The sequence below is a fragment of the Gallicola sp. Sow4_E12 genome (assembly GCF_052116305.1).
GTDB lineage: Bacteria > Bacillota > Clostridia > Tissierellales > Peptoniphilaceae > JBQKLI01.
Window position 1 is genome coordinate 57,672 of the sequence record NZ_JBQKLI010000006.1, and the last position, 57,455, is coordinate 115,126.

The 57,455-nt window shown below is 37.3% G+C and carries 61 protein-coding genes, 2 pseudogenes and 1 riboswitch (2 of these 64 cut by a window edge); of the genes and pseudogenes, 12 read left to right on the plus strand and 51 right to left on the minus strand.

The genetic code is table 11. The annotated features are described in order from the left end of the window. The 3 genes in view from ACTQ46_RS04540 to ACTQ46_RS04550 are tightly spaced (at most 19 nt apart) and all read left to right on the plus strand, a layout consistent with a single transcriptional unit that may run on beyond the window. Positions 1–61, plus strand: partial view of an aconitate hydratase gene (locus ACTQ46_RS04540; protein ID WP_441747736.1) — the end only. 1,871 nt of this gene lie to the left of the window's left edge; only the last 61 of its 1,932 coding nucleotides appear in the window; its start codon lies off the left edge, out of view; its stop codon occupies positions 59–61. Position 62: 1 nt separating this feature from the next. Continuing rightward, the gene (locus tag ACTQ46_RS04545) at positions 63–1,055 is read left to right on the plus strand and encodes an isocitrate/isopropylmalate dehydrogenase family protein (protein WP_441747737.1); all 993 of its coding nucleotides are present in this window, start codon (positions 63–65) and stop codon (positions 1,053–1,055) included. Between the two features lie 19 nt (positions 1,056–1,074). Beyond that, complete coding sequence (locus ACTQ46_RS04550; protein WP_441747738.1) at positions 1,075–2,436, plus strand: citrate synthase; 1,362 nt, start codon at positions 1,075–1,077, stop codon at positions 2,434–2,436. Positions 2,437–2,750: 314 nt separating this feature from the next. Here ACTQ46_RS04550 and ACTQ46_RS04555 read toward each other — a convergent pair whose 3' ends face one another. From ACTQ46_RS04555 to dnaX, 4 genes are read right to left on the minus strand one after another with little or no spacing between them, the layout of a single operon-like run. Beyond that, positions 2,751–3,083: an FMN-binding protein gene (locus tag ACTQ46_RS04555; RefSeq protein WP_441747739.1), complete on the minus strand. Its 333-nt coding sequence runs from the start codon at positions 3,081–3,083 to the stop codon at positions 2,751–2,753. Between the two features lie 51 nt (positions 3,084–3,134). After that, complete coding sequence (gene recR, locus ACTQ46_RS04560) at positions 3,135–3,737, minus strand: recombination mediator RecR (RefSeq protein ID WP_441747740.1); 603 nt, start codon at positions 3,735–3,737, stop codon at positions 3,135–3,137. 8 nt (positions 3,738–3,745) lie between these two features. Then, positions 3,746–4,081 carry a YbaB/EbfC family nucleoid-associated protein gene (locus ACTQ46_RS04565; protein WP_441747741.1) on the minus strand — a complete coding sequence of 112 codons (336 nt, stop codon included), beginning with the start codon at positions 4,079–4,081 and terminating at the stop codon, positions 3,746–3,748. A gap of 9 nt (positions 4,082–4,090) precedes the next feature. Next, positions 4,091–5,785: a DNA polymerase III subunit gamma/tau gene (gene dnaX, locus ACTQ46_RS04570; protein ID WP_441747742.1), complete on the minus strand. Its 1,695-nt coding sequence runs from the start codon at positions 5,783–5,785 to the stop codon at positions 4,091–4,093. A 127-nt stretch (positions 5,786–5,912) separates the two neighbouring features. Between dnaX and selA the strand changes: the two genes are divergently transcribed. The 3 genes from selA to ACTQ46_RS04585 all read left to right on the plus strand — a co-directional run bounded on the left by selA (position 5,913) and on the right by ACTQ46_RS04585 (position 11,023). Beyond that, the gene (selA, locus tag ACTQ46_RS04575; protein WP_441747743.1) at positions 5,913–7,319 is read left to right on the plus strand and encodes an L-seryl-tRNA(Sec) selenium transferase; all 1,407 of its coding nucleotides are present in this window, start codon (positions 5,913–5,915) and stop codon (positions 7,317–7,319) included. Continuing rightward, complete coding sequence (gene selB, locus ACTQ46_RS04580; RefSeq protein ID WP_441747744.1) at positions 7,316–9,190, plus strand: selenocysteine-specific translation elongation factor; 1,875 nt, start codon at positions 7,316–7,318, stop codon at positions 9,188–9,190. The genes selA and selB overlap by 4 nt, the downstream gene beginning before the upstream one ends. Before the next feature lie 378 nt (positions 9,191–9,568). Next, on the plus strand, positions 9,569–11,023 hold the full coding sequence (locus ACTQ46_RS04585; protein ID WP_441747745.1) for a carbon starvation CstA family protein: 1,455 nt from the start codon (positions 9,569–9,571) through the stop codon (positions 11,021–11,023). Between the two features lie 319 nt (positions 11,024–11,342). Here the strand turns inward: ACTQ46_RS04585 and ACTQ46_RS04590 are convergent, their stop codons facing one another. The 5 genes from ACTQ46_RS04590 to ACTQ46_RS04610 are packed head-to-tail and all read right to left on the minus strand — an operon-like array spanning position 11,343 to position 15,963. Beyond that, positions 11,343–12,056: an ABC transporter ATP-binding protein gene (locus tag ACTQ46_RS04590; RefSeq protein WP_441747746.1), complete on the minus strand. Its 714-nt coding sequence runs from the start codon at positions 12,054–12,056 to the stop codon at positions 11,343–11,345. Beyond that, positions 12,056–12,877 (minus strand): ABC transporter ATP-binding protein, encoded by an 822-nt coding sequence (locus ACTQ46_RS04595; RefSeq protein ID WP_441747747.1) that lies wholly within the window; start codon positions 12,875–12,877, stop codon positions 12,056–12,058. Before ACTQ46_RS04595 ends, ACTQ46_RS04590 begins: the two co-directional genes overlap by 1 nt. Next, the gene (locus ACTQ46_RS04600) at positions 12,870–13,853 is read right to left on the minus strand and encodes a branched-chain amino acid ABC transporter permease (RefSeq protein WP_441747748.1); all 984 of its coding nucleotides are present in this window, start codon (positions 13,851–13,853) and stop codon (positions 12,870–12,872) included. Before ACTQ46_RS04600 ends, ACTQ46_RS04595 begins: the two co-directional genes overlap by 8 nt. Position 13,854: 1 nt before the next feature. After that, on the minus strand, positions 13,855–14,739 hold the full coding sequence (locus ACTQ46_RS04605) for a branched-chain amino acid ABC transporter permease (RefSeq protein ID WP_441747749.1): 885 nt from the start codon (positions 14,737–14,739) through the stop codon (positions 13,855–13,857). 57 nt (positions 14,740–14,796) lie between these two features. Further along, positions 14,797–15,963, minus strand: coding sequence for an ABC transporter substrate-binding protein (locus ACTQ46_RS04610; protein WP_441747750.1), 1,167 nt, complete (start codon positions 15,961–15,963; stop codon positions 14,797–14,799). A 192-nt stretch (positions 15,964–16,155) separates the two neighbouring features. Between ACTQ46_RS04610 and ACTQ46_RS04615 the strand changes: the two genes are divergently transcribed. Then, a complete protein-coding gene (locus ACTQ46_RS04615; protein WP_441747751.1) occupies positions 16,156–18,105 on the plus strand; it encodes a fructose-1,6-bisphosphatase in 1,950 nt (649 codons plus the stop codon). 138 nt (positions 18,106–18,243) lie between these two features. Here ACTQ46_RS04615 and ACTQ46_RS04620 read toward each other — a convergent pair whose 3' ends face one another. The 17 genes and pseudogenes from ACTQ46_RS04620 to ACTQ46_RS04700 all read right to left on the minus strand — a co-directional run bounded on the left by ACTQ46_RS04620 (position 18,244) and on the right by ACTQ46_RS04700 (position 29,283). Then, positions 18,244–18,525, minus strand: a complete 282-nt coding sequence (locus ACTQ46_RS04620) for a CD1247 N-terminal domain-containing protein (RefSeq protein WP_441747752.1) — start codon at positions 18,523–18,525, stop codon at positions 18,244–18,246. A 12-nt stretch (positions 18,526–18,537) separates the two neighbouring features. After that, positions 18,538–19,095 (minus strand): elongation factor P, encoded by a 558-nt coding sequence (efp, locus tag ACTQ46_RS04625; RefSeq protein ID WP_441747753.1) that lies wholly within the window; start codon positions 19,093–19,095, stop codon positions 18,538–18,540. A 68-nt stretch (positions 19,096–19,163) separates the two neighbouring features. Next, positions 19,164–19,652 carry a MogA/MoaB family molybdenum cofactor biosynthesis protein gene (locus ACTQ46_RS04630; RefSeq protein ID WP_441747754.1) on the minus strand — a complete coding sequence of 163 codons (489 nt, stop codon included), beginning with the start codon at positions 19,650–19,652 and terminating at the stop codon, positions 19,164–19,166. An 11-nt stretch (positions 19,653–19,663) separates the two neighbouring features. Continuing rightward, on the minus strand, positions 19,664–20,017 hold the full coding sequence (locus ACTQ46_RS04635; RefSeq protein ID WP_441747755.1) for a YraN family protein: 354 nt from the start codon (positions 20,015–20,017) through the stop codon (positions 19,664–19,666). Next, positions 20,004–20,621 carry a ribonuclease HII gene (locus ACTQ46_RS04640; RefSeq protein WP_441747756.1) on the minus strand — a complete coding sequence of 206 codons (618 nt, stop codon included), beginning with the start codon at positions 20,619–20,621 and terminating at the stop codon, positions 20,004–20,006. Before ACTQ46_RS04640 ends, ACTQ46_RS04635 begins: the two co-directional genes overlap by 14 nt. Next, positions 20,614–21,471, minus strand: coding sequence for a ribosome biogenesis GTPase YlqF (gene ylqF / locus ACTQ46_RS04645; protein WP_441747757.1), 858 nt, complete (start codon positions 21,469–21,471; stop codon positions 20,614–20,616). Before ylqF ends, ACTQ46_RS04640 begins: the two co-directional genes overlap by 8 nt. 55 nt (positions 21,472–21,526) lie before the next feature. Beyond that, complete coding sequence (rplS, locus tag ACTQ46_RS04650; RefSeq protein WP_441747758.1) at positions 21,527–21,874, minus strand: 50S ribosomal protein L19; 348 nt, start codon at positions 21,872–21,874, stop codon at positions 21,527–21,529. 93 nt (positions 21,875–21,967) lie between these two features. Then, positions 21,968–22,666 (minus strand): tRNA (guanosine(37)-N1)-methyltransferase TrmD, encoded by a 699-nt coding sequence (gene trmD, locus ACTQ46_RS04655; protein WP_441747759.1) that lies wholly within the window; start codon positions 22,664–22,666, stop codon positions 21,968–21,970. Continuing rightward, positions 22,663–23,157, minus strand: a complete 495-nt coding sequence (gene rimM / locus ACTQ46_RS04660; protein WP_441747760.1) for a ribosome maturation factor RimM — start codon at positions 23,155–23,157, stop codon at positions 22,663–22,665. The genes trmD and rimM overlap by 4 nt, the downstream gene beginning before the upstream one ends. A gap of 9 nt (positions 23,158–23,166) precedes the next feature. Beyond that, positions 23,167–23,397: a KH domain-containing protein gene (locus ACTQ46_RS04665; protein WP_441747761.1), complete on the minus strand. Its 231-nt coding sequence runs from the start codon at positions 23,395–23,397 to the stop codon at positions 23,167–23,169. A gap of 135 nt (positions 23,398–23,532) precedes the next feature. Then, positions 23,533–23,772, minus strand: a pseudogene (rpsP, locus tag ACTQ46_RS04670) (30S ribosomal protein S16); the annotation flags it as partial. 26 nt (positions 23,773–23,798) lie between these two features. Then, positions 23,799–25,151: a signal recognition particle protein gene (gene ffh / locus ACTQ46_RS04675; RefSeq protein ID WP_441747762.1), complete on the minus strand. Its 1,353-nt coding sequence runs from the start codon at positions 25,149–25,151 to the stop codon at positions 23,799–23,801. Beyond that, entirely contained in the window at positions 25,141–25,521 is a 381-nt protein-coding gene (gene ylxM / locus ACTQ46_RS04680; protein WP_441747763.1) for a YlxM family DNA-binding protein, read from the minus strand. The genes ffh and ylxM overlap by 11 nt, the downstream gene beginning before the upstream one ends. Before the next feature lie 512 nt (positions 25,522–26,033). Beyond that, positions 26,034–27,251 carry a carboxylate--amine ligase gene (locus ACTQ46_RS04685; protein ID WP_441747764.1) on the minus strand — a complete coding sequence of 406 codons (1,218 nt, stop codon included), beginning with the start codon at positions 27,249–27,251 and terminating at the stop codon, positions 26,034–26,036. A gap of 2 nt (positions 27,252–27,253) precedes the next feature. Then, positions 27,254–27,988, minus strand: coding sequence for a hypothetical protein (locus ACTQ46_RS04690; RefSeq protein WP_441747765.1), 735 nt, complete (start codon positions 27,986–27,988; stop codon positions 27,254–27,256). Then, a complete protein-coding gene (locus tag ACTQ46_RS04695; RefSeq protein WP_441747766.1) occupies positions 27,978–28,934 on the minus strand; it encodes an NAD(P)H-dependent glycerol-3-phosphate dehydrogenase in 957 nt (318 codons plus the stop codon). The genes ACTQ46_RS04690 and ACTQ46_RS04695 overlap by 11 nt, the downstream gene beginning before the upstream one ends. Before the next feature lie 160 nt (positions 28,935–29,094). Further along, the gene (locus tag ACTQ46_RS04700) at positions 29,095–29,283 is read right to left on the minus strand and encodes a hypothetical protein (protein WP_441747767.1); all 189 of its coding nucleotides are present in this window, start codon (positions 29,281–29,283) and stop codon (positions 29,095–29,097) included. A gap of 295 nt (positions 29,284–29,578) precedes the next feature. Between ACTQ46_RS04700 and ACTQ46_RS04705 the strand changes: the two genes are divergently transcribed. Then, on the plus strand, positions 29,579–29,839 hold the full coding sequence (locus ACTQ46_RS04705; RefSeq protein ID WP_441747768.1) for a hypothetical protein: 261 nt from the start codon (positions 29,579–29,581) through the stop codon (positions 29,837–29,839). A gap of 27 nt (positions 29,840–29,866) precedes the next feature. Here ACTQ46_RS04705 and ACTQ46_RS04710 read toward each other — a convergent pair whose 3' ends face one another. The 3 genes from ACTQ46_RS04710 to ACTQ46_RS04720 all read right to left on the minus strand — a co-directional run bounded on the left by ACTQ46_RS04710 (position 29,867) and on the right by ACTQ46_RS04720 (position 33,044). After that, positions 29,867–31,006 carry a KamA family radical SAM protein gene (locus ACTQ46_RS04710; protein WP_441747807.1) on the minus strand — a complete coding sequence of 380 codons (1,140 nt, stop codon included), beginning with the start codon at positions 31,004–31,006 and terminating at the stop codon, positions 29,867–29,869. Positions 31,007–31,088: 82 nt separating this feature from the next. After that, positions 31,089–31,487, minus strand: a complete 399-nt coding sequence (locus ACTQ46_RS04715; protein WP_441747769.1) for a PaaI family thioesterase — start codon at positions 31,485–31,487, stop codon at positions 31,089–31,091. 276 nt (positions 31,488–31,763) lie between these two features. Continuing rightward, positions 31,764–33,044 (minus strand): O-acetylhomoserine aminocarboxypropyltransferase/cysteine synthase family protein, encoded by a 1,281-nt coding sequence (locus ACTQ46_RS04720; RefSeq protein ID WP_441747770.1) that lies wholly within the window; start codon positions 33,042–33,044, stop codon positions 31,764–31,766. Between the two features lie 215 nt (positions 33,045–33,259). Between ACTQ46_RS04720 and ACTQ46_RS04725 the strand changes: the two genes are divergently transcribed. From ACTQ46_RS04725 to ACTQ46_RS04735, 3 genes are read left to right on the plus strand one after another with little or no spacing between them, the layout of a single operon-like run. Next, on the plus strand, positions 33,260–33,859 hold the full coding sequence (locus tag ACTQ46_RS04725) for an anthranilate synthase component II (RefSeq protein ID WP_441747771.1): 600 nt from the start codon (positions 33,260–33,262) through the stop codon (positions 33,857–33,859). Then, positions 33,843–35,198, plus strand: a complete 1,356-nt coding sequence (gene pabB / locus ACTQ46_RS04730) for an aminodeoxychorismate synthase component I (protein WP_441747772.1) — start codon at positions 33,843–33,845, stop codon at positions 35,196–35,198. The genes ACTQ46_RS04725 and pabB overlap by 17 nt, the downstream gene beginning before the upstream one ends. After that, positions 35,188–35,916: an aminotransferase class IV gene (locus ACTQ46_RS04735; protein WP_441747773.1), complete on the plus strand. Its 729-nt coding sequence runs from the start codon at positions 35,188–35,190 to the stop codon at positions 35,914–35,916. The genes pabB and ACTQ46_RS04735 overlap by 11 nt, the downstream gene beginning before the upstream one ends. Positions 35,917–35,942: 26 nt before the next feature. Here ACTQ46_RS04735 and ACTQ46_RS04740 read toward each other — a convergent pair whose 3' ends face one another. Then, positions 35,943–38,522, minus strand: a complete 2,580-nt coding sequence (locus ACTQ46_RS04740; protein WP_441747774.1) for an NYN domain-containing protein — start codon at positions 38,520–38,522, stop codon at positions 35,943–35,945. Between the two features lie 183 nt (positions 38,523–38,705). Here ACTQ46_RS04740 and ACTQ46_RS04745 point away from each other — a divergent pair, with 183 nt between their 5' ends. Beyond that, a complete protein-coding gene (locus tag ACTQ46_RS04745) occupies positions 38,706–39,731 on the plus strand; it encodes a BMP family protein (RefSeq protein ID WP_441747775.1) in 1,026 nt (341 codons plus the stop codon). A gap of 203 nt (positions 39,732–39,934) precedes the next feature. Here the strand turns inward: ACTQ46_RS04745 and ACTQ46_RS04750 are convergent, their stop codons facing one another. The 21 genes and pseudogenes from ACTQ46_RS04750 to ACTQ46_RS04850 all read right to left on the minus strand — a co-directional run. Next, a complete protein-coding gene (locus ACTQ46_RS04750; RefSeq protein WP_441747776.1) occupies positions 39,935–40,423 on the minus strand; it encodes a ferritin-like domain-containing protein in 489 nt (162 codons plus the stop codon). A 74-nt stretch (positions 40,424–40,497) separates the two neighbouring features. Continuing rightward, positions 40,498–41,187: a radical SAM protein gene (locus tag ACTQ46_RS04755; RefSeq protein WP_441747777.1), complete on the minus strand. Its 690-nt coding sequence runs from the start codon at positions 41,185–41,187 to the stop codon at positions 40,498–40,500. A 78-nt stretch (positions 41,188–41,265) separates the two neighbouring features. After that, positions 41,266–41,742 (minus strand): ECF transporter S component, encoded by a 477-nt coding sequence (locus ACTQ46_RS04760; protein WP_441747778.1) that lies wholly within the window; start codon positions 41,740–41,742, stop codon positions 41,266–41,268. Between the two features lies 1 nt (position 41,743). Further along, a complete protein-coding gene (locus tag ACTQ46_RS04765) occupies positions 41,744–42,763 on the minus strand; it encodes a nucleoside hydrolase (RefSeq protein ID WP_441747779.1) in 1,020 nt (339 codons plus the stop codon). Positions 42,764–42,786: 23 nt separating this feature from the next. Beyond that, a riboswitch (PreQ1 riboswitch) is annotated at positions 42,787–42,831 on the minus strand. A 206-nt stretch (positions 42,832–43,037) separates the two neighbouring features. Further along, positions 43,038–44,243 carry an amidohydrolase gene (locus tag ACTQ46_RS04770; RefSeq protein WP_441747780.1) on the minus strand — a complete coding sequence of 402 codons (1,206 nt, stop codon included), beginning with the start codon at positions 44,241–44,243 and terminating at the stop codon, positions 43,038–43,040. A 1-nt stretch (position 44,244) separates the two neighbouring features. After that, a complete protein-coding gene (locus ACTQ46_RS04775) occupies positions 44,245–45,582 on the minus strand; it encodes an MATE family efflux transporter (protein ID WP_441747781.1) in 1,338 nt (445 codons plus the stop codon). A 319-nt stretch (positions 45,583–45,901) separates the two neighbouring features. Further along, positions 45,902–46,618, minus strand: a complete 717-nt coding sequence (locus tag ACTQ46_RS04780; RefSeq protein WP_441747782.1) for a DUF554 domain-containing protein — start codon at positions 46,616–46,618, stop codon at positions 45,902–45,904. A 164-nt stretch (positions 46,619–46,782) separates the two neighbouring features. Continuing rightward, entirely contained in the window at positions 46,783–47,193 is a 411-nt protein-coding gene (locus tag ACTQ46_RS04785) for a GNAT family N-acetyltransferase (RefSeq protein ID WP_441747783.1), read from the minus strand. A 101-nt stretch (positions 47,194–47,294) separates the two neighbouring features. After that, positions 47,295–47,702 (minus strand): GlcG/HbpS family heme-binding protein, encoded by a 408-nt coding sequence (locus tag ACTQ46_RS04790; protein ID WP_441747784.1) that lies wholly within the window; start codon positions 47,700–47,702, stop codon positions 47,295–47,297. A gap of 216 nt (positions 47,703–47,918) precedes the next feature. Further along, positions 47,919–49,187, minus strand: coding sequence for a Rid family hydrolase (locus ACTQ46_RS04795; protein WP_441747785.1), 1,269 nt, complete (start codon positions 49,185–49,187; stop codon positions 47,919–47,921). Positions 49,188–49,548: 361 nt separating this feature from the next. Beyond that, the gene (locus tag ACTQ46_RS04800) at positions 49,549–49,980 is read right to left on the minus strand and encodes a hypothetical protein (protein WP_441747786.1); all 432 of its coding nucleotides are present in this window, start codon (positions 49,978–49,980) and stop codon (positions 49,549–49,551) included. A 111-nt stretch (positions 49,981–50,091) separates the two neighbouring features. Continuing rightward, positions 50,092–51,789: an alpha-keto acid decarboxylase family protein gene (locus ACTQ46_RS04805; RefSeq protein WP_441747787.1), complete on the minus strand. Its 1,698-nt coding sequence runs from the start codon at positions 51,787–51,789 to the stop codon at positions 50,092–50,094. A 214-nt stretch (positions 51,790–52,003) separates the two neighbouring features. After that, positions 52,004–52,747 (minus strand): alpha/beta hydrolase, encoded by a 744-nt coding sequence (locus ACTQ46_RS04810; protein ID WP_441747788.1) that lies wholly within the window; start codon positions 52,745–52,747, stop codon positions 52,004–52,006. A 149-nt stretch (positions 52,748–52,896) separates the two neighbouring features. Next, entirely contained in the window at positions 52,897–53,289 is a 393-nt protein-coding gene (locus ACTQ46_RS04815; protein ID WP_441747789.1) for a hypothetical protein, read from the minus strand. Positions 53,290–53,386: 97 nt separating this feature from the next. Next, the gene (locus ACTQ46_RS04820; RefSeq protein ID WP_441747790.1) at positions 53,387–53,791 is read right to left on the minus strand and encodes a sensor histidine kinase; all 405 of its coding nucleotides are present in this window, start codon (positions 53,789–53,791) and stop codon (positions 53,387–53,389) included. A gap of 59 nt (positions 53,792–53,850) precedes the next feature. Further along, positions 53,851–54,600 (minus strand): histidine kinase dimerization/phospho-acceptor domain-containing protein, encoded by a 750-nt coding sequence (locus tag ACTQ46_RS04825; RefSeq protein ID WP_441747791.1) that lies wholly within the window; start codon positions 54,598–54,600, stop codon positions 53,851–53,853. After that, the gene (locus ACTQ46_RS04830; protein ID WP_441747792.1) at positions 54,593–55,297 is read right to left on the minus strand and encodes a response regulator transcription factor; all 705 of its coding nucleotides are present in this window, start codon (positions 55,295–55,297) and stop codon (positions 54,593–54,595) included. The genes ACTQ46_RS04825 and ACTQ46_RS04830 overlap by 8 nt, the downstream gene beginning before the upstream one ends. Before the next feature lie 404 nt (positions 55,298–55,701). Next, on the minus strand, positions 55,702–56,220 hold the full coding sequence (locus tag ACTQ46_RS04835; RefSeq protein ID WP_441747793.1) for a ClbS/DfsB family four-helix bundle protein: 519 nt from the start codon (positions 56,218–56,220) through the stop codon (positions 55,702–55,704). Positions 56,221–56,256: 36 nt separating this feature from the next. Then, positions 56,257–56,538 carry a CD1845 family protein gene (locus ACTQ46_RS04840; RefSeq protein ID WP_441747794.1) on the minus strand — a complete coding sequence of 94 codons (282 nt, stop codon included), beginning with the start codon at positions 56,536–56,538 and terminating at the stop codon, positions 56,257–56,259. Between the two features lie 18 nt (positions 56,539–56,556). Then, positions 56,557–56,891 (minus strand): annotated as a pseudogene (locus ACTQ46_RS04845) (23S rRNA (uracil-5-)-methyltransferase RumA); the annotation flags it as partial. A gap of 308 nt (positions 56,892–57,199) precedes the next feature. Next, a protein-coding gene (locus ACTQ46_RS04850) for a DJ-1/PfpI family protein (protein WP_441747795.1) crosses the window boundary here: on the minus strand, positions 57,200–57,455 show its 3' portion. It continues 167 nt past the right edge of the window; only the last 256 of its 423 coding nucleotides appear in the window; its start codon lies off the right edge, out of view; the stop codon is at positions 57,200–57,202.

Below are 57,455 nucleotides of genomic sequence, written 5' to 3' on the forward strand. Positions count from 1 at the left end.
AGAAGTTGTACTAAACGGCGGTTATTTAAACTATTCTAAAAACAACAAATTGGAGGTATAAGATGGATATTACTTTAATAGAAGGAGATGGAATCGGCCCTGAGATTTCAAAATCTTTAAGAAATGTTTTTGCCGCTTGCGGTTTAGACATCAACTGGGACATCTGCCAAGCAGGAGAAGCGAATTACGAAAAAACAGGAGAGCTTATTAACGACTCTACCTTTGCAAGCTTAGAAAAAAACAAAATCGGCATCAAAGGCCCTATCACCACTCCGATCGGAACAGGATTTCGCTCTATCAATGTATTTCTTCGCAAGAAATATGACCTTTATGCCAATGTACGTCCTGTAAAATCTCTAGGTACAATCGAATCTTTATTTGAAAACATTGATATCACTATTTTTAGAGAAAATACAGAGGATCTATACGCAGGAATCGAAAAGAAGATCAGCGATGACGAAATGCACAGCATCAAAGTCATCACTCGTCAAGGTTCTACAAGAATCGCGAAAGAAGCCTTCGAATTTGCAAAGAAAAATGGTGTTGACAAAGTAACTGTGGTTACAAAAGCCAATATTATGAAGCTTACTGATGGTCTTTTCTTAGAAGTTGCCAGAAATGTGGCAAAAGACTATCCAGAAATCGAATTAGAAGAAGTTCTAGTAGATAATATGTGTATGCAGCTTGTCATGTATCCTCAGCGTTATAAAATTATCCTTACAGAAAATCTGTATGGAGATATTTTATCCGACCTTTGTGCCGGACTCGTAGGAGGACTAGGGCTGATTCCAGGGGCAAATATTGGAGAAGATATCGCAATTTTCGAGCCGGTTCACGGTTCTGCTCCTGATATCGCAGGAAAAAATTATGCCAACCCTACTGCCTTATTACTAAGCGGATGTTTAATGCTTGATTATATCGGCGAACATGAAGCATCTGAGAGAATAAAAAATGCTATCGACAAAGCTTTAAGCGATAAGAAAAATTATACAAGAGATCTTGGAGGCAATGCATCTACCGATGACTTTACTCAAAGCGTAATCTCTAATTTATAAAAAAAGGAGTTGTTGAACTATGAATTCCTCTTTAAATCAGCCAAAAATTCAGCAGATCGAGTCAAAATTATTAAATCTGCTGGAAAAAAACAGTTATGTTAATCCTGAACTTTATACGGAATATAATATAAAAAGAGGTCTGCGTAATTCCAACGGAACTGGAGTTCTAGTAGGAATTACAAGAATTGCCAATGTAGAAGGTTATGTCTTGGAAGACGGAAAGAAAATCCCTACAGACGGAAGATTATTATATCGAGGAATTCCACTCAATGATATCGTAAAGGGCTTCCAAGAGGATAACCGTTTCGGGTTCGAGGAGACGGTTTATCTGCTGCTCTTAGGAGAGCTTCCTTCCAAGGAAAGTTTGGCAAATTTCAGCCAAATGCTGGAACGCTATAAAACCTTCCCTAAATTTTATAACGAAGACATGATTTATAAATCTGTCAGCAAAAATATTATGAATATGATGCAGCGTACAGTACTTAGTTTGTACAACTATGATGACGATCCAGAAAACCTGGAACTTTTGAATACCCTTCGCCAGTCTATCGATATTATTGCAAAGCTGCCGCTTCTTATGGCTTACTGCTTTAATTCGAAGCGTCATTATTACGATAACGATTCGCTGATCATCCATAGACCAAAACCAGGGGCAGGAACTGCGGAAAATATCCTTCATATGCTGCGCAAAGACTGCGAATATACAGAAGAAGAAGCGAAACTCTTAGACCTGTGTCTCGTTGTTCATGCAGAGCACGGCGGCGGTAACAACTCTGCCTTTGCTACTCATGTAGTTTCTTCCTCTGGAACTGATATGTATTCAGCTATCGCAACTGCTATCGGCTCATTAAAAGGGCCAAAACATGGAGGCGCCAATATTATGGTTGCTGAAATGCTCGATAATATTAAAGAAAACTGCAACTGGAAAGATCGTGATTCCGTATCGAATTATTTAGACAAAATCATGAACAAAGAAGCATTCAACAAAACAGGACTTGTGTATGGTATGGGACATGCGATCTATACCATTTCCGATCCTCGAGCAGTTTTATTAAAAGAAAAAGCAAAACAAATGGCAGAAGAAAAAGGTTATGAAGATCAATTCTATCTCTTAAACACAATAGAAGAACTGACTAAAATAAAAATGAAAGAAAAAAAAGGCGACGATTTCGAAATCTGCGCCAATGTCGACTTGTATTCCGGCCTTGTGTATGAAATGCTTGGAATCAACAGACAACTCTATACCCCAATCTTTGCCGTTTCCAGAATTGCAGGATGGTGTGCTCACAGATTAGAACAAATCCGAGACGACAAAATCATGCGACCAGGATATGTATCGATCCGCGATCTGCAGAATTATACTTCTATGAGTGAGAGATAGTTGACCAAAGGTTCAAATTCTATCATCTCGACTAAATAACCAGAAAGCATAATGCTTTCTGGTTTTTTAAATGTAAGGAAATAGTTTTTAGAGAATAGTCAATGAATTGTCTTTACTATAACTTCAAAAACATGCCAAGTACTACGTGTTGAATATTGTATTTTCTTATAATAAAAGAGCAGCATTATTTTATATTTTTATAAACAAAAGGAAAGTGACGACTTATCACTTTCCTGCCTTAACTCCCCTCTCCCCTCTCCCCTCTATCACACTCCACACTTTATTATAGAGGCTTTAAAAAGAATCTTCCTTCTTTATCTTGCATCTTTCAACGCATTTCTCACTGCTTCTTTAAACCCGATACTGGATTCTGTGGCTCCGCTTATGCTGTCTACCTCGGAGGTGTTGTCTTTTTTCATATTCGGTATCATGCCTTCTGTTACCTGTTTCATCATTCGGCTGTTTTCAGAATTCTCCAGTACTTCAATATTTGTAATTTTCCCATCAGAATCGATTACAACTGAGACTCGTATATCGCCGTTTCTCCCTTTTCCTACCGCTTCATAGGTCCCTGCATTATAGCCTCTTGAACAAGAAACTGATAATGGGATTAAAAGGAGAAGCCCTATCAACTTTTTAATATTCATAATATCTCCTCTTTAATCTGTTTCATTTAAAAAGAGAAGGATGCCCTTCTCTTATATGATCTCTGTTCGATTTTGAAGAGCATTTAAAATAGACATCTCGTCAAAATATTCCAGATCAGCGCCGATAGGCACGCCGCTTGCTAATTTTGTTACTCTAACATCTTTGCCTTTCAGCAGTTCTCCGATAAAATTCATCGTTAGATCGCCGTCTACCGTTGGCGATATCGCAAGAATGATCTCGTGTATTGGTTCGTTTTCTACTCTTTCCAAAAGAGAATCGATTCGCAGCTCTTCCGGGTTGATATTATCTCTAGGAGAGATCACTCCTCCCAGTACATGATAAAGCCCATTGTATTGGTGAGTTTTTTCAAGGGATATAATATTGCCGCTGTCTTCAACAACAGTAACTGTTTCCCGATCTCTGGACTGATCTCTGCAGATAGAGCAAGTATCTTCTTCTGCCAAATTACCGCAGATAGAGCAGGGGTGAATCTTTTCTTTTACCGCCATTAAACTTTCAGCAAGTCTTGCTACTTGTTTTTCATCCATTTCCACTATGCGAAGAGCAAGCCTTCTCGCTGATTTCCGTCCAATTGTGGGCAGATTCGATAGTTCGATAATTAGTTTTTCCATGGACTCTGGATATAAACTCATATTTTCTCCTACAGTATTCCAGGAATATTCATTCCTCCGGTTATTTTACCCATTTCGTCTTCGCTTTGTTTCGTTACTTGAGAGATGGCGTCATTGACAGCAACCATAATAAGATCTTGAAGCATTTCTACTTCTTCCGGATCCAGAATATCAGGATCAATGGTTACAGATTTCACTTCTTTTTTTCCATTCACTACTACTTCGATCGCTCCGCCGCCTGCTGTTGCAGTTACTTCGGATTCCTCTAATTTTTTTTGAGTTTCCTCCATTTGCTTCTGCATCTTTTGTACTTGTTTCATCATATTATTCATATTGGGCATTCCGCCGCCTCTGTATTTTGCCATAATAGCCTCCTAGTCAATGATTTCTATATCCTCACCGAATATTTTTTTGATTAATTCAGTGTGATCTATGTTTTTTGTTTTTCTGTTTAATTTTTCATATTCGCTTCTTGTTAAAAGTCTCATTTTTTTACTGCCGAACGCTTCTTCAAAGGAAGACTGAAGATCTTCATAGTTTTTACCTGCTTGAAGACGCTGTATGAAAAAAGCATTGTCGTCCGGAAATATAATATAGACTTGTTCATTATATTCGAACCGGTCTTCCACAAAAGACAGATAATTTCCTAATAAACTTCCTGTTTCTTTCATTTTAACCTCTTCTTGGAACGTTGTCCATAAAGGGTTAAACTCTTCATCAGGCATGCGAAGTTCTTGCGTTTGAACAGATTCAGTTTCCTGAACTGCAGTCTCTTTTGCCGTTTCTGGTTCTATCTCTTCTTCGGGTGTAGAAGCTTTTGGAACACCCTTTTGCTGAGGTTTGTTCTCCTTCGAAGATTCTCTATGAGTTTGCTCCTTCGGCGCTGCAGGAGCCGTTTTTGGGCTCTGAGTCTGTACTGCAGCTCCCTCTTCTTCGAACTGCTGAACTTTTCGCTTTAATGTCTGGATCTGATCGATAAGACTTGTTTCCATTTCCAAAACACAAGCTTTATACAATGCCAGCTGAACTATTACATGGGGCTGCTCAGAGTTTTTTAAAAGATTATTATAATGAACCAGAATATCGATTGTAGTCATGATCTTATCCAAGGGCCATAATTCTGTTAAGCTTTTTAATTTATCCGCCTCTTCTGGGCTGATATCCATATAGCTTTCCATTTTTACCTGTACCATCATCAAACTCTGCAGATATTCTATCAGTTCTTCAAAAGTAGACTCTATCCCTTTTCCTTCAGCTGCAAACTCGAAGCTGTTTAAGGTCCCGTTATAATCTTTTGCAGAAAGACGTTCTAATATTTTAATTAAATCATCTTGTTCTGCAATTCCAAGTACATTTTCCACATCCCTTAGATCATATTCCTCTTTCGATATGGAAAGAACTTGATCGAGACTTGATAAAGCATCTCTCATAGAACCGTCCGCTTTCAAAGCGATTAGATCCGCCGCATCGTCCTTCATTTTAATAGAAAGGTCCTTTAGTATCTTTTGAATATTGCTTTTTATATCTGTGATTTCAATTCTTCTGAATTCATAACGCTGGCATCTGGATAATATTGTAGCCGGAATCTTTTCGAGTTCCGTAGTCGCTAGTATAAAGACTAGATGCTTCGGAGGTTCTTCCATAATCTTTAACAAAGCATTAAAGCCTTCGTTTGTAATCATATGGGCCTCGTCTATAATATAAACTCTATATTTTAAATTTGCCGGCGGATAGACTACCACATCTCTCAACTGTCTGATATCATCGATTCTACGATTCGAAGCAGCATCCATCTCCACAATATCCATGGTTTCTTCGTTTAAACTCATTTTACAGTTTGCACATTCGTTGCAGGGGCTGCCTTCTTTCAAATTCAAACAGTTTATGGCTCGGGCAAATATTTTCGCACAGCTTGTCTTCCCTGTTCCCCTCGTACCGGAAAATAGATAAGCATGTGCAATATTGCCGGATTGAACTTGGCTCTTTAATATTTCCGTGATATGAGACTGTCCATAAACATCGTCAAATGTTTGCGGCCTGTATTCTCTGTATATTGCCTTCTTTGCCATAAAATCCTCCTCTAAGCGTGCTTATAATATTATATCATAAGAGAGATTTTCTTAAAGTATTTCAATCTAGGATAAGATTTCCCTTTATGTTAAGATATAATCAAACTAGAAAATACAGAGGTGACTTATGAATAAGAATGATATACTGCGCAATATCCCATCCGTAGATGAAGCCTTATCCTTTCCCGGCATTAAAGAGTTATCCGACAAAATATATCGTCCCATTATCCTAGAGGGAATACGAGAAGAAATCAAAGAATACCGCCAGATGATATTAAGCCTTTCCGAAGAAGATGCAGGCAATTTTTCTCGAGAAAAAAACGACTGGGAAGAAGCTTTTATAAAAAAAATCAAAATCCGCCAAGAACCTTCCTTGAAAAAAATTATCAACGGAACCGGCGTTATCATCCACACGAATCTAGGCCGGTCTCTTTTGAACGAAACAGTCTTAAAAGACTTCGTCTCCCAAGCAGGATCCTACAATAATTTGGAATATAATATCGAAAAGGGGCAAAGAGGCTCCCGCTACGACCATGTGATATCAACTATTGTAGAATTAACCGGTGCAGAAGATGCTCTGTTGGTAAACAACAATGCAGCTGCGGTTCTTCTCATTCTTTCAGCTTTTTCTTCCGGTGGAAATGCTATTGTTTCCAGAGGAGAATTGGTAGAAATCGGGGGATCCTTCAGAATCCCTGAAATTATGAAATTATCCGGAACCGACTTGGTCGAGGTAGGATCTACAAACAAAACCCATCTCTCCGATTATGAAGATGCTATCAATGAAGAAACAAAACTTCTTATGAAGGTTCATCAAAGCAATTTTAAAATGATGGGTTTTACAGAAGCTGTAGATAATCTCGATTTGAAAAAACTAGCTGATAGATATGATCTTCCTCTTTATGAAGATCTTGGAAGCGGCGTGTTTATAAATTTAGATAAATATGGATTAAGCCATGAGCCTACTGTCCATGAGTCTGTAAAAAAAGACGTTGATATCATTTCTTTCAGCGGCGATAAATTATTAGGCGGACCTCAGGCAGGAATTATCGTGGGCAAGAAAAAATATATCGAAAAAATGAAAAAACATCAGCTGCTAAGAGCTCTTCGTGTAGATAAGATGACCATTTTCTTATTAGAAGAAACATTAAAACTTTATTTAGACGAAAAAATCGCGATAAAAAAAATCCCTACCCTTCAGATGATGACCGCAACAAAAGACGAGCTTATCGAAAAAGCCTCTGCTTTTATGGAATCAAATAAAAACGATCAGATTAAAATCCAATTAAAAAATGGCTTTTCTCAAGTAGGAGGCGGATCTATGCCTACGGAAGAAATTCCGACAGTATTAATGTCGATTTCGATAGGAGATATGACAGCTCATGCCCTTGAAGAAAAGTTAAGACTTTGTTCGGATCCTATTATCGGAAGAATTCAGGATAATGAATATCTATTGGATCCAAGAACTCTTCAAGACAGAGATTATCCCGTTATTGCAAAACAATTACAACATATAGCGCAGGTGAAAGAATGAAACATATTATTGTAGGTACAGCAGGTCATGTCGATCATGGCAAATCAACTTTAATCAAAGCCTTAACAGGCAGAGAAACAGACAATCTGGCTGAAGAAAAAGAAAGAGGCATTTCCATCAATTTAGGTTTTACTTATTTTGACCTGCCTTCTAAAACAAGAGTCGGAATCGTAGATGTTCCAGGCCATGAAAGATTTATCAAGAATATGCTTTCTGGCGCTTCGGGGCTTGATATCGTCTTATTGATTATCGCAGCCGACGAAGGTGTTATGCCCCAAACCATTGAACATGTAGATATCTTATCTTTCCTCAATATTCCAAAGGGAATCGTAGTCTTAACGAAGTGCGACGATGTCGATGAAGAAATTCTTGAACTGGTAAAGGAAGATGTAAAAGACCATCTAAAAAACACCTTCCTTGAAAACGCGCCCATTGTAGAAGTCGACTCCATTACCCGAAGAGGATTAGACCTTCTGGTAGAAACTTTGGACAAAATGGAGGAGGAAGTTCCAGAGAAAAATAATGAAGCTCCTTCTCGAATGAATATCGATCGTGTCTTTACTCTTAAAGGAATCGGCACTGTTGTAACAGGAACTTTAACAGAAGGTACTTTAAATAAAGAAGATGAATACTATCTTTATCCCCAAGAACATCCTATAAAAATTCGTTCGATCCAAGTTCACGGGGAGGATAAAAACAAAGCCTATGCAGGACAGCGTGTCGCTCTCAATATCCCCGGCATTCCTGTCAGCGAGTTAAAACGAGGCGATATTATAGCTGCTAAGAACTCCTTAGAAAAAACGCGGATGATTGACGTAAAGATCTCTCTTACAGACCACAGCCCAAATAAAGTAAAACATTGGGATCGGCTGCGGTTGTTTATCGGTTCTTCGGAGATATTCTGCCGTGCTGTTCCCTTAGAAGATGAAATTCTTCAACCAGGAGAAACAGGTCTTTTTCAGCTTCGATTGGAAGAGGAAATCTACTGCCGCAAAAAAGATATTTTTGTTCTTAGAAGCTACTCCCCTATTCACACTATAGGGGGCGGGGTGATAATCGATACTTCCTCTAAAAAACACAAATACCAAGACGAAGAAGTCATCGACAGCCTTCTTTTAAAAGAAAAAGGCGAATTAAAAGATCTTATTCTGGAGTTTTTAAGAGAACAATCTTCTACTCTGCCGAAATTGGAAGATATCAGCGCTTACACTTCTGAAAATCCAGAAAAAATAAAACAGGAACTTGATCTTCTTGTAGAAGAAGGCAAAGCAGTACACTTTTCATCTATCTATTTGGATAATACCTACTATAAGGAATTAGGCGAGAACTTAAAGCGTATCCTTACAGGATTCCATAAGCATCAGCCCTACAAAAGAGGCATGAAAAAGGAAGAACTCCGCTCTAGAATCAATCCGCTGTTCAAAGGCAAGGAATACAATAGATTTCTTGAAACTTTTAAAGATCAGGGCATCGAGTTTTCCGATACTGTAAGATTCTCAGACCATGAAAAGTCTCTTACAAAAGAGCAGCTCCAACTTAAAACATCTGTATTAAAACGGTTGGAAACTTTAGGATTTACAGATCTTCCTTCCCTTAGCAATTTTGCAGAGAGTCAGGATGAAAAAGATATCTTGGAAGGAGAGCTGGGAAATCTGGTTATTGCATTAAGCGATGAGAAAATAACTCATCTTAATACCTATAAAAAAGCAAAAGAGATCGTAAAAGAACTTGTCCAAGAATCCGGCCGGTTTATTCTAGCCGACTTTAGAACCGCCACCGGCTCCAGCCGTAAAATCAGCACCTTCTTTTTAGACTATATGGACAGTCAAGGTTTCACTAAAAGAATCGAAGATTATAGAATATTATTATAAAACACTAAGATTGTTGCATTTTTGTAACAATCTTTTATTGTTTTATTTTTTTGGAATTATAAAATGCTGCAATTAATTTTTTATAACACTATAATTTATGTTATAATAAAACATATATTTCTCTTTTGAATCTTTTCAATCGTTACAGTTTATTAATAGTTCCTTTTTTATATTTCTTAAAATTTCCGTCTTTTTTGTCTACTACTTCTACTCTGCTCTTTATTTTCACTCAAATTTATTAAATAAATGCAACAATATCAAGGGCTATTTACTTATGTTTTATATTTGAAAAATAAAATAAAAAGTACTATTCTCTTTTTGTACTCATTGTTAAATAATTATAAATAAGAGTATATTCATTTTAAGGAGGAGAGAACAATGATACTTTTTTTAATCGGTGTTATAATACTGATTGTTGGAGGATTTTTCTATAGCAAGATTTGCGAAAAACAAATCGAGCCTGATGATAGAATAACTCCTGCTCAAAGCAAAGCCGACGGTTTAGATTATGTAGGAATGTCAAAACTTAAGAATCTGCTGATAGAAGTTCTTAATATAGCAGGAACAGGTCCCATTTTAGGGCCTATACAAGGGATTCTTTTTGGCCCTGTTGCCTTTATCGCAATTCCTTTAGGAAATATCTTTGCAGGCAGTGTACATGATTACTTTAACGGCATGATTTCTATGAGAAACGGCGGTGCACAGATCCCTCGTTTGATTCAAAAATATCTCGGCAAACCTGTAAAAGCTTTCTATAATATTGTTATCGCTATACTGCTTTTACTTACAGGTGTAGTATTTATCTACACTCCAGGGGATCTGATTATGACGGATATATTAAAATTAGATGCTCAGAATAATCTGATCTGGATCGTATATGCAATTATATTTGTATATTATTTATTATCAACTATATTACCTATCGATAAAATTATCGGAAGAATCTACCCATTATTTGGAGTATTCCTCCTAGTTTCCGCAATCGGAGTATTTATCGGAATTCTTCGTTTCGGTGGCGGTAATTTAGCCTTTGCAGATTTCGGTTTATTTGCAGATCATCCTTTTGGCCAACGTTTTATTCCGTCTTTCTTTATAACAGTTGCCTGTGGTATTTTATCCGGTTTCCACGGATCACAATCTACATTGATCTCTAGAACTGTTATGCATGAAAAAGAAGGAACTATGACTTTCTATGGCGCTATGGTTATTGAAGGTCTAATCGCTATGTGCTGGGCTGGCGGGGCAATGATTCTCTTCTCTTCCGGACAAGCTGCATTAGATACAAGCGCAACGTTAATGGTAGGTCAGATTTCTAGAGCCTTTATGGGAAATATCGGCGGCCTTCTTGCAGTTATCGGAGTTGTCGTACTTCCAATCACAAGCGGTGATACCTCTTTTAGAGCTTTGCGTTTAATCATCGCAGAAGAATTCAATATCAGCCAAAAAGAAGCAAAAAACAGAATTGCTATCGCAATTGGGATTTTTATTCCAGCTCTGATTATTCTTTTCTTTGCTAAAACAGATCCGCAAGGATTTAATAAACTATGGAGATATTTCGGATTCACAAATCAATTTGTTGCAATATTTGCATTAGCAATGGCGACATCTTATCTTTATGTTAATAAGAAAGCTTATTTGATGACACATATTCCAGGCATCTTCTACACCTTTATCGTTTTTGCCTTTATCTTAGCAGAACAAGATATCGGACTTGGAATTGATTATACCATCAGTTTAATCATCGCCGCAGTGCTTGCTCTTGTATACGGTTTTGGTGTTATCAAAATTGCAAAGAATCGAAAAGAAGTTATCCCAACCATCCATCTAGAATAGAATAACCCAAAGACCTATTGCCAAAGTGCAATAGGTCTTTTTCTCTGTCCTTTCTAAATCTTCATTGAGAAACAATCTCCATATTTCTGCCAGCCCTATGTTCTAGACCCTGTAGCCTACAATCTATCTTCTATCTGACTTTTGATCTAAGGAAGTTTTAAGCTTTTGGATTTCTTAGTTTCAGTACTTTCACGATACTCAAAAGGTCTTAGTTTCCAATCCTAGGAGAGGATGAAGGGCGCCTAAGCCCCCTCAGGAAATCCCGGCTAGATGCTAAGTTTCTGAAGCAGAACAAAAAAAGAACCCCCGAAGGGATTCTTTATGCTCCAAGATATGCTTTTTTTACATCTTCATTTTCAGCTAATTCTTTTGCTGGTCCTTCCATACCGATTCTTCCTGTTTCGATAACATAAGCACGATCCGCAATAGATAGAGCCATTCTGGCATTTTGTTCGACGAGTAGGATCGTCGTTCCTTTTTTGTTTAGTTCAACTATCGTTTTAAATATTTCCTTTACAAATAAAGGCGATAATCCCATAGAGGGTTCATCTAAAATCAAAAGTTTTGGTCTAGACATTACAGCTCTTCCCATGGCAAGCATCTGCTGCTCGCCTCCAGATAATGTTCCTGCAAGCTGCTGCTTTCTTTCTCTCATACGAGGGAAAATATCGTAAAAACGCTTACGATTTGCTTTAAGGCCCTCTGCCGTATCTTTTACTGTAAAAGCGCCTAAACGTACATTATCGCTAACAGAAAGCTGAGAAAAGACCCTTCTTCCTTCCGGAACTTGGGCGATACCCATTTTTACAATATTATGGGCTCTCTCTTTTGTAATATCTTTTCCGTTAAAAAGAATCGTTCCAGTCTTTGGACGGATAATTCCAGAGATTGTTTGAAGTGTTGTTGTTTTTCCAGCACCATTTGCACCGATAAGGGAAACAATCTCTCCCTCTTCTACTTTTAGACTAACATCTTTTATTGCGTGGATATTTCCATAATAAACATTAAGCTCGTTGATTTCCAAGACAGACATTATTTCACCTCCTCCGTTTCTTCAACCTTATCTTCCAACTCCTCGGCATCTTCGGCAGTTCCCAAGTAAGCTGTTACTACACGGGGATCATTTACTGTTTCGATCGGATCTCCCTGAGCGATGATTTTTCCATGGTCCAGCACTATGATTCTTTCGCAGATTCCAAGAACGAGTTTCATATCGTGTTCGATTAGAAGAATAGAGATATTGAATTTATCGCGGATCAGCCGGATTGTTTCCATAAGTTCCTCAGTTTCTTTCGGATTCATCCCTGCAGCCGGTTCATCTAACAAAAGCAGCTTCGGCTTTGTAGACATGGCTCTCGCAATTTCAAGTTTTCTCTGCTGTCCATAGGGAAGATTCTCCGCGTCCACATCTGCATATTGATCAAGATCGAATATACTCAACAGCTTTAAGGCTTCTTCTCTTTCTCTCTTTTCTTCTTTCCAAAAGGCAGGAAGCCGGAAAGCGCCAGTAAGAGGCTTATATTCCATGTTGAAATTGTTAGCCACGATTACATTATCGAGTACCGACATTTTGCTAAACAGGCGGATATTTTGGAATGTTCGGGCGATTCCGCTTTGCACTAGTTTATAAGTGTGGACTTTATCGACATTCTTTCCGTCAAATTCATACTCTCCAGAAGTCGGAGTATAGACACCGGTAAGTATATTAAAAACAGTAGTTTTACCTGCTCCATTCGGTCCGATCAGCCCTACAAGTTCATTTTGTCCGATTTCCATATTAAAATGATCTACCGCTGTAAGTCCGCCGAAAACGATGGATATATCTTTTGCTCTTAAAACTTTTTCATTACTCACGTAGTTCTCCTCCTTCCTTCTTTTTCCTATTTCTAAATTTGTTTACAAATTTTGTAATGTGGAATTCTTTTCTGCCTAGAAGGCCTGACGGACGGAAAATCATCATGATGATTAAAATCAAAGAATAGATAATCATACGATAGTCGTTGAATCCACGAAGCATTTCCGGCAAAATAGTCAATACTGTAGCAGAAATAGTTGCTCCGGTAAAAGATCCCATTCCGCCAAGTACCACCATTACTAATATATTGATTGAATAGTTGAAATCAAATTGTTTCGCATTTAAAACACCCATCTGATGAGCGTACATTCCCCCGGCAATTCCTGCAAAAACTGCTGAAATTACAAAGGCAAACACTTTATAATACGTTGTATTGATCCCTACGGAGTCGCTGGCAATTTCATCCTCTCGAATAGCAAGAATTGCTCTTCCGTGTCGGCTGGTCATCATAGAATACATAAAAGCTACAGATGCTGCCATCAGGATAAAAAATACTGTAAAGTTTTGGAATCTTGGAATTCCAGACAACCCTTGTGCTCCTCCCGTAAAATCAAAGAACTCGATTAGAACACGGATGATCTCCCCAAAAGCTAATGTAATAATCGCAAGATAATCTCCTCTTAGCCGAAGTCCTGGAATACCGATGATAACACCTACGATTCCCGCAACGATTCCAGCGATTACCAGGGAAATCAAAAATCCAGGCAATCCGTCAACAATATGAGCTTTTGAGAACAATCCTGCTGCATAGGCACCGATAGACATAAACCCGGCATGTCCTAATGTTATCTGTCCCAGTGTACCTACAGTAACATTAAGACTGACTGCGAGAATAATATTGATGCAAATCAGATTTATAAGAGACGACCAATAACGAGATAACAATCCAGCAGACATTAGAGAGAATACAATCGCATAAACAACAGCTAAAACAACCACTGTCAATATATAGATCTGTTTTTTATTCGTTGGCATACTACACCTTCTCTCTTTTGTTTTTGCCTAAAAGACCAGTTGGTTTTACTAATAAGACCACAATCAAAATACCAAATACAAAGGCATCTCGTAATTGTGTGGATATATAGGCCATCGTTAAGGCTTCTACAATTCCTAGAATAAATCCTCCAAGCACAGCCCCTGGAATAATTCCGATCCCTCCAAGAACTGCTGCAACAAAGGCTTTAATTCCAAGCATTGAACCCATAGTCGGCTGAATCTGCGGATAACTTGATAGATAAAGAATAGATCCAACTGCTGCTAATGCACTTCCGATAGCGAATGTTAATGAAATCGCTGTATCGATATTAATCCCTACAAGTTTTGCTGCCGTTGCATCTTCACTGGTAGCCACCATAGCTTTTCCGTATTTTGTCTTTTTCATAAATAGCTGAAGCAGAATGGTTAAAGCAATCGTTACAACGATAGTGATAAATATATTAAAGTTGATCGATAATTCTCCTATATGCAGCGGTTCCATTTCGAACACGCTTGGAAAAGGCCTAGCCCCTGTTCCGATATATTTCATCGCTAAATTCTGCAATAATAAGCTGACTCCGATAGCTGTAATCAAGGCAGAGATTCTAGGAGAATTTCTTAAAGGTTTATAGGCTAATCTCTCGATTACCGTCCCTAAAATTGTACAAAAGATTACAGCTGGAAGCACTGAAGCCCAAACCGGCAATCCCATTGAATTTAAAAGGGGAATGCTGAACAATGCAACATACGAGCCCACCATCAGGATATCTCCGTGAGCAAAGTTGATTAGTTTTGCAATTCCATAAACCATTGTATATCCCAACGCCACTAAAGCGTAAATACTGCCAAGCTGGAGTCCATTAATTATTTGAAGTATGAATTTCAAAATTTTCCTCCTCATGAAAGAGACCATCTCCACGGGAGATGGCCCTCTCTGATATTATTATTTTGGCGCAATCACTGAATCTAACGTATAGTCGCCATCTACAACCTTAATCATAGATACAGATTTGATTGGATTGTTGTTATCGTCAAACTCTAGATGTCCAGTGACACCGTCGAATTGAATACCTTTTAATCCATCTACAATCGCCTGCTTGTCCTCAGTAGAACCAGCTTTTTCAATAGCATCTTTCAGCATATAGATTCCGTCATATGCTAATGCAGAGAAAGCAGAAGGTTCTTCGCCATTTTTTTCTGTATAAGATTTAATAAAGTTTTGTACTTTTTCGTTTTCGTCTTTTACAGAATAGTGATTTGTAAAGATCGCTCCTTCTACAGTGTCAATAGCTGATGCATCTACTTGTTTTGCAACTCCATCCCATCCATCAGGACCGATCATAGTTGATTGGATTCCAACTTCTCTTGCTTGCGGTGCAATAAGAGCGATAATTTGGTAATAATCAGGAATCATTAGTACGTCTGGATTTGTTCCAGCAATATTTGTTAATTGCGCTCTAAAGTCTGTATCTGTGTTTCCATAAGACTCTTCTGCAACAATCTCGATTCCTAATTCTTCTGCTTTTGTTTTAAACGCTTCTGCAACTCCGTTTGAGTAGTCGCTAGAAGTATTTGTCATAATAGCTGCTCTTTTGCCTTGCATATTGTCATTTACATATTGCGCAAGCATCTCTCCTTGGAAAGGATCTGTAAAACATACACGGAAAACATTAGGTCTTCCTTCTGTAATAGAGAACTGAGTTCCAGTAGGAGTGATCATCGGCATATTATCCGTTACAGCCATTTCTGCTACAGCACCTGTAGGCTGAGAAGTGATAGCCCCCAATAGAGCAACCATTCCTTCATCTACTAATTTGTTGTAAGCATTTGTAGCTTCTGTGATATCGCCTTTATCATCTTCTACTCTAAAATCGATTTGCTTTCCTAAAATACCGCCGTTGGCATTGATTTCTTCTACCGCAAGTTTTGCGCCGTTTGTAGCTGTTGTTCCATAAATCGCTACATTCCCAGTTAACGGTGCAATCCCGCCGATAATAATGCTGTCTGAATCAGCACCTCCGCCGCCATTTCCACCAGCTCCGCCGCATGCTGTTAGTAAAAATCCTAAGCTTAGCGTCGCTGCTATTAATTTAATAAATTTGTTTTTCATCTCTTCTCCTTCCTTGTGGCTTTTCGCCACTGATAATGCTACTATTATACCAAATAGAGGCTAAAAATACTATTGCTTTATAGAGATAAAGCCCCTTTTACAGAGGAATTATATCACAACTATGGTTCTTTTTTTCAGGAATGATATAATAAAATAAAGTAGGCATATTTAACGATAATAAGGAGAGTATGAATGAAAAGTCGACGATATTTAGAACTGCTTTCAAAAAAATACAAGACCATTGAAGAAGCTTCCAGCGAAATTATTGAACTCACTGCCGTTTCTGTCCTGCCAAAGGGCACAGAATACTTTTTAAGCGACCTTCACGGTCAGCACGATGCCTTTGCCAGAATCTTAAGAAGCGCTTCCGGGAATACAAGGGATAAAATATCTCTAGAATTTGGCGGCAGTCTTTCAGAAAATGAAAAGAACCAATTGTCCAACCTTATCTACGAGCCTTCAAAATTTATGAATCTGATGAAAGATAATAAGAAATTTACTCCTATCTGGATTAGGAAAACGATTATAAACCTTCTAAGGGTTTTAGAACGGGTTGCAGCAAAATATTCTCGCCACAAAGTACGTACTAAAATTCCGGGACATTATCGCGAATTAATCGATGAGATGCTGAACGTAAGCGGCGAAGAAATGAATAAAAGCGAATATTTCAACACCTTAATCGATACAATTATCGAAATCGACGCTTCCTTTGACTTCATCCGCACTATCTGCCACGTTATCCAGGATCTAAGCATCGACCACCTGCACATTGTAGGGGATATTTACGATCGAGGCGTTCGCCCCGATAAAATAGTCGATATCCTGATGATCCGGGAAAATGTCGATCTTCAATTCGGCAATCATGATGTTCTCTGGATCGGAGCGGCTCTTGGCAATGAATCTCTCATCTGCAATGTAATACGAAACGCCTTAAGCTACAGCAATTATGAATCTATCGAAGCGGCTTATGCGATTAATTTAAGACCTTTGTCTGTCTTTGCAGAAAGTACATACGGGGACGATCCTTGCGAAAGATTCCAGCCCCGCATCTTGACTCCAAACAAATACGACAATTTTTCAAAAGATATTACTGCAAAAATGTACAAAGCCATTTCCATGATCCAGTTTAAACTCACAAGCCAGCTCATCGACCGCAATCCAGAACTTGGCATGGATCATCGAAATGTATTCCGCAAAGTGGATTTTAAAAGAAATATTTATACAGATTGGGATGGAAAAGAGTATCCTCTTCTAGATGATCATTTTCCCACTATTGATCCTGATTTCCCGAGTCGTTTAACCGAAGAAGAAAAACAGATTATATCTTTGCTTAAATCTTCTTTTGCCCATAGCGAAAAGCTTCAAAAACATATCCGATATCTTCTTAATATCGGAAGCGTTTATAAAATCATGAACTCAAATATTTTAGTTCACGGCTGCATACCGATGGAAAAAGACGGATCTTTCTCTACATTTGAATATGAAGGGGAAGTTTACAGCGGAAAAAGCCTTCTCGACTTTTTTGACAACCAAGTTCGTCTGGCACAGCACAGTACTCACAAATTGAAACGCCAGAAAGCCATCGATATGTTCTGGTATATGTGGTGCGGTCCAAAATCTCCTATGTTTGGAAAAAGCCAATTATCTGCTTTCGAAAATTTATTTGTCGACGACAAAGGTGTCCGCGAAGAATACTATAATCCGTATTACGCATTAAGCAAAGAAGAAAAATATGTAGATAAAATATTCGAAGAATTCGGACTAGATCCTAAAAGATCTCATATAATAAACGGACATGTTCCCGTTAAAATGAAAGATGGAGAAAAGCCCATTTCCGCAAATGGAAAAGTATATGTAATCGATGGCGGGATTTCAAAAGCTTATCAGCCAAAAACAGGAATCGCAGGCTACACGTTAACCTTCAACTCCCATAATCTTTCTTTAGCAGAACATTCCAATTATGAAACAATGGAAACAGTCCACGGCGCCTATACTCCAAAGGTCCATGTAACCGAAAAATTTTCCGAAAGAATTCTAATCAAAGATACGGACGAAGGAAAAGCCCTTCAAAATACAATTGAAGAATTAAAAGAACTGCTTAACGCTTATCGAACAGGTGAAATCCGAGAGGATATGGACTAAAAAAAGAGGGAGCAGGTTGTAGGTTATAGGAAATAGGGATTGAAAACTTTTGAGCTAATGGCTCAAAAGTTTTCAATCCCTACTGCCTAGTATCTATTACCTGCTCCCTTATTTACTCTCTCTTACTTAGCGGATCATTTACTCGATATCTTCGATATCATCGTCTTCAGTTACGAATTCATAGATATCTTCATCATAATCATCAAAATCTTCGTCATCGTAATCTTCATCGTCTTCGTCGAATCCAACATACTCATAAAGATCTGTCATATAATAATTTAAGTCTTCTACTTCTTCTACTAATTCGCCCATAACTTCAAGCATTTCGCTGATAAGTTTTCCTGATTTTGTTTCTTCTTCTAATTGAATACCTTCAGACAAGCCTTTTAAATACGCAATTTTTTCATATAAATGATCCATTATAATTCTCCTTTAAACTCGTGATAGATATTCGTTTGAACGAGTATCTATTTTGATTACATCTCCCTCTTCTACAAAAAGAGGAACATTTACAGTAGCTCCTGTTTCCACAGTCGCTGGTTTTACAGCACCTGTAGCAGTGTCGCCTTTTACTCCAGGTTCTGTTTTTGTTACAGTTAGTTCAACAAAATTGGGAGGATTCACCTCAAATGCTTTGTCTTTGTAAAAACGAAGGGTTGCCATATCGTTTTCTTTAATATATACGATCGCATCTTCCACTGAATCTTTTTCAATTGGAATTTGATCGTATGTATTCGGATCCATAAAATAATATAATGTTCCGTCATTGTAAAGATATTGCATGTCTTTTGTTTCAATACGTGCTTCTTGATATTTATCATTTGGGTTAAAGGTAATGTCCTTGTTTGCACCGCTCATCACAGAACGGATTTTAGTTCGGACAAACGCTGCCCCTTTTCCCGGTTTAACGTGTTGGAAATCCATGACCTGCCACACGTCACCGTCCATTTCAAATGTAGTGCCTTTTCTGAAATCTCCTGCTGAAATCATTCTAATTCCTCCTCAATTTATTACTTATATCAATTATACCAACTAGATAGAATCATAACAAGTATTCCTTATCGAGCACATTCTCCATCTAGATTTTTGAGAATTTTAAGACCATGATCTAACTCCGGTAGAATATAATCCAAAATTTCTTTTACTGCTTTTGGACTTCCTGGAAGATTGATAATCAAGGTATTGTTTCGAATGACAGAAGCCGCTCGAGAAAGCATTGCTCTTTTTGTAATAGTCATGCTGTAAGCTCTCATAGCCTCCGCTATCCCAGGGACTCTTCTTGTCGCTACCTTTTCTGTAGCTTCCGGTGTTACATCTCTTGGACTAAAGCCGGTTCCGCCAGTAGTCAAAATTAAATCCACTTGATGCACATCGCTGTATTCTATCAATTTCTCTTCTATCAGATTGAGATCATCGGGAATAATTTCCTTGTGTTTCACTTCATATCCCGCTTCTTGAATCATTTCTTCGATCACTCTGCCGCTTTCATCAACCCTTTCGCCGCGGCTTCCTTTATCTGATAGAGTAATAATACCTGCTGTAAACATTTTTACCCCCTTTAAGGAAAAGCATCTTCTATATGTTCGATTCTAATAGGCTCTTCCAAAAATATTTCTATAACATCAAAAATCGGCTGATAATCATATAGCTCATTTTCATTGATATAAATTTCTGCTGCAGAAAGTATTTTTCTTTGCTTTTCTTCCGTTACAAAATCCGAAGGATATCCAAAATCTGCATTCTTGCGGGCCTTCACTTCTACAAATACAAGAAGATCCCCTTTCGTAAATATCAAATCGATTTCACCTGTAAATCGTTTATAATTTCTATCTAAGAATGTATACCCCTTTTTCAAAAGATATTCCTCTGCCAGTTGTTCTCCTAAAGATCCTCTTTCATTAGACTTTTCCATGAAGAATCTTCCTTAGAAAAGTTTTTCGATGAATCGAACAAGGTCCTATCTCCAAAAGAGCTTCGCGATGTTTTTTTGTTCCATATCCTTTGTTTTTTGCAAAATCATAACCCGGGTATTGTTCTTCATATTCTACCATCATTTTATCTCGAAGCACCTTTGCAACGATAGAGGCGCATGCGATAATAAAGCAGCGGTCATCTCCTTTTATCAAGCTCTCTTGGGGAATCTGACAGTCGATTTTTTCGGCATCTACAAAAACAATATCTGCCGATATTTTTTCGCCCTCTTTCGTAAAGATATTATCCAATGCTGTTTTCATCGCTTTTCTTGTAGCCTGCTTAATATTGATCTCATCGATGGATTTTTCATCTTCAATGCCGATTCCTATTCCAAGAGCATGCTCCCGGATAAGGAGATCCAGCATGTCTCTTTTTTTAGGGGTAAGCTTTTTGGAATCCTTTACCCCCTCTATAATCATACCTTTAGGCATAATAACAGCACAAGCGACAACAGGACCTGCTAAAGGTCCTCTTCCTACCTCATCGACCCCTGCTAATAAGTTGTATTTCTTTTCATACTCTTCAAGGGAAAAATCAAACATAATCTTCAACCTTTTCAAGGGTTATCCTGCCCATAACGCCTTTTCTAAATTCATCTAAAATCAGAGTTGCTATTCTCTCATAGTCGATTTCTTGCCCCCGCATAATAGCTCCCCGTTTTACTGCGATATCTTCCATAATTTGGAGAGTCGTTTTGTCTTTCGTTGTAATCCCATAACGTTCTTCTAAAATTTTCGGGTCTTGTTTTTGAAGAACCTTTAATAATTCAAAAGCTAGATCTTGTTTATCCATAATCTCATCTTTAATCGAACCGATAAAAGCCAAATGAAGCCCTGTTTTGGGATCCTCGAATTTAGGCCAAAGGATTCCCGGCGTATCTAGAAGTTCGAAATTTCCTCCGGTCTTTATCCATTGATTTTGTCTTGTAACACCAGGCTTGTTTCCAACTCTTGTAATCCTTTTATTTGCAACGCGATTGATTAATGTTGATTTCCCAACGTTTGGGATACCTACAATCATCATTCGGATTCGATCGTTTTCAATATTTTTTTCCCGATCTTTCTTAAACTTTTCCTTTAATGCTCTTCGGCCTGCTTTTTCAAGTTCCTTTGTCACATTGTCATGAAGACTGTCCACACGAAGAACTTCGTGGCCCCTTTTGCTGAATTCATCTGTCCAGCGGTCATTTTCCCTTGGGTCCGCCAAGTCTTTTTTGTTTAATATCATTAAATGGGGTTTCTGTCCAATAATCGTGTCGATCACTGGATTTCTGCTGGATACAGGTATTCTCAAGTCGACGATTTCAGCTACTAAATCCACAAGTTTTAAGGATTTCTTTATCGAATCTGTAGCCTTTTTCATATGGCCTGGAAACCAGTTAATATGATCCATCTTTATCACCTTTTCTTTCAATTAAAAAAACGCTAATAAAATTAGCGCATTTTTCTTAATATTTGTTTAATTCTCTAACTCTTGCAGCTTTACCTACACGATCTCTTAAGTAGTATAGTTTCGCACGGCGAACTCTACCGCGGCGAGCTACTTTAACATTTTCAACTCTTGGTGAATTCATAGGGAAAGTTCTTTCTACTCCAACTCCGTAAGCTACTCTTCTTACAGTGAATGTTTTACGAATGCCAGTTCCTTGAATACGGATTACTGTACCTTCGAATACTTGGATTCTTTCTCTATTACCTTCTTTGACTTTGTAGTCTACTTTAACAGTATCCCCTACTTTAAAGTCAAGACGATTTTCTCTTACTTGTTCGTCTTCTAATTGTTTAATAATATCCATTTGTAAAAACCTCCTAATTTTTAATGTTCATGCATCTAAGCAGAGGACCATTCGTTTTACATTTTTTATAACTTTGTGATTATATCACAAGTTTTAGTCTCTTTCAATTCTTTCTTGCAGATATCTTTGATACAAATCAGGCCGTTTCTTTTTCGTATTTTCAACAGCATTTTCATTGCGCCACTCTTCGATCTTCTTATGATTACCGTCAAGAAGCACTTGCGGAACTTTCATTCCTTTATACTCTCTGGGTCTCGTATAAGAATCATACTGAAGAAGTGTTTGATAATGAGAGTCGGAAACAGCGCTTTCTTCATTTCCCAACACCCCAGGAATCATTCTGGAAACTGCATCAATAAGTACCATGGCTCCCAGCTCGCCGCCAGTCAGTACATAGTCGCCGATGGAAACCTCCTCATCTACGACTTCATGAAGAACTCTAGCATCGATTCCTTCATAATGGCCGCATAAAAGGATCAGCTGGGGATACTCCGAGAGCTTTTTGCACAGGTCTTGTGTCAAAACTTTCCCCTGGGGAGAAAGATAAATTACAGGTCCCTGCCTTTTGTCCAAGGATTCCACCGCATCAAAAATCGGTTGAGGAGTCATAAGCATGCCCGCTCCCCCGCCGTAAATAATGTCGTCAACTCTGCGATGCTTGTCTAAGGAATAATCTCTGATATTAACAGCATTCAGTTCGATAATCTCTTTCTGAATGCTTTTTCCGATCACTCCATAGTCTTCCATATTTCGAATGAAGTCCGGAAATAGAGTTAATACGTCGAATCTCATTCTAAAATCCCTTCAATCAAGTTTACAAATATTCTTTTATCCTCAAGATTTATCTCTAGAATAAATTCTTTCACTGCTGGAATCATAATATCTCCCCCAGGCGTTTCAATGATATAAATATCATTGACATAAGAAGTTTGAATCTCTTTTAGGACACCGATCTTTTCGCCTTCGTGAAGCACTTCAAAACCGATCAGATCATCTACATAATACGAATCTTCAGGAAGTTCATAACGATCTTCCTTTGAGACATATAAGAAATCACCCTTGTACTTCTCGCATTGGTTGATATTATCGAATTCTTCAAATACCATAATGAGCATTCCTTTATGGTTTCTGAATGATTTTATATGGACTTCTTTTTTCTCTTCTCCAATATAATAGCTGTGTCCTTCTGAGAATCTCTCGTCGTAGTCTGTCAAAGACTGAACTTTTAATTCTCCCCGAACACCGTGAGTGTTGGCAATTTTTCCTACTTTAATATAATCCACTTTGAAAACCTACTGTATAATATCTACAAAAACTTTTTTGCCTTCTTTAATGGAAGCCGCTTTTACGACAGTTCGAATTGCCTTGGCAATTCTCCCTTCTTTTCCAATAATTCTTCCCAAATCTTTGTCTTCAGCTTTCACTTCTACAATCGTCTTGTTTCCTTCTTCGCGAAGGTTGACAACAACTTTCTCGGGATGGTCTACTAAAGCCTTTGCTATGATTTCAACTAATTCTTTCATATTGCCTCCTTTTATAGGGGACTATTCTGCAGAAACCTCTTCTGTTGATTCTTCAGCTGCTTCTGCTGGTGTTTCTTCAACTGTATCTTCTGCTTTCACTTCTTCTACAGCTGCTTCTTTTTTAGATTGTTCTCCATAAACGCCGTTGTTTTTGAAAAGACGGTTTACAGTATCTGTTGGTTTTGCTCCAACTCCGATCCAGTAGTTTACTTTTTCAGCATCTACTTTTACTTCTTTAGGCTGTGTTAATGGATTGTAGTATCCTAATTCTTCAATGAATCTTCCATTTCTAGCAGTTCTTGAATCTGCAACAACGATTCTATAAAAGGGTCTCTTTTTTGATCCTAATCTTTTTAATCTAATTTTTACTGACATAATAACTCCTCCAAAATAATTCTTATTTATTTAAAAAAAGGAAATCCGCCACCGAAGGGGTTGCCTTTTTTCTTCATTTTTTTCTGCATACCGCCCATTTGCTTCATGAGCTTTTTCGTATCTTTGAACTGCTTTAATAGTTTATTGAGCTGGGAAGTTGTCACTCCTGCACCTTTTGCAATTCGTTTCTTTCTGCTGTTGTTGATAATCTCAGGATGATCTCTTTCTTCATGAGTCATAGACTGTATCATCGCTTGAATCCGGTTAATATCTTTTTCACCGATATTTATACCTTTTAGAGCTTTTGAATCCATGCCTGGAACCATCGCCAGCAAATCTTCCAACGGTCCTAAGGATTTCATCTGTTCTAGCTGATCCAGGAAATCGTGGAGATTATAGCTTTGGGAACGGAACTTTTCTTCCAGTTCTTTTGCCTTCTTCTCGTCGATAGCATTCTGGGCCTTCTCGATAAAGGATAATACATCCCCCATCCCTAAAATTCGAGATGCCATACGGTCTGGATGGAAAGGTTCTAATTCGTCCATCTTTTCTCCGACCCCGATATATTTGATCGGCTTTTGGGTAACGGATCTTATAGAAAGTGCAGCACCGCCTCGGGCATCCCCGTCAAGCTTTGTCAGCACGATTCCAGTTACTCCCAATTCGCTGCTGAACGTTTCAGCAACATTCACTGCATCCTGTCCTGTCATCGCATCGACGACTAGAAGAATTTCGTCAGGGCTAACAGCACTTTCAATGTCTTTTAACTCCTGCATTAAATCGCTGTCGATATGAAGACGGCCGGCTGTATCGATTAATACTACATCTCTTCCAAGACGCTTTGCCTCTTCTACACCTTTTTTTGCAATTTCTACAGGGCTAATCTGATCTCCTAATGTGAATACTGGAACATTCACATTTCCGCCTACAACTTGAAGCTGTTTAATCGCTGCCGGACGGTAAATATCTCCTGCTACTAAAAGGGGCTTTTTATTCTGCTTTGTTAAAAGATGTGCCAGTTTCCCTGCATGAGTGGTTTTACCTGCCCCTTGAAGACCGCATAAAATGATAACAGTAGGCGGCTTTGAAGAAAACTGAATTTTCTCTTCACTTTTTCCCATGAGATCTGTTAATTCTTCATTAACAATCTTTATAACATGCTGGCCCGGTGTTAGAGACTCCATAACTTCTGCCCCTAAAGCACGCTCTTTGATCTTCTTTACAAAATCTTTAACAACTTTATAGTTAACATCTGCTTCTAATAACGCAAGTTTTACTTCCCTCATAGCAGCGTCGATATCTTTTTCCGTTAACTTGCCTTTTCCAGTAAGCTTACCGAGGGCATTCTGTAATTTGTCGGATAAATTTTCAAATATCATATCCTATTGCCTCCAGTCTTTCTTTTTCATATTCTTCAAAAAGTTTCATCAGGTCTTCTAACTCTCTTTTTGATAAATACTCATCTTCTGTAGATAATAATCGTTTCATTTCTTCCAAAGCATTTTGTATGCCTTTTGAGATTTTTTGATTTCTGTCTACCAGTAAAAGTTTCTTTTCGTAATTATATAGTTTTTTTTCTGCTCTTTTTAAATTCTCAGAGACAGCTTGTTTTGAGATTCCATGAATTTCAGCGATTTCTGATAACGATAAATCTTCATTATAATATTGATCTACGATTTCAAACTGCTTGTCTGTTAAAAGCTTTCCGTAATAATCAAACAAAATTCCAATTTCAACAACCTTATCCATGACTTCTCCTCATTCGTATCCGTCAACCTTTTTACTTGACGCTTGTATATTGTACTATGCTAATCCGGTGTTGTCAAATGTTTTTTCTATATTTGCAAAGATCAAATTCGTCAAAAACATGAAATGAAATGATAGATTATTATTTTATTTCTTATTAAAATCCAAGGATGTTTTTCACAAAAAAAATATATCAGCCTCCCTCAATCCGGAAAGCCGATACACGAGATATTTTCTTTAATTCTAAGCAGAAAATGAACCCTTCTTCATTTTTCCTCTCAACTCCACTCTTGAACTCTAGTCCAAATCAGGTACTTTGATTTGGCAACAGGTCAGCAGATTGCTCTTCGCCAAATGAAAAAAATCCATTATGAGAACGAGCTGCACCAGACCTGCTAAAGTATTTTACAAAAACGCTAGTCAGGTCTAGCTCATGCCGCTTGTTTCCCAAGAACGATTGCTCTTTCGTAGTTGGCTAGAAAGAATCGGCTCGCTCTGCACACTCACTCTATCTTTTAATCTCTATCCTTCTGATAGACGGGGTAGTATCTTCTTGTAGCGATTCTTCGTCTCATATAGTTTAGAAATCTTTTTAAGGACTTATCTTTTTCATACCATTGAGTGAATTTATATTTCTTTTCTTTAATATACTTCTGCGCTTCTTTTTTGTCTTTCGGGTTTACATATTTTAATAGAACCGAAGGGTCTACATACAGCCATAAATAGGGATTGGCAAAATATACTGTTTCCTTACCTTCTCTATAAATAAGATCATCCACAAGATAGGTAACGAAATTGCAGCCGGCTGCTGTCATATAAAAACTCGAGCGTCCTTGGCGGATATTTATTTCGAATACTTTGTGTTTCCCGTCTCTTTTATCGTATTTTAAATCGAAATTCGCAAAACCTGTATAACCAAGATCCAATAAAAACTTCTCGTATTGTGCGTAGATCTCCGGTGCATCCTGAGTTAAGAGAGCATTATAATTGCCTATGCTTTCTGGAAGACATTCATCTAAAAGGCAGCGTGCAAAACACATCATCTTCACTCGGCCTTTTCGGTCTACATACGCATTTAAAACGCCCATTGTAGAGGAATCTCCCGGTATAAAGTCCTGTACAATTAACTCGCCCGTATAACCGGCATTGTATATATCATCGATGATTTTTTTAAGCTCTTCCATAGAATCTGCTTTGTAAGCCTTTTTTTTGCCTTCAAATTTTAGATGAAGAAATTCTATACTATCGTTCGGTTTCACCGCACAAGGGAAACCGAATGGAAGTTCGATCTCCCTGCGGTTCTCTTTTGTAATGACGTAGGTTGCAGGATAATCCAAACCATATTTTTCACAGATTTCATAAAAATCCTTCTTATTTTCCAGCTTATCTTTTAATTCCAAGGACACATAGTTGAATTCATAATACTCTTCTAAAAGATCGCTGTATTTTGTAATCAAAGTTGTATATCCATCGCTGCAGGAAATTAAAAGCAGAGGTTTTCCTTCTTTTTTTAGTTCTTTTCCTAATTCAATCATCTTTAGCGGAAATATTTCATCCGTGTCAAAATCTTCAAAGGTCTGAACCGTTACAATTTTTGAATCTTGAGTAAAGCTTAAAGGTTCTTTCCCCAAAGCGATAGAATGAACTCCGTATGCCTCATGAAAAGACCTTGCTGTTCCATAAGCATTAATATCTGTTCCTAAAATAATCGGTATAAAATCAACGTCCTGCATAATTAACTCACTTTCTTATAAAAATCGCTAAATCTCTTAGCCCAATCGTAATCTTCTTTTGTAATATCTGAACTAGCGTCTTCTATATTCTTATATTCCAAACCGTAAATCGCAAGCCATGGGAGTTCTTTTTCCCCAATACTTTTTCTTTGATTAAGATAGTTCCTATAGCTTATCAATTCTTTTTGAAGCTCTAATCCTTTTTCTGTATAAGAATAATGTTCAACATTTTCATTCATTATTCGTGAACTGCTTGTCTTCATATATTCGTTCTTTAATAAATAGCCGATAGATTCGCCGCGAAGGTCCTGCATATTTTCTCGGATGTTTTTCTCTTCCTTCTTCCGAAATTCCGGCTCCATTAAAAGAATGCCGCCGGGCAGTTTGTTCAGCAATACAAACCAGTTTCTTTCGTGATTGCTTTCAAACACGGGGCTTCCCTCTAAAATATATCTTCCATCTTCTTTTCTGACCACATCGTCAATAATCCATTTTAATAGATATTCCTGCAAAAAGGAAGAGGCATCGGATAATCCGCTTTTTTGAAGGGGAAAGAAATAATATTCTTTCTTGTCCTTCTTTGGAGGAATATCAGATACATCCGTGATATCAGCAAAAAGGACATAGGGTCCTTCTTTTTTATTATTTCGATTCAAAAGGATAATTCCCAGGATAAATAAAACCAATATTCCGAATGCCGCTATCGGAGGCCATGAAAGTGCTAGATTAGAATTCATTTTTTACCTCCCTTAAGAATAGCTGTGCCAGTGCATCTTTAGGATCTCTTTCGTTATAGCAGACGTCATAAACCATTTGCGTAATAGGAAGATCTACATGATACTTTTCTCCTAAAGCAACCATCGCCTTGGCAGTATAGTAGCCTTCTGCAAGTTTATTATAATCTTCACCCGTAACTAAACACTCTCCGAACTTTCGATTCTGAGAGAACTTTGAAAAAACAGTTGCTTCATAATCTCCCAAGTGGCACAGACCATAAGCCGAGAATGGATTTCCTCCCATCCCTTCGATAAGCCTAGAAACTTCTCTTGTTCCCCGGCTCATCAGCGCCCCTTTTAAAGAAGTTAGATTCATTCCGTCTAAAGCCCCTGCAGCGATTCCTATCACATTTTTAGCAGCTGCTCCTATTTCATTGCCCACTAAATCATTTCCATAATAGAAACGGATCAATTCGCTTGAGAATTCATTTACTAAATAATATTTACAATCTTCATACAGGGAATCGATAACCATACAGTTGGGAACGCCTCTATAAAACTCCTGAGGATGGCCCGGTCCGATCCATACAGCAATTCGATTGCTGTAATCTACATATTCCGACACTACTTGACTCAGCCTTTTCCTAGTACTGATCTCAATGCCCTTCATGCATAGAATGAAGATCTTATTTTTTAAAGAATACTCCCTAAGCTCTTCCATCAGATCTCGAAGCTTTTGGGAAGGAATCGAGATTATAATAATGTCGCTGTCTTCTATTTCTTTCAGATCATAAATCAGTTTTGTTGTCTTTTCCAACTGGATAGTGCCGTTACCCCCGGTTTCTCTAAACCTTTTCATATTGGAAGAGTCTTCTCTTCCGTATAATGAAACATCTTTTCCGATATGATCTAAATACCATGCGATAAAAGATCCCCATCTTCCCGCTCCTATCACTGTAATTTTCATCTTCAACACCTACTTATAATATTTTAACTATTATATCAAATAACAGCCTTCTATCCTACTTTCTTATTCTCTTCATAAAAAAAGCCAGAGTAAATTATTCTACTCTGGCAAAAGTTCCTATTAAATTTTCTTCGTTTGCTGCTTTCTGTTTTATCTCCAACTATTGTAATTGATAGCGGAAGATCAAAATATTTTGATCTTTTTTCTGCTTCAAACCTGATTTAAGCACTTTTACTTTTCTGCCATCTGAAATTTCGATATCCTCATCGACAATGCCATTCATAAATGTATCTACTTCTTCTGCATTGGCTGGCTCTACATCTACCTTCACTCCCCACGGAAGTGCCATCACTGCCTGAGGGTCTCACGTATCGCAGGCTCCATCTGCTCTTTCTTGAAGATTTTCTTCAAGAAGTTTAATTAATTCTTCTTTATAGTTTCCAGTTGATCCAAACATAATATTCCTCCTTTTTTCGATATGAAATTAATTGCATATCCATATGTATTATTATATACCTCCGGCTCTCCACATTCAAACATTATGAAATATTATGTTTTGTATATTAAAGTTAAGTAAACTTATAGATTCTGGGTATTTATAATTACACTGATTATTTCATATTCTAAAATAAAAGGAGATTATTATGACGAGTCAAGAAAAAGAATTATTATTGTATATTTACGACAAATATAATGAAGAAGGCAAGGAAACCATCCACATCGATTATTACGATGAAGATGTTGAAAAAGAAGAAAGTTATGATCGAAGCGGAGACATCGACAATATGCTTGCTGAAATGATTTCAGAAGATTTAATCGAAGAAAAAGCTCGGACTGTCGGTTTTGTAGAAGTATCATTGACACAAGGCGGTATCGCCATGGCCAAAAAACTTAAGAACGAATAAAAAGCCCGAATATCGGGCTTTTTTTCATTATAAAGGCATATTTTCAGGAAGCCAAGCTTCCTCTTCTCCAATTTCTCTGATAAAGATTCGTCCTGAATTCTTTTGATCTTTTGCTTGTATATATTTAAAAATCATTTTATTCGGATCCGCCATCCCGATAATTTCGATTTTTCCTGTTACATGGCTTAAACCAAAACGGAATGATTTCGCAAGACCATTTAACATTCCCTTTGCTTTATCTACAATATCCACCCCTTCTTTAAAAGGAACTTGGAATTGATCTTTAACGCCTTTTACAGGACGGCATTGAAATAAATAGTAAGGCATAATTCCGTTTGCTGTAAGTTTTGAAAAAAGCTCAGCTATTGTATTCGGATCATCATTTACACCTTTTAATAAAACAGTTTGATTTCTTATAACCGCTCCCGTTTCTTGAAGCAACGAAATACTTCTCAAAGACTCTTCTGTTAATTCTCGGGGATGATTATAATGGGTCACTATATAAAGCTGTTTTTTCTTATTATACTTTTTCAACAGCTGAATTAATTTATCTGATTCTAATATTCTTTGAGGGAATACGACCGGCGTTCTTGTTCCAAAACGTATAAAGTCTAGATGGTCTATAGCCGTTAACTCTTCTAATAGATACTCGATCTGCCCATCCTCTAACAAAAAGGAGTCTCCTCCAGATACTAAAACATTATTAATTTCCTCATGTTCTTTTAAATAATCGAAGATTTTTCCCCAAGACTTTGTAACTTCTTCCGTTTCTCCTCCTACCAGTCTTTTTCTAAAACAAAAACGGCAGTACATCGCGCAGGTACTTGTAGAGAGCATTAGTGCAGTTTGGGTATATTTATGCTGCAGCCCTATAACTACTGTGTTGCTGCCTTCTCCGGATGTATCAAAAGAACCGCTGTCTTCGCTTTCATAGACTGCAGGGATACACAGCTTTGCAATAGGATCTTCTTTAAACCGGCTCCAGTCCACTAAATCTATATAGTTTTTAGGAATACTCATGGGGTAGCGTTCAATAATTCTCTGAAGCTCTTTCTTTTCTTCGTCCTTTAAAGGGAGCTTTTTATATTTTTCTAATTCTTCTACTGTTGTGATATTATGATTTAATTCTTCTTTCCAATTCAAATAATTCCTCCTTTGTAAAGCTATTCTAGTCCTGTATTAAAATACATAGCTTACTATTATTAGAATAATATTATAACATAAAAAGAAATTTTCCATTTCTTTGAAATTATTGTTTTAATGAATAGTAGGTAAAGGCAGCAGCTGCTATTTGTTCTTCGAGCTGGTTCGTTACTCTTACTTCTATAAAACTGATTCTATTTCCTTTTTTAAGAAGAAAGGCTTCGAATCGTAAAGATTTTGAATTTTTTGTATTGTTGAGATATTGTATTTTTCCTTCTATTGTAGAAGAGTTTTCCCCATAAAAGTCCATTAGTGTTCCGCAGCAGGAATCAGACAATGCGTAGATCAATCCACCATGAACCCATCCGTTTCCATTTAGATGCTTCTCTTCAATTTTTCTTAATACCATCCTGCTGTAACCTTCCCTTACTTCTTCGACCTCTCCGCCGATCACTTCTACAAAAGGAACAGCTTTTTTCCTTGCTGAATGTTCTTTTTTACCCATAATACCTCCCTACATAAAAAAAGTGGAGAGCTTATAAAAAGAGTAGTAGAGTGTAAAAGTGAAGTTATGGTCGAAAAACGAAAAAATCATTCGTGTTCTCCATAGTATAAAATATTTTTCAAACCCTTTTCCTCCATATCCTAAATATAGAGAATCTTTTTGTACTGATCTTGAGTTTTCTTGTCCAAATATTACATAAGAAACAAGTCTTTCGTTTCTGCTTTATCTCCACTCTACACTCTCTTACTCTTACACTCTTCTTTTACAAAACTCTCTTTATCCTATTTCTTTAAAGGCTTGTTCTAAGTCAGCGATGATATCTTCTGGATCTTCAAGTCCTACTGAAAAACGGATAAGGTCGGGACGAACTCCTGCTTCTTCCAGCTGTTCGTCGCTTAATTGTCTATGGGTATGGCTTGCAGGATGAAGAAGACAAGTCTTTGCATCTGCTACGTGAGTGGCGATGGATGCTAATTTTAAACTGTCCATAAATTTAATAGATCGTTCTCTTCCGCCTTTGATTCCGAAGTTTAACACACCGCAAGTGCCCTGAGGGCAGTATTTCTTTGCCAATTCATTACTAGGATGGCTTTCAAGTTCCGGGAAGTTTACCCATGCTACTTCTTCATGGGATTCTAAATATTTCGCTACTTTTAATGCAGATTCTGTATGTCTTTTCATTCGAAGATGAAGAGATTCCAGTCCTAAGCTTAAGTAAAAAGCATGCTGAGGAGACTGGATCGATCCTAAATCACGCATTAACTGAACGGTTGCCTTTGTAATATAGGCGCCCTTGCCAAATTTTTCAGTATAAGTAATTCCATGGTAGGATTCATCCGGTGTTGTAAGTCCCGGGAATTTATCACGGTTTTTCTCCCAGTCGAAGTTTCCGCTGTCTACAATCGCTCCCCCCACTGCTGCACCATGTCCGTCCATATATTTTGTCGTAGAATGCGTTACAATATCCGCTCCCCATTCAAAAGGTCTGCAGTTTATCGGCGTTGCAAAGGTATTGTCGATAATTAGAGGAATACCATGATCATGAGCAAATGTTGCAAACTTTTCAATATCCAAAACATTTACTGTAGGATTTGTAATCGTTTCTCCAAACACCGCCTTCGTATTCGGTTTTACAAATTTTGCCAGTTCTTCTAAAGAAAGTTCCTGATCCACAAAGGTACAGTCTATCCCCATCTTTTTCATAGTGATATTGAAAAGATTATAGGTTCCTCCATAAATGGATGAAGAAGCGATAAAATGGTCTCCTGATTCGCAAATATTGAATAGTGCAAAGAAATTCGCAGCTTGTCCAGATGAAGTAAGCATCGCTGCTGCTCCTCCCTCTAAAGCATTGATTTTTTCTGCAACATAATCATTTGTCGGGTTTTGAAGCCTTGTATAAAAATAGCCGGTTGCCTCTAAGTCAAAAAGTTTTCCCATCTCTTCGCTTGTATCGTACTTAAAAGTGGTACTTTGAATAATAGGCACTTCCCTCGGTTCCCCTTTTGTCGGTTTATAGCCTTCTTGAATACATTTTGTGTCAATATGATAATCCATGATTTCTTCCTTTCTGCTCTATAATTTGTATAATCTATTTTATCATACTAAAGAGACCTTTACTCAGTTCTATGTAAAAGAAAGCCCGTTCCTTAAACTTGAACCCTTTATATCTCCACTTTATGTCTGAATACAAGAAAGCGTTATTTGCATTTATTTAATAGAAGATTCATAATATATCTAGACTAAAAAAAGAGGTGAATCAATTGTTTTTAATGATCGATAATTATGATTCTTTTGTTTATAATCTTGCAACCTATTTTAAAGAGCTTCATTGCGATATCGAAATATACCGTAATGACAAGATCACAATAAACGAAATAGAATTTTTAATAGAAGAAAAAAAGTTAGAAGGGATTATTTTATCTCCTGGTCCAAAAAGTCCCCTAGAATCGGAAGTTTGTTTAGATATCGTAAATACTTTCAGCCAGAGGATTCCTATTCTAGGCGTCTGCTTGGGCCATCAGATCATTGGCTACTGCAGCGGCTGCGATATTATAAAAGCACCGATTCCCGTTCATGGCAAAATCTCTTCCATTAAACACACAGGCAAAAGATTATTCCATAATCTTCCAAATCCGATGAATGTTACAAGATATCATTCCCTCATTGTAGATGAAAAATCTTTATCCGATGATTTCTATATCGATGGAAAAACTGACGATGGCATTATTATGGCTATCAGTCACAAAGAATACCCTTTATATGGAGTACAATTTCATCCGGAAGCTGTTTTAACACAGGAAGGTCATGCATTATTGAACAATTTTATCCTCATTGCAAAGGAATGGCATAAAAATGAAAACCATAATTAAGAAACTATCCTTCTATAAAAAAATAAAGGATTTTTTGCCCTTATACAAGGATTGTAAAAACACTATTTTCTTAGACTCTTCTCTTGAGAATACCTATGGAAAGTATTCTATTTTAGGAATTTCTCCTGCTGTGATTCTAGAAGAAAAAGACGGGAATTTTTATAAAAATAATCAATCGATGAAGGGCAGTATCGAAGACTATTTAACAGAATTTATAAAGAACAACAAAGAAGAAAATCCTACTTCCCTTCCTCTTATCTCCGGCTTTTTAGGTTATCTTTCCTATGATTACGGCAGAAAATTCGAGAATATAAAAAGCCGGCACCAAAAAATCTATGATATTCCAGATGCAGTCTTTATACTCTACGATTCTTTGATTATCGAGGATTTAGAAAATAAAGAACTTTTTATAACTTCTATTGCAGGAGAGGATTCCATTCAGAAAATCGAAGAAGAAATATGCTCCTTTAATGGAGAGGAACTCATCCCTGAAAAAAATGAATTCTTAGCAGATTTTCGTTCTTTCCATAAAAAAGACGATTATTTAAAAGCAATTCAGCATACCATGGACTATATCGAGGATGGGGATATTTATATTCTGAATATGACGCATCAAATCGAAATTAACAGCAATAAATCTCCTTATGAGACATACAGATATTTGAGAAATCACAACCCGGCACCTTTCAGCAGTTTTATGAACTTTGGAGACTTTCACATACTAAGCAGCTCCCCCGAACGATTCATTCAGATTAAAGAAGGGCTTCTCGAAACCCGCCCCATCAAAGGAACCCGGAAAAGAGGAACTACGCCAAAAGAGGATCTCAGTCTAAAAGAAGAACTTCTTCATTCGGAAAAAGACAGAAGCGAACTTTTAATGATCGTGGATTTAGAGCGAAATGATCTAAATCACATCTGCCAGCCGGGATCTGTTGCGGTTCCTGAGTTGTTTGAAATCGAAACCTATGCTACTGTTTTTCATCTAGTTTCGACGGTACGAGGAAAACTTTATTCCAATACCGGCATTGCCCCTCTTTTGCAATCCACTTTCCCTGGAGGATCCATTACAGGAGCTCCGAAAATCAGAGCTATGGAAATAATCGACGAACTGGAAGAATCCAGACGAGGGATTTATACAGGATCCATCGGCTATTTTTCTAGAAACGGAGATAGCGATCTTAACATTATTATCCGTACTCTCCTTCACTATAAGAACACCTACTATCTCGGTGTAGGAGGGGGAATTACCTATGAATCCGATCCTGTATTTGAATACGAAGAAACGATGCAGAAAGCAAAGGCTCTCTTGCAGGCAGCGGGGCAACGTCATGAAGCTTAATATAGACGACGGATTTCGATTCGGCTTGGGACTTTTTGAAACGATTTTAGTCCTCGATAATAAAGCCGTTTTACTAAAAGAACATCTCCACCGTTTGCAGGAAAGTATGAGTTATTTTAAGATTCAAAAACATATCGATGAAGATGCCTTCCTTGAATTTTTAGAAAAAGATCAAAAAGAAGGAAAATCTGTACTAAAAGCAACTGTTACTACTGAAAATTTTCTTCTAGAAAGAAAAGACTATCTTTATAAAAAGGAAGATTATCAAGAAGGATTCTCCCTAAAGAAAAGTTTTATCCTGCGAAATGAGACTTCTCCTTTTACTTATCATAAAACATTGAACTACGGGGATAATATTCTAGAAAAAAGAAAAGCGGCTCTTTCAAATTTCAACGAACCTTATTTTATTAATACAAAAGGATTTTTCACTGAAGGAGCTACTACAAATCTATTTTTTATGCGGGATAATAAAATTTTCACCCCTCCAGCGGACTCCGGTTTGTTGAAAGGCATCCTCCGAGATTGGGTTATCGATCATTATCGTGTCGAAGAGAAAAATATATTTCAGTATGATTATCATAAGTATGATGAAATCTTCCTCACCAATTCCCTTCTTGGAATTATGCCTGTAAAATCTATCGACGGCCATACTCTTTCTTCCATGGAGAAATCTTTTTCGCTTCATCAGGAATACGAGTCTTTTCTCGACACATTATAGAAGCCTGCCGAAATCGGCAGGCTTTTTTAAATTAATGAGTCGAAGGGATGGTCTCCGATATTTGGATTCTTTTCTCGATACTCCTTAAGGCCTTCTTCATAAGTCCGGATGACCTCTTCCCTAAAATCTTTCGCAGAGATAATAAGACCTCCGGCTCCTCGAACAACTACCTGCTCTGTTCCATCCGATGTAGCAACTCGAACAAGAGTATCCTTGCCTATATCCCGTATATATCTTTCGATGAACTGATCTGCCGTCTCTCCTTCTTTTGTGTACACAACTTCCATAAAATCAAAATCTTCCTTTCGGTAAATTCCTTTTACCTTATAGGCATCAAAAACGACCATAATTTTCTTTTGAGTAAGACCCTGATAGTTGGATAAGATATCAAGCAGTTTTATTCTAGAAGCTTCTAAATCTTCCCTAGGTAGTTCTTTTAGTTCGTCCCAGCTGTGAATCATATTATATCCATCGACAATGATAACTTCTTCTTTCGCTTTATAATTTTCTTTCCCGAGATAGTAATCTTTTTTCGGTTTCTTTCTTGCCTTTCTACTCTCTCTTTTATTGGAATAAAATGTATCTTGCAGTATTTTTTCGATTGCTTCTTCATCTACAATAAATGAAGGTCTCTGGGGATTTATTTGTTCTTCTTCCCTCTTTTTTTCAATCTTGGGCGGGATATGGGCGTAGTCGTAGACCTGATCCCAAGGCACGGTAAAACCGGCTCCTTGACTGCAGAAGACGGAACCTCCCGGCTGCTCCAGATCCCTTAAAGGATTATAACTGCTTTTTCTTAAAACTTCCTCTGCATCATGACAGCTACCATAACCTGAAAATTCCAGCTGTACTCGTCCTGCGCCCTTTGTAAAACTCTGAACTTCGGTAATATAGTCTCTCATAAGAGAAACAGGTACGTCTGCAGAAAAAACAGCCTTCTCCTCTTTTTGTTCCGAATTAATATCTTCTCCCTTTAAACGCGTCAAATCCGTTAATACTCTTCCATAGTACTCGATAGGTATTTCAATCTGTACTTTATAATAGGGCTCTAAGATTTCGCTTTCTCCCATCATCAGTCCCTGACGTACTGCCCGAACAGCCGCTTCTCTGAAGTCGCCGCCTTCTGTATGCTTTTCATGGGATTTTCCCTCTAGGAGGGTGATCTTCGTATCTGTCAGTTCCCCTCCCAATAGTACACCCCTGAAACTCTCCTTTTTTAGGATCTCGAGGATATGATTCTGTTCTCTTGTATTAATTTTTTCGATACTTTTTCCCGGCTCCACACAGATTCCTGAACCTCTTTCTCCCGGTTCCAGCAGCAGCTGCACTTCTGCATAATGGCGGAGTGGTTCAAAATGGCCGATCCCTATGGATGCATCCTTTATTTTTTCTTTATAGATAATAGACCCCTGGTCGAAATGAACAGAAAGATTAAAGCGTTCTTTTAAAACTTCCTTGAGAATTTCCATCAGGATTTCTCCCATTACATGAATGCTAATCTCTCCTGTTTCTGAAAAATAATCTACACGGAGCTCCGGCATCTCTTCTTCTAAAACTTTAAGAGCTTCTAAAAGATCGTTGCTATTCGCATTTTCATCGATATGAACGCCGTAAGTCATAACCGGAGTAAGCAGGGGATGAGTTGTATCTTCTTCAAAACCCAGTCCTTCTCCCGGAAAGGTAGATTGAAGCCCGACTACACCACAAATTTCTCCAGGATAAACTTGTTGAACACTTTCGTATTCTTCTCCAGAATAAATTCTGATTTCATTAATCTTTTCCCCTTGTATAACGGATTTATTTTCCAGTATCCCGCCAGTAATCTTCATTTCAGTAATCCGCTGATTTTGATCTCTATAGATTTTATAAACCTTCGCACCAAATTCTTCTGGATAAGATTTTGAAATCATATATTCTTCCATTCCTGCTGTCAGTTCGTTAACACCCTCTATTTTTAAAGCAGATCCAAAAAAACATGGAAACACTTCCCTGTTCCGAACCGCCTCTTGGATCTCTGTAATTTCAATTGTATCCTCCGCTAAATACTGATCCAAAAATTCTGCTTTGATCACTGCCAGCTCTTCCCAAAGAGCATTTGGTTTTTGATTGAAAGATACAGCCGAAGAGCTTAATTCTTTTTTGATTTCAGTCAACAGCGCCTCTTTTACAGCACCTTCTTGATCCATTTTATTTGCAAATATAAACACAGGAATATTGTAAAAGTCTAACAATTTCCATAATGTTTTTGTATGTGCCCGAACTCCGTCGGAACCGTTTATTACAAGAATTCCATAATCCAAAACAGACAACGCCCTCTCCATTTCAGCTGAGAAATCCGCATGACCTGGTGTATCTAGAAGGATCCATTCTTTGTTTTCCTTTTTTATACGGGCAATCTTTGAAAAAACAGTAATCCCTCTTTCTCTTTCGATTCCCTTTGTATCTAAAAAAGCATCCTGATGATCTACTCTTCCAGGAGAAGATAATACTCCGGAGGAATAAAGCATAGCTTCAGCTAATGTAGTTTTCCCGGAATCTACATGGGCAAGTATTCCGACGGTAATTTTATTGTTTTTAGATGACACTTCCATTTCCTCCTTTTTCATTACATAACTCCCTAATACTCATTATAACAAATATTCCTGTATTATATTTTCTTCCTGCCCGCTTTTGTTAAATCTATGAAAAGGATTTCAAATTCACTGGACAAGACCGAACGGGAATGTTATCATATTGTCAAGAAAAATATTAATATTCTATTCAATTATAAGAAACAGGATGTGATTTATATGAAATTATTCAATTTTGCCATACCATTATTGCTGTTTTTATTAGTATCCTGCGGTGGAAGCTCTTCCGATCTGGAGGCAGAAAATGAACCCCCCGGTAATGAAAGCGTTATCCGAGTGCTTGTCCCTGGAAATGAAAGGTCGAAAGGTTTTATGGCTTCTGGTTTTCGAGGCTTCTCTCGAATAAAATCTGAGATCAGCAATGTAGACGTAGGCTATCTTTCCGATATCAGCGAAACAAGCGAAGAAGCTCTCTCTGAAGCCCTGCGAAAATTAGCTGAAGACAAGCCGGATTTAATCATTGCCGTAGGAGGCCAAAACGATAAAGCCGCTGAAACAGTCAGCAAAGAATTTTCAGACATACAATTTGTTGTAGTGCAGGGAAGCGTAAAAGGCGAAAATCTCAGCAGCTATACCGTTAAACAAGAGCAATCCGCCTATTTGGCAGGAGCCCTTGCAGGTCTTCTAACAGAATCGAATGTTGTAGGCCATCTTTCCGGTACAACTCAGCAGTCCGGACTTGATGCACGAGGTGCCTTCTACCATGGTTTAATATCAACAAATCCTGAAGCCAATTTTTTAACTATTTTTACAGGGGACATGGACAATCCGGATATCAACAAAGAAGCGGCGAAAGCTCAAATCGATGCCGGAGCTGATTATATCTTTACAATGTTAAATGACGGACGAGCCGGCGCTGACGATGCAATGCGCATGAATGAAAAAAAAGTATATGCTATCGGAAATGCTATCGACTGGACCCAGGAAAAAGAAATTTACATCGCTTCCGCAGTAGCAGATCCCAGCGTCGCTGTCTTCACAGCAGCCAAGGATTATGTGGATGGAAATCTAGAGAGCAATAATATAAAAGAATTTGATTTGAATGATGATATGGTTGTAGATCTAGCAATAGAAAATACAGTTTCAGAAAATGTAAAAGAAGAAATTGAGGAAATCAAAAAACAGATTCTAAATAAAAATATCGAGATTGATACCAGCTATCCAGGAGAAGATTTTAAAAAATAACAAGGTGCAAAGTTCAGGTTCTACCAAAACAGCCTTAAATAAAACACTATCATAACAAGGAATTGACTGAAAAAAAGCTGACTTTGCTAAAGCAGCTTTTTTTCTTTTTTAAATTTAAACTTCATTTTTTCTTCCCTGGGATAATTCATTTCAATTCTGTCGAAAAACAAGGAAAAGCCGCATATTTCATGCGGCTTTTTTTATTAAAATGCAGTTGTTTCTAACATTTTTAAGAACTGATCTCTATAATATCTATATTGCTCATCAAATTGTTTATAATGGACTTTTTCCCAAGCAATTAAAATTTTATAAATTTGTTTTGCTTCTTCATTAGATGAATTTGCATAAGCTTCTTCATAGAAACGAATTGCATCTTCTTCCAATCCTCTAGCAACGTTGAAAATTGTCATAGCTCGTTTTGCTTGTGTGTCGTCAAAGCGGGCCCAGTTATAAATTTTCGGCTCTGTTGGTTTGAATTCCGCCATATCTAATTCCAATTCTGCTTTTCTGCCGCCTAGTTTATCTGCTAAGTCTAGTAAGTAGTCGGCGTGTAGAAGTTCTTCATTGGCTAGTTGTTCAAATACAGCCTTGTTTTCCTTGTTGTCGGTAGAATCCGCACCCATCCTGTAAAATTCATAACCTTCGATCTCATTTTGATAAGCTTGTTTTAATACATTGATTTCATTATTCATGAAAAAACACCTCCGTTTAATAGTATTTATACCCATATCTTAAATAAATAACATTGATATCGGTGTTTATTCTATTAATCCCCTACTCCAAAATCCGTTTTTTCGTATAAGACATCAACCTTAGGATCATTCCAGAGATCTTCATACTTTTCTACAAACCACTCTACTAATTTTTCATCTCGTTTTATAGAAGTGCTGTTATTTGTGAAAACATTAATTGTACCATGGGAAAAATGCTCTGTTAATAGCTGTATATCTTTATCTATAATCTCCTTTGACTGTCCTTTGATTCCCACTAAAAGGCAAGGGGAATCGAAGTATTCCAAAACCTCTTTATAGGAATCAAAATCACCATTCTTCTTTAAAAACTCTTCTCGAAACCTTTTATCGAAACTTTCTACCCCGATTTTAAAAACGATAGGAATTCCCATATAATCCCGCATCTCTTTTACTTTGCTTCGATACATCCAGTGGGATTCTAAAAAAAGTTTCTTGATTTTTTTATCTATAATAATCTCTTTTATATAAGCCAAAGTCTCCTTGGGAAGTTCAAAGCAGCTGCCGGAGTTGATCACTTCTAACACCCCAAACTCGCCTGTGACTTTAGAAAGAACTTCCCTATTCAAAGAAATCATCTCTTCTTTATCCCTTGAATTGTCCTCGATATAATCGCAGAAAGTGCATTTCCCCCAGGCACAAGGACGCCCTTTGAGAAGTACGATCTCCCTGGCTGTTTTGTTTAAAATTCTGCTGTATCTCTCCATTATTGTTTTACCTTGCGAACTAAGCTTGAAGGCAGTACCTTAATAATCAACAGTGTCAAAGATAAAGCCAACAGCCTGTCAAAATAATCCGTAAATACCTGAGTAATAAATACAGAAGGCACCATTCCGACGCCCATTTTGCTTAAAATTTGAACGATAATGGAAGATCCGGAAGATGTCGCCAAAAAGATAAGCTGCGGTAATCGAAGAAATAATCGTTCCTGGTATTGCTACAATAAATGCAATCACAAAAAGCTTCGGAGAAAATTTATAACTTTTGTAAAATTTCTTAAAAATCACGCCTGCCATCACTGCTGTGATCAAATTCGAAGGCATAAACCAGATCGCAAAAGGATCCGTAATTTGGTTAATACCTGTAGCAATAATACCTGTTGCCATCCCATATACAGGACCTAGTAGAGCTGCGGAAAATACCGTTCCGATAGCATCTAAATAAATCGGCAGTTTTAAGACTAAGGCAATATTTGCCCCTACAATATTGATGGCAGCAGCAAGGGCTGCGATAGTAATTTTTAGCGTTTTATTATTTTTCATTTTAATTCTCCTCTGAAGCTATAATCTGTTTTAATATCGGCTCTATTTCTTCCTTTTTACAATCAAAAACCTTCTCTATAAATAAAGAGAAAAATTTCAAAGGCTTTGTTTTTTCTAAGACAAAAGAATTCTTCGGTCTTTTCCAAAAATCGAATTCATCAACGATGGACTCGCCGATGGACTCCCCTTCTGTCGTAATCGTGGTGTAAAAAGGTCTGCCTTCGCAGACAGATCTGTCATAAAAATAAGCCACAGCAAGAGGATCGTTAATCACACAGCCGATAACCTCTTCTTGTTTCCAGTGGAAATTAAAATAAAATCTTGTAATTTCTTCGATCAGACTTCCCAAGTCTTCATTCAAATCTTTCATATACTCTAAAATATTCGGAGTCAATACAATTTTTCGGGTCACATCCAGTCCGACCATATAAATAAGCTTGTCTTTTAAGCTATCTTTCTTTGAAAATGCTTCATAGACAATCTTTGCACTATGGGGATCGCACCAGTAATTGTACTCTGCAACAGGAGAACAGTTTCCATGGCTTTTAAAGGTTCCGCCCATGGATACAAATTCATCCAGCCCTTCTAAACAATCCGGATAAAGTTCTAATACCTTAGCAATATTTGTTAAAGGGCCTAAGGCAATAATGGATACCTTCTCTCCAGAAGCTGCTGCAATCTCAAGCTGATCTCGAATAAACCCTGCTCCATCTTTATAAAGCTTTGATTCTTCCCCTAATGATATTTCTGTCTCTCCAAGTCCGTCTTGTCCGTGGGTATCTCTCGCATCCACATATACTCGTTTTAAGGGTTTGTTCTCCCCGATATATACGGGAATGTCTTCTCGATTCATCTTCTTTAAAATCTTTAGAGCATTCTCAGCTCCTTTGTGGGCATCTACATTGCCGCATACCGTTGTAATTCCTAATATATCTAATTCTTTTGATTTTACAGCCAGCATTAATGCCAGTGCATCATCTATACCAGGATCACAATCAATAATAACCTTTCGTGCATTCATTCTCTAATCTCCTTTCATTTTTGAGATACTTGGTTTTTTATACTAGGAAGTTCTCGAACTAGTCCGGATAATTATCCGATTTTACAAATGCAATAAAAAGTTTATCATAAAGAAAGGCAAATATCATCATTCTTTTCTCCTCACAAAAAAACCACTCTATCCTTTCATCTCTATATATACTGAAAAGCTCCGAAACACCATAACTCTTCTATCCCTTATATAGCAAAGAAAACAGCATCTTTAAAATAAAGATGCTGTCAATGTGAAATCTTATTTAGTTTTCAAATTCTCCCTTTACAAACTCGCCTTTGAATAATACCACTCTTTCTGGAATCCTTCTTGCGATCACATGAGCCGAAGATTCACCTTTTACAAATAAAATATCCGCAGAATCTCCAATCTTAGGCCAAATTTGATTTCCTTGATCATCTAAAGGCGTAATCCCGCCAGTGGCTGCCTTTAATGTCCTCGAGATCGAATATTCATCATTAAAGTCGTGGATCTGGCAGGCAGTATTGAGCTTTTCGATAATATCGCCTGTTCCAAAAGGACTCCAATGGTCGTTAATATTATCATTAACTACATTTACTTGTACCCCCTCGTTGATATACAGCATAAAGGGAAGGGCGGGTCTTTCTAAAGGCTGTGTGGTATTAATGGAAATTCCGTATTCCTTAAACTTCCTCGCCATTTTCTGTCCTTCATGAAAACTTATGTCTCCCAGGGATAAGCCGTGGCTGATCGAAACTCTTCCCTTCATATTGTAGTTTTCAATATACTTGAAAATCCTCTCTATTTCGTAGATCCCAAGAGAACCAGGACTATGAAGATGAAAATCCAGAGGTCTGTTGTATTTTTTAGCCAGATCAAAAGAAACTTTCAATGATTTTTCAATATCCTTATCGATCTTGCCAGGATCTAAGCCGCCTAAGATTTCGATTCCTTCTTTTAATGCCTCTACTAAAAATCCTTCCTCATAAGTCTTCAGGTTTCCATGCTGGGGAAAGGCAACCATATCAAAGTCTAGTTTGTGACGATTGTTTTCTAGCACTTCTCTCACAAGATGATAATTTTTAAGACCTATAACAGGGTCTATATTTACCTGTACCTGAAGATAAGTTGCTCCGAAACCCGTAATCAAATCAATTAAAGCCTGAGCTTTTTTTGGTGTATCTTCCAAAAAGTCTTCTAGAAACTCTTCCTCTTCTTTAATCCTTTCCGCCACTGAACTCATTGGAATTACAGCTTTCCAAGGACCGCCGAAATGTCCTTTGTCTAAATGAACGTGATTGTCTTTAAGTGTCGGCAAAGCAAGATATCCTTTTGCATCCAAAGCTTTCCCTTCTGCCTTACCGCTTTTTTCGATTTTCACAATTTTTCCATCTTCTATATAAAGATCCACAAGTTCTGTTATTGTAGAAGTTATTAATCCTTGTTCTTTATAAAAGCCCTTCTCTAATTTTACATTTTTAATCCACATACTATTCACCCTTTTCAAATTCTTTATCGATCTTATTCATTTTGATAAGACCTACTGTATCCGCTAAAATCCAGCCGATAGGAATCGCTATCCATATCCCCCAGACTCCTATAACAGAAATCCCCGATAATATAAAAGCCAGCAATACTCGAGTTCCCAAAGAAATTATCGTTAATAAAAGAGAAATCTCCGGCCGCTGAATTCCTCTAAAATAACCATAGAACAAAAACAACAGCCCGATACCAATATAAAATACCCCTTCTATCCGAAGATAAAGGACTCCAATATCGATAATCTCTTTAAATTCCTGTCCGATAAAGATCATCATAAGATATTTCGCAAAAAGAAAGATCACGAAAGAAGCTATCCCGCAGTAAAGAAGAACCATTTTAACAGAAATTAATGTTCCCTTTTCTATCCGCTCTTTTTTTCCGGCGCCATAATTTTGCGAAACAAATAGGGAATAAGCATTGCCGAATTCCTGAACCGGCATATAGGCAAAGGCATCTATTTTAACCCCTGCAGCAAAGGCCGTCATCACAAGAGGACCAAAGCTGTTGACTAAACCTTGAACTAAAAGTATCCCAAAATTCATTACCGACTGTTGAAAAGAGGCTGCTAGGGAAAAATAAAGAATCTTTTTACCTGCTCCAAGATCGAAATAGAATTTTATAGGAATCCGGAGCTCCGGCTCCCATATAAAAGTATAAATCATAATCCCTATACCAGAAACGACCTGTGCTGCAACCGTTGCAATCGCTGCTCCTCCAACTCCCCAGCGGAAAACGACTATAAATAAAATATCCAGTATAATATTAAGAACTGCTGCAGCCGCCAGAAAAGATAATGGTACCACAGAATTTCCCACAGCCCGTAAAAGATATGCATAATAATTGTATAGAAAAACAAAGAATATTCCATAAAAAATAATCGAAATATATTCCCTTATTCCTTCCATAACCTCCGGCGGAATCTGAAGCAGCTGTAGAATCTCATCGGTAAAATAAATGGAAATCCCCGTCACGATCAAACTGATTATCCCGATAAAAAGAAAGGATATTTGAATACTCCCTTTCATACTCCTCTTGTCTTTTTGCCCGTAGTAAAAAGAAAACACCGCTCCACTTCCCATACAAAGACCGATCAAAATAGAGGTAATAAAAGTCATCAGCGTGAAAGCCGACCCCACTGCGGCCAGCGCATTAGGGCCTATAAACTGCCCTACTACAATACTATCTGCCACATTATAAAATATCTGCAGGAGATTCCCCAGTATCATCGGCGCCGCAAAGGCAAGAAGTGTTCCTCTTATATTTCCAGTTGTTAAATCTTTTTTCATATCATACTCCATTAAGAAAAAGAAAACTTTCAGCATATTCTTTCAGCTTAAAGTTTTCTAAGTGTACTTTTATTCTATTGTAACCTATTTTTTGATTTTCGTACTAATTGTCTTTTATTAAGACAACTTTACAAAACTACCAGATTTTTCCCTGATTTTAAAAAAGCTAAAGGCTCAATCATTTTCTTTTCTTTTTGTTCCTTTAGGAATCTTTGTCATAAGGCCTCCCTTGTTTTGAATGAAAAAAATCTATCCGATTCAAAAACCCTTGAAATAAAAAAAGACAGCTTACGCCGTCTTTTTTTAACCTGCTCTTTCTTTACAGAAACGCTAATACCACTGCGACAACGATGGCAGGCAGAAAATTTGCCACACGAATCTTTTTCCCCCACACAAGATTGAGACCTACACAGAAGATCAAAATAGAGCCAATAAAGGAAATATTAAACAAAGCAGCCTCTGTCATGACAGGTTTTATAGAACGGGCTAAAAGAGTCATTCCTCCCTCAAAAAAAGCTACTGGAATTGCAGAAAAGATACATCCCTTTCCTAAAGAACAAGTCATCACCATAATAATAATAAAATCGAGGACCGCTTTTGTGGCAAGTATAGAATAGTCACCCAGTATCCCGTCTTGAATCGATCCTACAATAGCCATCGCTCCGATACAGACTGTAAGAGAAGCTGTAACAAAAGCTTCGATAAAACTGCTGTCCTCCCCGTTTCCTGTTTTGAATTTTAGCCATTCTCCGAAACGTTCAAACAATCCTTCTATATTTATCAGCTCGCCGATAAACGCTCCCAGTACAATACTGATTACCACAACCATGGATTTCCCGCTTGTAATAAAATTGCCTTCTATCTGCAGCATTCCTTCCATAGCTCCTGCGGTTCCTATAAAAAGAACACTGATTCCGCAGGCTTTCCCAAGAGTCGTTTGAATATCCTTCGAAATATATTTTCCGAACACTCCTCCTGCAACCCCTCCCAATACTATAGCTATCGTATTGATTATCGTTCCTAGTCCTATCATCATTTCCACCCTCTTATTTAGATATACTGCTCGTCCTTTTTCTCAGTATCTTAGATTTAAGCATCACACTCAAAATCAAGTCTTATCAGTATATCATAATAAGAAAAACAGCTCTATCAAAAAGCTGTTGTATAAAGGGCTGCTAAATAAATCAAAATAAAACACTCTTAATCTTCTTTCCTATCCCTAAGCATTCCTGTCTTGTCTTCATCTATACTTTTAAAATGATACTTCTTATAAAATTCATCTGCTGGCTTATTTGCAATCAGCATAATATAGCTGTCTGTAGAAGTGTTGTTGTCAAACCATTCGTCGATTCGAGCCATAATCTCTTTGCCGATTCCCTGACACTGATAAGCTTCATCTACCATAATATCCGTCGCAGCAAATGTAATTCCTCCATCTCCTACAATTCTCCCCATTCCTATGAATTGTTCTTTTTCATAAACACTCACTAGAAAAAGAGAGTTTCTCAGTGCAGTTTCAATATTCTTTAATGATTTTGTTCCTCCGATTTTAGATCGAAGCCTCAAAGAGTTATATTCGAAAGCAGAGGGTATTTTACCAGAATATTCCATATCTCAACCTTCCTTTTTTAAAATAGACTTTTCCCCTCGTTTATAAAACAGTTTTTTTCCTATCTACATAAAAAAACCGCCTTCAAAAAGACGGCTTTGCCCTATAAAGAATTGAAATAATCTACTCCTGCTTGGCATACTCCAGCATCTTCCTCTCCGCTTCCGCCGCTGACTCCTACTGCACCAATGATCTTATCACCTGACTTCAGTGGAATTCCTCCTGCGAAGGGCACTACTCTTCCATCTTGAAAGTTTTGAAGTCCATAAAATTCGCCGCCTGGCTGAATTAAAAGATTTAATTCAGCAGTTGACATTTTTAATGCCACCGCTGTCCAGGCCTTATTTTCGGCAAGTTTTGTTGAAACTAATAACGCCTCATCCATACGGTTAAAAGCTAACAGTTCGCCGTGTTTATTGACCACAGCAAAAACCATATCCAGTCCTTTTTTCTTTGCATCTTCATAACAAGCATCCACAATTTTTTTCGCAAGATCCATATTCATTTCCATCTGACTAATCCTTTCATATTTACAAGTCTTCATGCAGAAAAATGATCTGTATGTCTAGTTTAACCAATTGTTTGTTAAACTTTTATCTTCTAGGATTAATTATAACACTATTTTTTCCTTAACGCTATAATTTGATAATTGATTTACCCAAAACCTTTTTTTGAAATTTTCCACAAAAAAACTGCCTCTATATAGAGACAGTTTTTTGATCTTTTATTATACGATTGGCGGAGTTCCTTCAGCGTTTCCAACGATTGCATCGATTTGTACTAATGCATCTTTAGGAAGATTTGCTACTCCAACAATTCTTCTTGCAGGTGTTCCCTCTGCGAAGAATTCTTTATAAGCTTCTTCTAAAGCATCGATATCGCCGATGTTTTTAAGATAAACATTTACTTTTACAACGTCTTCCATAACATGGTCTACGTTTTCAATGATTTCTTTAATATTTTGCAAACATTGTGCAGCCTGTTCCTTCACGCCGCCAGATACAACTTCTCCAGTTGAAGCGTCAACTGGAAGCTGTGCAGAAATATGGTTGTAGTGAGAGAATGCTACTGATTGTGTAGAAACTGGGCATTTAGGAGCTTTATCAGTGTTATTCGCTTCTAAGATAAGTCCATGTCTGTCTTCAATAGCTTGTGGAGGAGTACCGTCTCCGTAAGAAACAACCGCTTCCATAGAAACTAATGCTTGCAAAGGTAATGCTTTTGCTTCTACAACAGTTCTTGCAGGGAAATATCCTACGGCTCTAGCAATTGCAGAATCCGGGAAGAATGTTGTATAAACTTCATTTACAGCATCTATGTCATTTAAGTCTTTAAGGAATACTGTAATTTTTACAATATCATCCAAAGGAACATCAACGCTCTCAAGGATTGCTTTAATATTTTTTAAACATTGTGCAGCTTGTGCTTTTACATCATCAGAAAGGATTCTTCCTGTCTTAGGACATACTGGCAATTGAGTTGTCACATTTGTATAATGTGAGAAGGCAACAACTTGAGTCGCAAGAGGGAATGATGGTGCATTGTCTGTATGGTTTACAAGTTTTATTAAATCTCCAGCTTGAGGTTCGTTAGGAATGGTACCTTCTCCACAAGAAATTTGTGCATCTACTTGTACCATTGCATCCATTGGAAGTGCATCTACCGCTACTGTAGTTAAAGTAGGAACGTAGATTGGGAAGTAGGATTTATAAACTTCGTTAACAGCATTGATATCTTCGATATCTGTAACAAAAATTGAAATTCTGATTACATCGCTCATTACATGATCGATACTTTCAACGATAGCTTTAATATTTTTAAAACACTGTTCTGCTTGTTCCTTCACTCCCCCCTCAACTAATTTGCCTGTTTTTGGATCGATTGGCAATTGTGCTGAAAAGTTGTTGTAGTGTGAGAATGCAACTGTTTGTGAACTTGAATCAAATTGTGGTGCATTTTCCGTATTTCTTCCTAAAACTGCGTTATTTCCGCCCATAATAATATTCTCCTTTAAAATTGTTTTATTGGTGTGATTTGAGGTCTTACTTAAAAAATAAATAGATTTTTAGACAAAAGATAAATAAGAAATATGTACGACTGTCGAAGACTATTTCCGGCAAAATGTAAAATCCTTTTCCTAAAATCATACCTTTTTTCTTATAAAAGCTCAAAACAGTATCTTTTCAAACAGATACCTTAAATACCATTATAGCAAGGTTTCTGCGTTTTGACTATAAGTCTTTGTATTATTTCCCGTTATTTTCCCCGTTTTGAAGTCTTTCATTCTATTTTGAAAACCCTTTTCTTTCAAAAAACAATCTTCTAGACGCTGTCTTAGGCCTTTCAGCACAATCATCCTAACTCATCTCTTCCTCAATCCCCACTAGTTCTCTGCGTACTTCCTCTAACTTTCTTATGCCCTCTCGGACTTGCGCAAGGGCTATATTAATTTTAGATTGTACCATCCAGTCTACAAATACATTATCAAAGAAAAAGTCTGCAAAACTGATAAAATCATCGATTTCCAAATCTACTCCAATTACTTCATCCACGTCTGTTAATTCTTTTCTAAGATTCTTCATAGAGTCTCTTGCATTCGATAGTGCTGTTTCAGCATGATCCATCTTACCTCGTTTGAACATTGTAGTGACAAAACCGCCGCCGGCCATATCAAAAAAGCCCCAGTTTTTAGCACTTTTTAAATCCCTTTCTGCTATCGTTAGATATTCTAGAGTCTTCTCTGCCGCTAGAATTGCTTCTTGAATTTCTTTCTTTATATTCTTTTCCATGCTCTCGTTCTCCCTCTTTTCTGAATTTATTGCCGAAACTCATTTCCGCCAGCACTTTCTGCCCTTATGGAAATACAGCCTTAGAATATTCATTCTAAGGCTGTCCCTTTTCTATTCTTCTATTCTTTCCTCTTCATCCATATCTTCTAGTCCTCTTTCCCCAAAGTTGAAATTTGCAACAGCAGGACCGAACTTTTTAAGAGCTTCTGGAGCATCTTCTTTGTCGAAATGGACTTCTATAAAGGCTCCATGGGATGCCTTCTCGACCTCTTCTAATGCCTTCTCCAATTCTCCTTGGGTGCGGACATCGAATGTCAGCATCTTATTATCTTGAATAAGATGATCCGGCAGTTTATGATAATTCCACATCGGAATGTCATTATAGGCTTTATTCATTCCCAAAATATATCTTTCGATCGTATAGCCATCATTATTGATTAAGAAAATAATAGGATTCAGGCCGTTATACAGAATTCTCGATAATTCTTGGGCTGTTACTTGAAAAGAACCGTCTCCTATGAAGAGAATCTGCCTTCTGTCTGGATTTGCTAAAAGGCTTCCATAAAGAGCAGGCAGTGTATAACCGATAGCTCCCCAGATCAAGGAAGCTATATATTTCGCTCCCTTTGGCATAACTAGTCCTCCTGCGGCTTGGCTTGCAGTACCTGTCTCTGCATATATCAGATCCTCTTCTTCTAGAAACCCTTGAATCCGCTTCCAAAAATCTTCATGATTTATGTTCTTCTCTGGTTCGAACTCAAATTTATGTTCTTGTTTCGAATTTAGATTCTTTTTATCAGCACTTTCTTCTGCCTGTTCAAGGACTTTTCGAAGCAGATCTTTAATATCCACTCCTTCGTAAACTTTATCGCCGATAAAGGTGTGGTCTTTATCCATCCAAACCAAGTATTCTTGCGGCAGATTATCTGTATAGGTTCCAGAGTTCCACTCGATAAATCGAGGTGTTACGGAAAGGACAAAATCCGCCTCTTCGACTTTCTCTTTTACATTTTCTTTTGTATCTTTTCCTTTATAGGTTCCGATAAACAGAGGATGATTTTCATCTAACACAGCTTTTCCCGTTGTCATTTGAGCAAATGGTGTTTGGGTCTTTTCTACAAATTCTATCATTTCCTCTGCAACTTCAAAACGATCCACATCCATATCCACTAGAACTACTGGATTCTCGGCTTTTTGGTAAAGATCAAGTATCGCCTTTGCTGTTTCCTCAAGGCTCTTTTCATCGCTGGCGTGAGATCCCGGCAAAAGAGGTTCATTTTTCACATCGATACAATAGTAGGAAAGATTCGAAGGGATTTTTATATTAACCGGTCTTTTGTAACGAAGTGCTGCTCTTAAAGCTCGATCGATCTCTTCTTCTGCATTCTGCTGGGTAATCGTTGTCTGAACAGCTGTAAACTCTTCATAAGTCTTTGTGATATTCGAAAAATCTCCATCTCCCAAGCTGTGATGCACTTTGAAATTGTGTCTTTTTACATAAAGAGGAGGTGCTCCTGTAATTACAATAACAGGGACGTGTTCTGCTGCAGAACCTGCAACCCCTGCAATAGCTCCTAAATCTCCTACACCGTAGGTTACACAAAGAGCCGCTATCCCGTGTTCTCTTCCATAGCCGTCTGCAGCATAGGCCGCATTTAATTCGTTGGAGGCTCCGGAAAATTCTATTCCTTCCGCTTTATTAATCTGCTCTAAAAACTGAAGGTTAAAATCACCCGGCAGTCCTATAATATGTTTTATTCCTAATTCTTTTAATCTATTAATCAAATAGTCGCCTATCGTAATTTTCATAATCCTCTCCTTCTATATATTTATTTACGAAAAGTAAAAGTTTTATCCACCTGTAATAATTTTCTACCCAATTCAGGAGCCTTTATCACGAATCTCCTTTAGTCTATATCATTCTTGGAGGTGAAAATTGGAAACAGCTTACAATTATCCGTTTTTTTAATAAATAAAAAAACGCTCTTTCTAATAAAAGCGTTTTTTATTATTTTTACTGATTTCATTTAGTTTCTAGGATAAAATCGGAGATAGACTGACCCGCTGATATCTGCTGTTCTTTTGAAGAAATCTCTGCCTTCCCGTCTCCAGACTGAGGTCCATAATTGCCAAAGCCTGCATGATTTGCTCCTTTTAAAACAATTTCTGTAAAATCTTCAGGAAGATTTTCTTTGTTTTTCTCATAGGCCTCGAGGTTTAATATTTGATCCCGATCTCCATAGATACTTAGAACCTCAAGTTCCTCAGTGGAAATATCCGAAGCAGAGTAAGAAGCCAGAAGTATTACCCCCTCCAATTTCTCGCTGTTTTTAGAAGCATAGTCTGCAGCCATACTTCCTCCTAAGGAATGTCCTCCGATATACCATTCTTCTATATTCGGATATTCTGCTATTATTTCTTCTGCTTTGTTAATGTCAAATACCGCTAAGTGAAAAGGCATCTTTGGAACGGCACAAAGAATTCCTTCCTTTGCAATTTCAGTCATTAAGGGTCCGTACCCTTTATATTCTACCTTTCCTCCTGGGTAAAAGATCAAAGCTTTCTTTGCATTTCCCGGATCAGCAATCAGCATGTCATCTTCTGCGGAAACTTGAACCCCTTCCCTGCTGCTTTCTGTTATACTTTCCTCTGCCGCTGAATAATAGTCAGAAACATAAAGAAAAAATAATCCTGTTAGAATTATAAGGGCTATGAACATACCTGCTATCATTTTATATTTTATGTCGATCTTTTTTTGATTAAACATATTTATCCTCTTCTAGTTCATTGTAATATATTTATTATATCATGGATAAACCAGTCTCCCCTCTGCAAAAAGTCCTGTATCCCTATTATAGCTTTAGAATATCCCCCATAATTACCACATAAAAATCCACCCTGAGAAAGGGGTGGATTTTAGTGAAGGATGTGAAGGATATTTATTAAATTATTATTTTGTTTTTTCTCATTGTTGTTTAGTTTGCTGTCTTTTTGATTTTCTGTCGTTGGCGTATCTTTTTTATTGCCTTTGTTAAGATTCTTTTTGTTTAGGTTTTTCTTTTCTGTTTTGTTAAGAGTGTTGGACTTTTTTTCATCCTTCTTATTGTCTTTGTCTGCCGGCTTTTCTGTTTTCTTATTATCCTTTGTTTTAAACTTCGTATCTTTCTTAGGATTTGCCTTCTGTTCCACTTTCGTTCCTGCGTTGGGTTTGTTTGCATTCTGTTTTTTGTCTTTTGTACCGCATCCAGCAAGAAACCCTACTGATAATAATCCTGCAAGTGCTACTGCCATAACTTTTTTTGTATTCATTTGTGTTTCTCCTTTTTCTATTGTTATTTTATGTTTTAAGTATAGTCCTCAAAACCATTAAAACACCCTATAGAAAATCTGAAGAATTATGAAGATTTTATTTTTGTTTATATGGCAGACTTATTTTTACGGTAAAAGATTCCCCTTTGCTCCAAGCAAAGGTCCCGTTATGCATTTTCATGATCTTTTCGCAGGTTTTTAGCCCAATTTCAGTGCTATCCATAGACTCTTTTTCTCCAATCTGGTTTTCAAAATCCAGATGAAGATTCTCTCCTTCAATCCTGCACTTTACTCTTATACTTTCTTTCGAATCTGCATATTTTATAATATTAGAGCTCAGATTATTAAAGACACGAAGAATCAGATCTACATCCAGCTCCAAGCTTCCAAGGATTGGTTCTGCTTCCCGTACAATTTTGAACCCCTTCATTTCTAAATCAAAAAGAAATTCTTCTATAAACTGTATCCAAAACTTCGCACCATTTACCCGAGTTAAAGACAAGCTCTCCGAGTCCTTCTGAGATACTAAGAAATATGCAAAAAGCTGATCCGAAAGGGTTTTTATATGTTCTGCTTTTTGACTGGCAAATTGCAGATACTGCCCTGCTGTTCCGTATAGTCCGAGTCAAGCTTTAACAGCTCCAAATATCCTATTAAAGCAGTCAGAGGCGTTCTTAAATCATGAGACATCGCTGTTACCAGCCCTCGGTTTGCCTCATGGGCCGCCTCCTCTGTTTCCTGGCGCTCTAGTAAGGCGCAGCGCATCCTTTCAACTTCTTTTGCAAGAGAAGCAAGTTCATCCTTTCCTTTTATCGTAATCGGATAAGTCAAGTCTCCTCCGCCTAAAATTTTCAGTTCCGATTCGATTTTTGTTATATATTTCAGCTTTCGGCGAATAGAATAAAGAACAATCCCCAGAAAAGCTAAAAAGCTGATCCCTGCTGATACAGTATCCGCCGCCCGATAATAACTTTCATAAGTTGTGAAAGAGATCATCTGTGCTATCCCATCTTTAAAATAAACAGGATAGGCCGGATCCGTTTTATCAAGATTAGCATCCGGTTCTGCCAGCATTTGAACCTCCAACTGATCTACATCAGCCAAAGCTAAATCATTTTCATTTATATAGTTCTGAAGGCTTCTTACTGTCTTGTTCTCTTGATTTATAATAGAAGACCAGTTGAACAATTCTTTATCGAGTATTGTATAGGAGACTTGCCTTAAACCAAAAAAGAGCAGCGTGCCGATACAGATTCCTACAACGATCAAAAGCATTAATTCTCCAGCGAGACGATTTTGACGGCTATTCAATTCGATACCCCTTCCCCCAGACATTCAAAAGAATTTTCGGGTTTTTCGGATCTTCTTCAATTTTCCTTCGCAAATTCCGTATGTGGACCATCACATTGTTGTTGGAACTGTAATAATAAGGTTCATCCCATACATATTCATAAACATATTGAATCGAAAATAAGCGTCCTTTGTTCTTAGCAAAAAGAAGCAGTATTCTGTATTCAAGATCCGTAAATTGTATCTCTTCTCCCTCTTTCCATACTTCGTTTGAAATAGGGTTGATCTCAAGATTTTTTATCTTAATCACTTCCTGCTCTTCAATAGAATCTTTTCCTCGATACACATGATATCGCCGGATCATGGCCTTCACTTGAGCAACCAGTTCAGCGTAAGAGAAAGGCTTCGATAGATAGGCATCTCCTCCTGCTCCAAGACCCAAAGTTTTATCGGAATCCTGTGATTTTGCAGACAAAAAGAGAATCGGAACGGTTAAGCTTTTTCTAAGCTCCACACAAACCGAGATTCCGTCTTGATAAGGCATCATCATGTCCAAAATGATCAGATCAAAGGATTCATTCGCCTTCTCCACTGCATCTTTTCCATTGACAGCTTCTACAACCTCAAACCCGTCATTTTCTAAAAGGGTACGGACAATGTGTCGGATATCGGCATCATCGTCTGCAAATAATATCTTGATTGGATTATGTTTTTCCAAATTGCACCTCCTGCTTATATCTTATTAAATATAAACAAAAGTTCATGTAGTTTTCATGGAGAAAAAATATTTTTTATTAAAATGATTTATAAAGTATAGGCACCAGTATAAACGCTAAGATCTGATCTCTAGAAAGTAGATTTTGAAATATTGTATTTATTTGCTAAAAATCTATACCCATAACCTTCTTCATTTTCTCTAATAATTTTCAATTTTTCTATTAAACTAATTTTTATCATGTAAAAACCCCCTTAATCCGTGTCCGGATTTTGGGGGTCACTATAATAGTCAAAGTTCACATCATCACCTCCTCCCTTAAAATTTGCAAAGAAAAAGACGATAGTTTTTCTCTATCGCCTTTGGTAACCATTTTTATGAAATTTTTTAAAGTTAAAAAATATAATTTATAATACTATCTTCTTCCATTTTCTGATTTTAGTTCTGAAAGTTCCAAAAGGTGCAACAGTATTTACATGAATAAACTTATACACTTCCCAAGTCGCTGTTTTAGTCGCTTCATCAGCCCACTTTCTCATGTGCGGTTCAAATAATTCTTCCTCACTCAACGAATCAATCATTGCATAAATAGAATTAATATTTTCATTTAATTTTGCTTTCAACTCTTGCAGAGATAAATGAGCGTAGGTATCCGTGAACCACTGATATAATGCACCAAGTTGATTCCATTTAAATTCATCCGATGGTGTTTTTACTTGAAGCCCATTTCTTTCATCTTCATCCCATTTAAGAACCAAGCTTGTCCAGCCAACCTGATAAGCAAGGTTTTCTGCTGGAGTTCTATCAACTTCATCCGCTCTCTTATCTTTTAAATTTTCTGGAATATTATCAAATTCTGAAATATATTTCTCAAATGTTTTCTCTATTTCAGCTTTTAGTTCTTCTTTATTTTTGTATGTTCGCAAAAAATCACCTTCTTTCTGATTTATCAATCCTTTGATTTAAACTGACCTTATTTTTCTATTTATACCTTCTAAGAACGCTATAACAGCTGCTCCCACCATAGGTATTCCGTAAGGACTAACTAAAAATCCAATAATCAATGCTTCTATACCAATGTAATTTCTTTTTGTAAAAAAAGATGCTATGGCTCCAAATATACAAAACATCATCAGCAAATATAGCAATCCAGTTCCTATGCCAAGCAAGAATGTAAGAAAGGCATTGAGGATACTTAACATTAAGCTAATTGGAAAGAAGATTATTTTTAATATCCACCTCATAAATATCCTCCATTTCTACTAAATCATTTTAAAATGCCTTAAAGCATCCATAATGGCTTCCTCTTTTTCCGGTGTGCATTGTGGAATAACCTGTTTATCTTTTTTCGATTTATTATAATGCTCCCTCAGTACAATTCCACATTTCTTTTTAATCTGTGCAATATAGAGTGTAGAAACCTTTAGCCCAAATTTTTCTAATACATACTCCTTGATTTGAGCATATGTTGCTTTACTTTCAGCACTTGTCAAATCCATCTCATTGAGCTCAATTTCAACCTCTAATTGAGCTCAATTTCAACCTCTATATGATTATTGACATCGAGTTTGGACAATAATGCTACCGCCTCAACATGGCTTGAGTGGTCAGTATGGATAAAATTTAATATTTCTAAAAACCCTCGTATGTGGGAATATATCCACTTTTTATTAATACTTCATATACACTGGATAACGTTTTAATATTTTCTTAATCAATTAATACATAGAAACCAATTTCTATCGATAGATTTTATATTTAGAAACACTTTTCCCAATATATTTTGAAAATCTATTGGTTCCATTCTACAACTTCTACCAATTTTGACTAAAAATTCAAGCTATTTAGTTACAGAATCTTATTGTGTACTAGTTAGGTTTTTCTTGTATTTCTATAAAAATCAAACTATAATCCAAAGCTTTTTGGCGTTATATCAATGCCTAACATTTTTGCAAATTGTATTTCAAACCTAACAAAATTATAAGATACAGATGTAAGGATATTTTCTGAGTTTAAATAACCTTCTTCAATGGGGTTTTCTATACATTCATCCCAATCTTTCATTTCAGTTAAATCTGACTCCAAAAATCCTTCTTCTAAGAGTTCTACTTTGTTTACACCTGCCATAAATGGCTTACCCTTAAGAATTCCTGCCTTAAGT

Bases quoted from the DNA above. Each gene is read 5' to 3' on its own strand.
- ACTQ46_RS04600 (WP_441747748.1), bottom strand. From the start codon at position 13,853: ATGCCAACGAATAAAAAACAGATCTATATATTGACAGTGGTTGTTTTA.
- ACTQ46_RS04635 (WP_441747755.1), bottom strand. From the start codon at position 20,017: ATGGAAAAGTCTAATGAAAGAGGATCTTTAGGAGAACAACTGGCAGAG.
- ylqF (WP_441747757.1), bottom strand. From the start codon at position 21,471: ATGGATCATATTAACTGGTTTCCAGGCCATATGAAAAAGGCTACAGAT.
- ACTQ46_RS04700 (WP_441747767.1), bottom strand. From the start codon at position 29,283: ATGGCACTTCCGTGGGGAGTGAAGGTAGATGTAGAGCCAGCCAATGCA.
- ACTQ46_RS04620 (WP_441747752.1), bottom strand. From the start codon at position 18,525: ATGGATCATTTATATGAAAAAATTGCGTATTTAAAAGGCTTGTCTGAA.
- ACTQ46_RS04585 (WP_441747745.1), top strand. From the start codon at position 9,569: ATGATACTTTTTTTAATCGGTGTTATAATACTGATTGTTGGAGGATTT.
- ACTQ46_RS04685 (WP_441747764.1), bottom strand. From the start codon at position 27,251: ATGCAGGACGTTGATTTTATACCGATTATTTTAGGAACAGATATTAAT.
- ACTQ46_RS04630 (WP_441747754.1), bottom strand. From the start codon at position 19,652: ATGTTTACAGCAGGTATTATTACTCTATCAGATAAAGGAAGCCGCGGC.
- ACTQ46_RS04555 (WP_441747739.1), bottom strand. From the start codon at position 3,083: ATGAATATTAAAAAGTTGATAGGGCTTCTCCTTTTAATCCCATTATCA.
- ACTQ46_RS04550 (WP_441747738.1), top strand. From the start codon at position 1,075: ATGAATTCCTCTTTAAATCAGCCAAAAATTCAGCAGATCGAGTCAAAA.
- ACTQ46_RS04770 (WP_441747780.1), bottom strand. From the start codon at position 44,243: ATGTGGATTAAAAATGTAAAATTAGAGAAGGGCTTTTATAAAGAACAA.
- ACTQ46_RS04615 (WP_441747751.1), top strand. From the start codon at position 16,156: ATGAAAAGTCGACGATATTTAGAACTGCTTTCAAAAAAATACAAGACC.
- ACTQ46_RS04695 (WP_441747766.1), bottom strand. From the start codon at position 28,934: ATGAAAATTACAGTGATAGGAGCGGGAAGATGGGGATCTTTTATCGCA.
- trmD (WP_441747759.1), bottom strand. From the start codon at position 22,666: ATGAGATTCGACGTATTAACTCTATTTCCGGACTTCATTCGAAATATG.
- ACTQ46_RS04840 (WP_441747794.1), bottom strand. From the start codon at position 56,538: ATGAGGTGGATATTAAAAATAATCTTCTTTCCAATTAGCTTAATGTTA.
- ACTQ46_RS04720 (WP_441747770.1), bottom strand. From the start codon at position 33,044: ATGGATTATCATATTGACACAAAATGTATTCAAGAAGGCTATAAACCG.
- pabB (WP_441747772.1), top strand. From the start codon at position 33,843: ATGAAAACCATAATTAAGAAACTATCCTTCTATAAAAAAATAAAGGAT.
- ACTQ46_RS04735 (WP_441747773.1), top strand. From the start codon at position 35,188: ATGAAGCTTAATATAGACGACGGATTTCGATTCGGCTTGGGACTTTTT.
- selB (WP_441747744.1), top strand. From the start codon at position 7,316: ATGAAACATATTATTGTAGGTACAGCAGGTCATGTCGATCATGGCAAA.
- ffh (WP_441747762.1), bottom strand. From the start codon at position 25,151: ATGATATTTGAAAATTTATCCGACAAATTACAGAATGCCCTCGGTAAG.
- ACTQ46_RS04750 (WP_441747776.1), bottom strand. From the start codon at position 40,423: ATGAATAATGAAATCAATGTATTAAAACAAGCTTATCAAAATGAGATC.
- recR (WP_441747740.1), bottom strand. From the start codon at position 3,737: ATGAGTTTATATCCAGAGTCCATGGAAAAACTAATTATCGAACTATCG.
- ACTQ46_RS04565 (WP_441747741.1), bottom strand. From the start codon at position 4,081: ATGGCAAAATACAGAGGCGGCGGAATGCCCAATATGAATAATATGATG.
- ACTQ46_RS04690 (WP_441747765.1), bottom strand. From the start codon at position 27,988: ATGAATTCTAATCTAGCACTTTCATGGCCTCCGATAGCGGCATTCGGA.
- ACTQ46_RS04545 (WP_441747737.1), top strand. From the start codon at position 63: ATGGATATTACTTTAATAGAAGGAGATGGAATCGGCCCTGAGATTTCA.
- ACTQ46_RS04780 (WP_441747782.1), bottom strand. From the start codon at position 46,618: ATGATGATAGGACTAGGAACGATAATCAATACGATAGCTATAGTATTG.
- ACTQ46_RS04810 (WP_441747788.1), bottom strand. From the start codon at position 52,747: ATGTTTAATCAAAAAAAGATCGACATAAAATATAAAATGATAGCAGGT.
- ACTQ46_RS04715 (WP_441747769.1), bottom strand. From the start codon at position 31,487: ATGGGTAAAAAAGAACATTCAGCAAGGAAAAAAGCTGTTCCTTTTGTA.
- ACTQ46_RS04775 (WP_441747781.1), bottom strand. From the start codon at position 45,582: ATGAAAAAAGATTTAACAACTGGAAATATAAGAGGAACACTTCTTGCC.
- ACTQ46_RS04665 (WP_441747761.1), bottom strand. From the start codon at position 23,397: ATGAAAGAATTAGTTGAAATCATAGCAAAGGCTTTAGTAGACCATCCC.
- dnaX (WP_441747742.1), bottom strand. From the start codon at position 5,785: ATGGCAAAGAAGGCAATATACAGAGAATACAGGCCGCAAACATTTGAC.
- ACTQ46_RS04795 (WP_441747785.1), bottom strand. From the start codon at position 49,187: ATGGGCGGAAATAACGCAGTTTTAGGAAGAAATACGGAAAATGCACCA.
- ACTQ46_RS04805 (WP_441747787.1), bottom strand. From the start codon at position 51,789: ATGAAAATTACGATAGGCGACTATTTGATTAATAGATTAAAAGAATTA.
- selA (WP_441747743.1), top strand. From the start codon at position 5,913: ATGAATAAGAATGATATACTGCGCAATATCCCATCCGTAGATGAAGCC.
- ACTQ46_RS04815 (WP_441747789.1), bottom strand. From the start codon at position 53,289: ATGAATACAAAAAAAGTTATGGCAGTAGCACTTGCAGGATTATTATCA.
- ACTQ46_RS04740 (WP_441747774.1), bottom strand. From the start codon at position 38,522: ATGAAAAAGGAGGAAATGGAAGTGTCATCTAAAAACAATAAAATTACC.
- ACTQ46_RS04590 (WP_441747746.1), bottom strand. From the start codon at position 12,056: ATGTCTGTCTTGGAAATCAACGAGCTTAATGTTTATTATGGAAATATC.
- ACTQ46_RS04640 (WP_441747756.1), bottom strand. From the start codon at position 20,621: ATGTTTGATTTTTCCCTTGAAGAGTATGAAAAGAAATACAACTTATTA.
- ACTQ46_RS04725 (WP_441747771.1), top strand. From the start codon at position 33,260: ATGATCGATAATTATGATTCTTTTGTTTATAATCTTGCAACCTATTTT.
- ACTQ46_RS04790 (WP_441747784.1), bottom strand. From the start codon at position 47,702: ATGGAAATGAATATGGATCTTGCGAAAAAAATTGTGGATGCTTGTTAT.
- ACTQ46_RS04755 (WP_441747777.1), bottom strand. From the start codon at position 41,187: ATGGAGAGATACAGCAGAATTTTAAACAAAACAGCCAGGGAGATCGTA.
- ACTQ46_RS04745 (WP_441747775.1), top strand. From the start codon at position 38,706: ATGAAATTATTCAATTTTGCCATACCATTATTGCTGTTTTTATTAGTA.
- ACTQ46_RS04800 (WP_441747786.1), bottom strand. From the start codon at position 49,980: ATGGAAAAGAATATAAAGAAAGAAATTCAAGAAGCAATTCTAGCGGCA.
- ylxM (WP_441747763.1), bottom strand. From the start codon at position 25,521: ATGGATAAGGTTGTTGAAATTGGAATTTTGTTTGATTATTACGGAAAG.
- rplS (WP_441747758.1), bottom strand. From the start codon at position 21,874: ATGGATATTATTAAACAATTAGAAGACGAACAAGTAAGAGAAAATCGT.
- ACTQ46_RS04785 (WP_441747783.1), bottom strand. From the start codon at position 47,193: ATGGAATATTCTGGTAAAATACCCTCTGCTTTCGAATATAACTCTTTG.
- ACTQ46_RS04705 (WP_441747768.1), top strand. From the start codon at position 29,579: ATGACGAGTCAAGAAAAAGAATTATTATTGTATATTTACGACAAATAT.
- efp (WP_441747753.1), bottom strand. From the start codon at position 19,095: ATGATTTCAGCAGGAGATTTCAGAAAAGGCACTACATTTGAAATGGAC.
- ACTQ46_RS04765 (WP_441747779.1), bottom strand. From the start codon at position 42,763: ATGAATGCACGAAAGGTTATTATTGATTGTGATCCTGGTATAGATGAT.
- ACTQ46_RS04610 (WP_441747750.1), bottom strand. From the start codon at position 15,963: ATGAAAAACAAATTTATTAAATTAATAGCAGCGACGCTAAGCTTAGGA.
- ACTQ46_RS04760 (WP_441747778.1), bottom strand. From the start codon at position 41,742: ATGAAAAATAATAAAACGCTAAAAATTACTATCGCAGCCCTTGCTGCT.